Annotated in this window: 54 protein-coding genes (2 of these 54 running past the window's edge); 21 read left to right on the top strand and 33 right to left on the bottom strand. The window is 74.4% G+C overall.

What is annotated here, in order from left to right; all coding sequences use genetic code 11:
• A protein-coding gene (locus GR130_RS25175) for a DMT family transporter (RefSeq protein ID WP_159506827.1) crosses the window boundary here: on the bottom strand, positions 1–155 show its 5' end (the start). The gene continues 715 nt to the left of window position 1, outside the view; only the first 155 of its 870 coding nucleotides appear in the window; the start codon lies at positions 153–155; its stop codon lies off the left edge, out of view.
• 106 nt (positions 156–261) lie between these two features.
• Between GR130_RS25175 and GR130_RS25170 the strand changes: the two genes are divergently transcribed.
• Together GR130_RS25170 and GR130_RS25165 are read left to right on the top strand one after the other, a co-directional pair.
• Positions 262–828 carry a helix-turn-helix domain-containing protein gene (locus GR130_RS25170; RefSeq protein WP_159506826.1) on the top strand — a complete coding sequence of 189 codons (567 nt, stop codon included), beginning with the start codon at positions 262–264 and terminating at the stop codon, positions 826–828.
• An 80-nt stretch (positions 829–908) separates the two neighbouring features.
• Positions 909–1466: a YbaK/EbsC family protein gene (locus GR130_RS25165; protein WP_159506825.1), complete on the top strand. Its 558-nt coding sequence runs from the start codon at positions 909–911 to the stop codon at positions 1464–1466.
• A gap of 70 nt (positions 1467–1536) precedes the next feature.
• On the opposite strand, the gene GR130_RS25160 is transcribed toward GR130_RS25165, so the two are convergent.
• The 3 genes from GR130_RS25160 to GR130_RS25150 all read right to left on the bottom strand — a co-directional run bounded on the left by GR130_RS25160 (position 1537) and on the right by GR130_RS25150 (position 4034).
• Positions 1537–2034 carry a GNAT family N-acetyltransferase gene (locus GR130_RS25160; protein ID WP_159506824.1) on the bottom strand — a complete coding sequence of 166 codons (498 nt, stop codon included), beginning with the start codon at positions 2032–2034 and terminating at the stop codon, positions 1537–1539.
• 25 nt (positions 2035–2059) lie between these two features.
• On the bottom strand, positions 2060–2467 hold the full coding sequence (locus GR130_RS25155) for a CoA-binding protein (protein ID WP_159506823.1): 408 nt from the start codon (positions 2465–2467) through the stop codon (positions 2060–2062).
• An 802-nt stretch (positions 2468–3269) separates the two neighbouring features.
• Complete coding sequence (locus GR130_RS25150) at positions 3270–4034, bottom strand: type VII secretion system-associated protein (protein ID WP_159506822.1); 765 nt, start codon at positions 4032–4034, stop codon at positions 3270–3272.
• A gap of 242 nt (positions 4035–4276) precedes the next feature.
• On the opposite strand from GR130_RS25150, the gene GR130_RS25145 reads away from it, so the two are divergent.
• From GR130_RS25145 to GR130_RS25135, 3 genes are all read left to right on the top strand, one after another.
• Entirely contained in the window at positions 4277–4903 is a 627-nt protein-coding gene (locus GR130_RS25145) for a YigZ family protein (protein WP_159506821.1), read from the top strand.
• Positions 4904–5060: 157 nt separating this feature from the next.
• Positions 5061–6524, top strand: a complete 1464-nt coding sequence (locus GR130_RS25140) for an APC family permease (protein ID WP_159506820.1) — start codon at positions 5061–5063, stop codon at positions 6522–6524.
• Between the two features lie 146 nt (positions 6525–6670).
• Entirely contained in the window at positions 6671–6970 is a 300-nt protein-coding gene (locus tag GR130_RS25135) for a BON domain-containing protein (RefSeq protein WP_159506819.1), read from the top strand.
• 55 nt (positions 6971–7025) lie between these two features.
• On the opposite strand, the gene GR130_RS25130 is transcribed toward GR130_RS25135, so the two are convergent.
• The 3 genes from GR130_RS25130 to GR130_RS25120 form a co-directional block, all read right to left on the bottom strand.
• The gene (locus GR130_RS25130) at positions 7026–9431 is read right to left on the bottom strand and encodes a glycoside hydrolase family 65 protein (RefSeq protein WP_159506818.1); all 2406 of its coding nucleotides are present in this window, start codon (positions 9429–9431) and stop codon (positions 7026–7028) included.
• Positions 9431–10192 carry an HAD family hydrolase gene (locus GR130_RS25125; RefSeq protein WP_159506817.1) on the bottom strand — a complete coding sequence of 254 codons (762 nt, stop codon included), beginning with the start codon at positions 10190–10192 and terminating at the stop codon, positions 9431–9433. Before GR130_RS25125 ends, GR130_RS25130 begins: the two co-directional genes overlap by 1 nt.
• Before the next feature lie 166 nt (positions 10193–10358).
• Positions 10359–10934 (bottom strand): Rv1733c family protein, encoded by a 576-nt coding sequence (locus tag GR130_RS25120; protein ID WP_443043655.1) that lies wholly within the window; start codon positions 10932–10934, stop codon positions 10359–10361.
• A 180-nt stretch (positions 10935–11114) separates the two neighbouring features.
• Here GR130_RS25120 and GR130_RS25115 point away from each other — a divergent pair, with 180 nt between their 5' ends.
• Entirely contained in the window at positions 11115–11822 is a 708-nt protein-coding gene (locus GR130_RS25115; protein WP_159506815.1) for a response regulator, read from the top strand.
• 29 nt (positions 11823–11851) lie between these two features.
• On the opposite strand, the gene GR130_RS25110 is transcribed toward GR130_RS25115, so the two are convergent.
• Positions 11852–13570, bottom strand: coding sequence for a sensor histidine kinase (locus GR130_RS25110; RefSeq protein ID WP_159506814.1), 1719 nt, complete (start codon positions 13568–13570; stop codon positions 11852–11854).
• Positions 13571–13742: 172 nt separating this feature from the next.
• On the opposite strand from GR130_RS25110, the gene GR130_RS25105 reads away from it, so the two are divergent.
• The gene (locus GR130_RS25105) at positions 13743–14609 is read left to right on the top strand and encodes a universal stress protein (RefSeq protein WP_159506813.1); all 867 of its coding nucleotides are present in this window, start codon (positions 13743–13745) and stop codon (positions 14607–14609) included.
• Between the two features lie 23 nt (positions 14610–14632).
• On the opposite strand, the gene GR130_RS25100 is transcribed toward GR130_RS25105, so the two are convergent.
• The 3 genes from GR130_RS25100 to GR130_RS25090 form a co-directional block, all read right to left on the bottom strand.
• Positions 14633–15994 carry a nicotinate phosphoribosyltransferase gene (locus GR130_RS25100; protein ID WP_159506812.1) on the bottom strand — a complete coding sequence of 454 codons (1362 nt, stop codon included), beginning with the start codon at positions 15992–15994 and terminating at the stop codon, positions 14633–14635.
• Positions 15995–16033: 39 nt separating this feature from the next.
• Complete coding sequence (locus GR130_RS25095; protein WP_159506811.1) at positions 16034–16333, bottom strand: DUF1876 domain-containing protein; 300 nt, start codon at positions 16331–16333, stop codon at positions 16034–16036.
• A 114-nt stretch (positions 16334–16447) separates the two neighbouring features.
• Complete coding sequence (locus GR130_RS25090) at positions 16448–17317, bottom strand: universal stress protein (protein ID WP_159506810.1); 870 nt, start codon at positions 17315–17317, stop codon at positions 16448–16450.
• 216 nt (positions 17318–17533) lie between these two features.
• Between GR130_RS25090 and GR130_RS25085 the strand changes: the two genes are divergently transcribed.
• Both GR130_RS25085 and GR130_RS25080 read left to right on the top strand, forming a co-directional pair.
• Positions 17534–18700 carry an exonuclease SbcCD subunit D gene (locus tag GR130_RS25085; RefSeq protein WP_159506809.1) on the top strand — a complete coding sequence of 389 codons (1167 nt, stop codon included), beginning with the start codon at positions 17534–17536 and terminating at the stop codon, positions 18698–18700.
• Positions 18697–21825 (top strand): AAA family ATPase, encoded by a 3129-nt coding sequence (locus tag GR130_RS25080; protein WP_159506808.1) that lies wholly within the window; start codon positions 18697–18699, stop codon positions 21823–21825. The genes GR130_RS25085 and GR130_RS25080 overlap by 4 nt, the downstream gene beginning before the upstream one ends.
• Positions 21826–21849: 24 nt before the next feature.
• Here GR130_RS25080 and GR130_RS25075 read toward each other — a convergent pair whose 3' ends face one another.
• Positions 21850–22296, bottom strand: a complete 447-nt coding sequence (locus GR130_RS25075) for an Lrp/AsnC family transcriptional regulator (RefSeq protein ID WP_159506807.1) — start codon at positions 22294–22296, stop codon at positions 21850–21852.
• A gap of 94 nt (positions 22297–22390) precedes the next feature.
• Between GR130_RS25075 and GR130_RS25070 the strand changes: the two genes are divergently transcribed.
• Positions 22391–22882 carry a rhodanese-like domain-containing protein gene (locus tag GR130_RS25070; protein ID WP_159506806.1) on the top strand — a complete coding sequence of 164 codons (492 nt, stop codon included), beginning with the start codon at positions 22391–22393 and terminating at the stop codon, positions 22880–22882.
• A 111-nt stretch (positions 22883–22993) separates the two neighbouring features.
• Here GR130_RS25070 and GR130_RS25065 read toward each other — a convergent pair whose 3' ends face one another.
• Both GR130_RS25065 and GR130_RS25060 read right to left on the bottom strand, forming a co-directional pair.
• A complete protein-coding gene (locus tag GR130_RS25065) occupies positions 22994–24688 on the bottom strand; it encodes a DUF885 domain-containing protein (RefSeq protein ID WP_159506805.1) in 1695 nt (564 codons plus the stop codon).
• 148 nt (positions 24689–24836) lie between these two features.
• The gene (locus GR130_RS25060; RefSeq protein ID WP_159506804.1) at positions 24837–26231 is read right to left on the bottom strand and encodes a GNAT family N-acetyltransferase; all 1395 of its coding nucleotides are present in this window, start codon (positions 26229–26231) and stop codon (positions 24837–24839) included.
• A gap of 579 nt (positions 26232–26810) precedes the next feature.
• Here GR130_RS25060 and GR130_RS25055 point away from each other — a divergent pair.
• On the top strand, positions 26811–27224 hold the full coding sequence (locus GR130_RS25055; RefSeq protein WP_159506803.1) for a VOC family protein: 414 nt from the start codon (positions 26811–26813) through the stop codon (positions 27222–27224).
• A gap of 24 nt (positions 27225–27248) precedes the next feature.
• Here the strand turns inward: GR130_RS25055 and pdxR are convergent, their stop codons facing one another.
• A complete protein-coding gene (gene pdxR, locus GR130_RS25050) occupies positions 27249–28697 on the bottom strand; it encodes a MocR-like pyridoxine biosynthesis transcription factor PdxR (protein WP_201304987.1) in 1449 nt (482 codons plus the stop codon).
• Positions 28698–28814: 117 nt separating this feature from the next.
• Here pdxR and GR130_RS25045 point away from each other — a divergent pair, with 117 nt between their 5' ends.
• Together GR130_RS25045 and sigJ are read left to right on the top strand one after the other, a co-directional pair.
• Complete coding sequence (locus GR130_RS25045) at positions 28815–29834, top strand: DMT family transporter (protein ID WP_159506801.1); 1020 nt, start codon at positions 28815–28817, stop codon at positions 29832–29834.
• Complete coding sequence (sigJ, locus tag GR130_RS25040) at positions 29828–30727, top strand: RNA polymerase sigma factor SigJ (protein WP_159506800.1); 900 nt, start codon at positions 29828–29830, stop codon at positions 30725–30727. The genes GR130_RS25045 and sigJ overlap by 7 nt, the downstream gene beginning before the upstream one ends.
• Positions 30728–30745: 18 nt before the next feature.
• Here sigJ and GR130_RS25035 read toward each other — a convergent pair whose 3' ends face one another.
• Positions 30746–31420: an aspartate/glutamate racemase family protein gene (locus GR130_RS25035; protein ID WP_159506799.1), complete on the bottom strand. Its 675-nt coding sequence runs from the start codon at positions 31418–31420 to the stop codon at positions 30746–30748.
• 200 nt (positions 31421–31620) lie between these two features.
• Here GR130_RS25035 and GR130_RS25030 point away from each other — a divergent pair, with 200 nt between their 5' ends.
• Positions 31621–32361: a GntR family transcriptional regulator gene (locus GR130_RS25030; RefSeq protein WP_159506798.1), complete on the top strand. Its 741-nt coding sequence runs from the start codon at positions 31621–31623 to the stop codon at positions 32359–32361.
• 72 nt (positions 32362–32433) lie between these two features.
• Here the strand turns inward: GR130_RS25030 and GR130_RS25025 are convergent, their stop codons facing one another.
• Complete coding sequence (locus GR130_RS25025) at positions 32434–33591, bottom strand: ROK family transcriptional regulator (protein WP_159506797.1); 1158 nt, start codon at positions 33589–33591, stop codon at positions 32434–32436.
• A 159-nt stretch (positions 33592–33750) separates the two neighbouring features.
• Between GR130_RS25025 and GR130_RS25020 the strand changes: the two genes are divergently transcribed.
• The gene (locus tag GR130_RS25020; RefSeq protein ID WP_236573438.1) at positions 33751–34275 is read left to right on the top strand and encodes a hypothetical protein; all 525 of its coding nucleotides are present in this window, start codon (positions 33751–33753) and stop codon (positions 34273–34275) included.
• Positions 34276–34343: 68 nt separating this feature from the next.
• On the opposite strand, the gene mug is transcribed toward GR130_RS25020, so the two are convergent.
• The 4 genes from mug to GR130_RS25005 all read right to left on the bottom strand — a co-directional run bounded on the left by mug (position 34344) and on the right by GR130_RS25005 (position 37630).
• Positions 34344–34892, bottom strand: coding sequence for a G/U mismatch-specific DNA glycosylase (gene mug, locus GR130_RS25015; RefSeq protein ID WP_159506796.1), 549 nt, complete (start codon positions 34890–34892; stop codon positions 34344–34346).
• 14 nt (positions 34893–34906) lie between these two features.
• Complete coding sequence (gene purB / locus GR130_RS25010; RefSeq protein WP_159510194.1) at positions 34907–36340, bottom strand: adenylosuccinate lyase; 1434 nt, start codon at positions 36338–36340, stop codon at positions 34907–34909.
• A gap of 114 nt (positions 36341–36454) precedes the next feature.
• Positions 36455–36619 carry a hypothetical protein gene (locus GR130_RS39980; protein ID WP_201304986.1) on the bottom strand — a complete coding sequence of 55 codons (165 nt, stop codon included), beginning with the start codon at positions 36617–36619 and terminating at the stop codon, positions 36455–36457.
• Positions 36620–36754: 135 nt separating this feature from the next.
• Positions 36755–37630 (bottom strand): SGNH/GDSL hydrolase family protein, encoded by an 876-nt coding sequence (locus GR130_RS25005; protein ID WP_159506795.1) that lies wholly within the window; start codon positions 37628–37630, stop codon positions 36755–36757.
• A 100-nt stretch (positions 37631–37730) separates the two neighbouring features.
• On the opposite strand from GR130_RS25005, the gene GR130_RS25000 reads away from it, so the two are divergent.
• Complete coding sequence (locus GR130_RS25000) at positions 37731–38354, top strand: TetR/AcrR family transcriptional regulator (protein WP_159506794.1); 624 nt, start codon at positions 37731–37733, stop codon at positions 38352–38354.
• On the opposite strand, the gene GR130_RS24995 is transcribed toward GR130_RS25000, so the two are convergent.
• The 7 genes from GR130_RS24995 to GR130_RS24965 all read right to left on the bottom strand — a co-directional run bounded on the left by GR130_RS24995 (position 38329) and on the right by GR130_RS24965 (position 46337).
• Entirely contained in the window at positions 38329–39570 is a 1242-nt protein-coding gene (locus GR130_RS24995) for an FAD-dependent oxidoreductase (protein WP_159506793.1), read from the bottom strand. The two genes, GR130_RS25000 and GR130_RS24995, sit on opposite strands and share 26 nt — an antisense overlap.
• A gap of 150 nt (positions 39571–39720) precedes the next feature.
• Positions 39721–40743, bottom strand: coding sequence for a hemolysin family protein (locus GR130_RS24990; RefSeq protein ID WP_159506792.1), 1023 nt, complete (start codon positions 40741–40743; stop codon positions 39721–39723).
• Entirely contained in the window at positions 40740–42101 is a 1362-nt protein-coding gene (locus GR130_RS24985; RefSeq protein WP_159506791.1) for a hemolysin family protein, read from the bottom strand. The genes GR130_RS24990 and GR130_RS24985 overlap by 4 nt, the downstream gene beginning before the upstream one ends.
• Before the next feature lie 209 nt (positions 42102–42310).
• Positions 42311–42736 (bottom strand): GNAT family N-acetyltransferase, encoded by a 426-nt coding sequence (locus GR130_RS24980; RefSeq protein ID WP_159506790.1) that lies wholly within the window; start codon positions 42734–42736, stop codon positions 42311–42313.
• A gap of 54 nt (positions 42737–42790) precedes the next feature.
• Positions 42791–43681 (bottom strand): LLM class F420-dependent oxidoreductase, encoded by an 891-nt coding sequence (locus GR130_RS24975; protein WP_159506789.1) that lies wholly within the window; start codon positions 43679–43681, stop codon positions 42791–42793.
• Between the two features lie 186 nt (positions 43682–43867).
• Positions 43868–44290, bottom strand: a complete 423-nt coding sequence (locus GR130_RS24970; protein ID WP_159506788.1) for a phage tail protein — start codon at positions 44288–44290, stop codon at positions 43868–43870.
• Positions 44291–44714: 424 nt separating this feature from the next.
• On the bottom strand, positions 44715–46337 hold the full coding sequence (locus GR130_RS24965) for an APC family permease (RefSeq protein ID WP_236573435.1): 1623 nt from the start codon (positions 46335–46337) through the stop codon (positions 44715–44717).
• Between the two features lie 373 nt (positions 46338–46710).
• Here GR130_RS24965 and GR130_RS24960 point away from each other — a divergent pair, with 373 nt between their 5' ends.
• From GR130_RS24960 to GR130_RS24950, 3 genes are read left to right on the top strand one after another with little or no spacing between them, the layout of a single operon-like run.
• On the top strand, positions 46711–47691 hold the full coding sequence (locus GR130_RS24960; RefSeq protein ID WP_159506787.1) for a LysR family transcriptional regulator: 981 nt from the start codon (positions 46711–46713) through the stop codon (positions 47689–47691).
• A gap of 23 nt (positions 47692–47714) precedes the next feature.
• Positions 47715–47975: a toxin-antitoxin system HicB family antitoxin gene (locus GR130_RS24955; RefSeq protein ID WP_159506786.1), complete on the top strand. Its 261-nt coding sequence runs from the start codon at positions 47715–47717 to the stop codon at positions 47973–47975.
• Positions 47972–48343, top strand: coding sequence for a fic family toxin-antitoxin system, toxin component (locus GR130_RS24950; RefSeq protein ID WP_159506785.1), 372 nt, complete (start codon positions 47972–47974; stop codon positions 48341–48343). Before GR130_RS24955 ends, GR130_RS24950 begins: the two co-directional genes overlap by 4 nt.
• On the opposite strand, the gene GR130_RS24945 is transcribed toward GR130_RS24950, so the two are convergent.
• The 4 genes from GR130_RS24945 to bioB all read right to left on the bottom strand — a co-directional run bounded on the left by GR130_RS24945 (position 48323) and on the right by bioB (position 52439).
• Positions 48323–49105, bottom strand: coding sequence for a class I SAM-dependent DNA methyltransferase (locus GR130_RS24945; RefSeq protein ID WP_159506784.1), 783 nt, complete (start codon positions 49103–49105; stop codon positions 48323–48325). The two genes, GR130_RS24950 and GR130_RS24945, sit on opposite strands and share 21 nt — an antisense overlap.
• A gap of 41 nt (positions 49106–49146) precedes the next feature.
• Positions 49147–49848: a dethiobiotin synthase gene (gene bioD, locus GR130_RS24940; protein WP_159506783.1), complete on the bottom strand. Its 702-nt coding sequence runs from the start codon at positions 49846–49848 to the stop codon at positions 49147–49149.
• 112 nt (positions 49849–49960) lie between these two features.
• Entirely contained in the window at positions 49961–51274 is a 1314-nt protein-coding gene (locus GR130_RS24935) for an adenosylmethionine--8-amino-7-oxononanoate transaminase (protein WP_159506782.1), read from the bottom strand.
• On the bottom strand, positions 51267–52439 hold the full coding sequence (gene bioB / locus GR130_RS24930) for a biotin synthase BioB (protein ID WP_159506781.1): 1173 nt from the start codon (positions 52437–52439) through the stop codon (positions 51267–51269). The genes GR130_RS24935 and bioB overlap by 8 nt, the downstream gene beginning before the upstream one ends.
• A 180-nt stretch (positions 52440–52619) precedes the next feature.
• Here bioB and GR130_RS24925 point away from each other — a divergent pair, with 180 nt between their 5' ends.
• Together GR130_RS24925 and GR130_RS24920 are read left to right on the top strand one after the other, a co-directional pair.
• Positions 52620–53834, top strand: coding sequence for an 8-amino-7-oxononanoate synthase (locus tag GR130_RS24925; protein WP_159506780.1), 1215 nt, complete (start codon positions 52620–52622; stop codon positions 53832–53834).
• Between the two features lie 291 nt (positions 53835–54125).
• Positions 54126–54554: an ATP-binding protein gene (locus GR130_RS24920; protein WP_159506779.1), complete on the top strand. Its 429-nt coding sequence runs from the start codon at positions 54126–54128 to the stop codon at positions 54552–54554.
• Between the two features lie 40 nt (positions 54555–54594).
• Here GR130_RS24920 and GR130_RS24915 read toward each other — a convergent pair whose 3' ends face one another.
• A protein-coding gene (locus GR130_RS24915) for a LysR family transcriptional regulator (RefSeq protein WP_159506778.1) crosses the window boundary here: on the bottom strand, positions 54595–55418 show its 3' portion. The gene runs 106 nt beyond the window's last position; only the last 824 of its 930 coding nucleotides appear in the window; its start codon lies beyond the right edge, outside the window; the stop codon is at positions 54595–54597.

The raw sequence follows: 55418 nt of genomic DNA, 5'->3' as shown, positions 1-55418 counted from the left end.
CCGGTGGCCAGCACGATGCCGCCCAGCACCACGGCGGCGAGCGTCTGCGAGACCACCACGACGGTAAGTGCGTGGAAACGTCGGGTGAGCAGTCCGCCGCCGAAGTCGGCGAGCCCCCAGAGGAGGCTGGTGGCCAGGGCGAAGGCGGCCGTCATGCTGGAACCTCGCAGTACAGTGAGCTGGACGCTGAAGTACACCACACCGTAGTGCAATGAAGTGAACTGCGGAATCAAATATATTGAACTTCGACTTGGACGGACCGTGACGGATCTCGACCAGCTCACGCAGTCGCTCGCCCGCAACCTCAAACGCTGGCGCACCGAACGCGGCTACACCCTCGACGCGCTCGCGGCCCGCGCCGGAGTGAGCCGCGGCATGATCATCCAGATCGAGCAGGCCCGTACGAACCCGAGCGTGGGGACCACCGTCAAGATCGCCGACGCGCTCGGCGTCAGCATCACCACGCTCCTCGACTACGAACAGGGCCCGCAGGTACGGATCGTGGCACCGGGCGAGGCGGTCCGCATGTGGTCCACCGAGGCCGGGAGCCACACCTCGCTCCTGGTGGGCGGCGAGGCGCCGGGCCCCTTCGAGATGTGGGACTGGCGGCTGATGCCCGGCGACGAGAGCGTCTCCGATCCGCATCCGCCGGGCACCGTCGAGCTGCTGCACGTCCGGGCCGGCACCCTCACGCTGGTCGTGGACGGCGCCGAGCACGCGGTGGCCGCCGGCGCCTCGGCGACCTTCGAGGCCAAGGTCCCGCACGTCTACCGCAACGACGGCGAGGAGCCGGTGGAGATGACCATGTCGGTGATCATCCCGCTCTGACCGGTCCGTTCCGGCCGGTCCGTGATCGCACCGTGAGACGGGCCGACACCGGCACCGCGGCGCCTGTTAGCTTGACGTGCATGCCCGTGCCGATGGATGCCTTCGACGATGTCCGGCCCGCCGCCGAGTGCCTGGACCTGCTGACCGGCCCGGTGGCCGCGGCGATCCGCGACTGGCGCGGCTCGGTACCCGTCCGGGAACTCCGCTACGTCGACACGGACCCGGCCATCGCCGACACCGAACCCCTCGTCGACCGCTACGGCCGCTGGCTCCTGGAGCAGTCGGCGAACTGCGTGGTGGTGGCCGGCAAGCGCGGCGGCGAGGTCACCCTGGCCGCCTGCCTCGTGCTCTCCACCACCCGCGTCGACGTCAACGGCGTGGTGCGCCGCCATCTGGGCGCCCGCAAGGCGTCGTTCGCCCCGATGGACACCGCGGTCGGCGACAGCGGGATGGAGTACGGCGGGATCACCCCGATCGGGCTGCCCGCTTCCTGGCCGCTGCTCGTGGACGCCGCGGTGGCCGATGCCCCGTACGCGCTGATCGGCAGCGGCCGCCGCCGCGGCAAGCTCATCGTGCCGGGCAAGGCGCTGGCCGAACTCCCGGGCGCCACCGTGCTGGAGGGGCTCGGCGTCGCCTGACGCGCCGTACCGGCCGGCGGGCCCGGCCGCGCACGTCCGGGCCGCTCGCCCGCTGGACGGGCGGGGCCGCTCAGCCGGCGCGCACGCGGGAGCGCAGGTCCAGGGAGAGCGCCGTGGAGTGCTCGGTGAAACCCAGGCTGCGGTAGAGCGGTTCGGCGTCGTCGGTGGCATGGAGGTCGACGCGGCTGACGCCCCGGTCCGCGAACCACGCCAGCAGCGCCTCGGTCGTGGCGCGCGCATGGCCACGGCCCCGATAGCGGGGATCCGTACAGACGTTGAAGACGAAGCCGAAGCGACCGGAGGGGTGGCCCGGTGCGGGCAGCCGCTCCTCGATGCGGCCGACCGCACAGGCCGCAAGATGCGGCGCACCGGCCCCGCCGCCGTCCCCGTCCACCACGAACGCCCCCAGCGGAGCATCGGGACCGGCCAGCTGCCGACGCGCCATCGCCTCCGCATCGGCCTCCCAACTCCCGGGCTCGTCACGGCCGTTCATGGCATGGAACATCAGACGGCGGAGCCGGACGAGCTCGGCGGCGTCCTCGGGGCGGGCGGCACGCGGCATGATCATGCACGGACGCTAACCCACCCGGCGCTCAGCCCAAACGGGGTATCTCAATCGCCGGACACCGGTCCATGACCATGTCCAGCCCCGCGTCGCGCACCCGGTCCCAGGCGCGCTCGTCGACCACACCGAGCTGGAACCAGACCGCCTTGGCACCGACGGCGACGGCCTGGTCGGCGACGGCTCCGGCGAGTTCGCTGCGCACGAAGGTGTCGACGACGTCGATCTCGAAGGGAACGGCTTCCAGGGACGGATACCCCACTTCCCCGTGCACGGTCTCGGCTCGTGGATGCACGGGGACGATGCGCTTGCCGTAGCGCTGCAGCACCTCCGCGACGCCGTATGCGGCGCGCTGCTGGTTGGCGGACAGTCCGACGACGGCCCAGGTGTCTCCGAGCTCGGTGAGGATTCTGCGGATGGTCGCCTGGTCGCCGTACATGTCTGCCTCCTGCGGTCCGTGGCCCTCTGGTCCGTGGTCCTCCAGCGGCACAACGGGCGGTCGGCTCCGCCGATTCCCGCGCCGGACCGTGCGGGTGGCATGAGTGACCGAGATCACCGGACTCCGGTGCGGTGGAGGGGGTCGGCTGCGCAACGGTGCCACGGGGCCGGCCCCGGCCTCCGTCGCGGCCCTTCGTGCCGCAACTCTTGATGAACTCCAGCACATCGGCGTTGCCGTTGTGGGGTGCGATACCGGGCCGCGTTCTGTGGTCCGACAAAAGTGGCCCGCACCTCGGCGGTGCAGGCCACGTCCGGTAGTTGGCGGTGCGGTGGTCGGAGAGGAGCGCCGTCGGCCGGCATGGCTGTCGTGCGGCGTCGGCGTCTGGTGGTTTTCACGCGGTGTCAGAGTGGTGTGGTTTTCGAACGGCGTCAGCGTGGCGTGGCCGTCGTGCGGGGTCACCGTGGCGTGTTGGTCGGCGTGGGCTGCCGGTGTCACCAGGGCCGAGATGCCGAGGCATGCGGCAGCGGCGTTGAGAGCGGCGCGCTTGCTGATCATGTTGGTCCTCCTGCGGGTTGCCGGAGCCTCGGGCTTGCGTGCCCAGGGTGTCCGGCAGACCCCCGCGGAGTCGTTGGCGCACGGTCCACAGCGCTACGCGACGCGTGCACGGGTGGCGTGGGAAGCGTGAGACGGGCCCGGCGGCCGGGCTCCGGCAGCAAGACGCCCCGCCCGAAGGGGAAGACGGGCGGGGCGGGTTCGGATGGGGGAGGCCGGGGCGTGCGGCCGGCCTCCCGCTGCCGGGTGGTCAGGCGCCGACGACGGTGCTGCCCGCCGAGCGGGCGGGCTTGCCGATCGCCCGGCCGCCGGTCACCGGCTCGGCGGCCGCCGAACCGGTCCCCGGGCGCAGGGGCGCGGTGGCGGACGGCTCGCGGGTTCCGGCGGCGGTCTCCGCGGTGCCGGCGGCCCCGGATTCGGCGAGCGCCGTGCGCAGCTGCTCGGTCTCCACGAGCATGCTCACCGGGCCGGTCGGGTTGAGATAGAGGGCGTGGCCCGGCGGCAGCTGCTCGACGAGCTCGGCGACCGGCCGGCGGTCGTAGAGGAGCCGGCCCACGGATTCGAGATAGGCCGCGGACGTGTAGACGGGGATCACCGGAGTGCCCTCGGGGGAGGCCGCGGCGAGCGGGGTGCCGGTGGAGGTCACCAGTACGGACACCTCGGCGCGCGCCAGCTCGTCGCAGAGGTCCCGGGCCGGGCCGTAGCCGGTGGCCGCCAGCTGGAGCGCGCGGTCGACCGGGTCGGTGGGGTCGGACCAGTCCAGCATCTGCGGTGAGGGGCGGTACTCCGGGTTGTTCCGCCACTCCTCGATCTCGCCGGTGGGTCCCGAGCGCCACTGCCCGATCAGCGCCCACAGGGGTGGTGCACCCTCGCCCGACCAGGTCAGATCCACCATGGCCAGCCAGTGGTCGGGCGCGTTGCGGGCCGCCTCGATGACCTCCGGCGGCGGTTCGGGCATCTCGTCGCCCGTCACGGGAACGCCGGCCGTCATCGCCGACTCTGTGCTGTTGTCCATGAAGCCCTCCGCCAAGCCGCCGATCCGTTCCTGCGGTACGAGCGGGCCCCAACCGCGGGCCCGTTGCCTTGGGTCACAGTGCCCACGGGCGGCGCGGACGTCTGCCCGACGCACCGTGCGGAGGTCCCGGGTACGCCGGGTGGCCGTGCGCACTGCCCCCGTACGGCGGACACCGCAGCGCGGCGCGGGCCGCCGGGACCGGCCGGTGTCCGACGGCCGGCGGGCCCGCTTAGGCTGGTCGGATGCAGGAGCAGTACCGGACTCTCGCGCGCGAGGGCGTTCACGAGATCGAGATCAACAAGTCCCGCTTCATCTGCGCGCTGGCGCCGGTGGCGACGGAGGCCGAGGCGCAGGACTTCATCGCGCGCGTCCGCAGGGAGCACCCGACGGCCCGGCACCACTGCTTCGCATACGTCCTCGGTGCGGACGGCGGCATCCAGAAGGCGAGCGACGACGGCGAACCGGGCGGTACGGCCGGGGTGCCGATGCTCCAGATGCTGGTGCGACGCGAGATGCGCTACGTGGTCGCCGTGGTCACGCGGTACTTCGGCGGGGTCAAGCTGGGGGCCGGCGGGCTGATCCGCGCGTACGGGGGTGTGGTCGGCGAGGCGCTGGACGTGCTCGGGACGGTCGTCCGGCAGCGGTTCCGGCTGGTGACGGTGACCGTCGACCACCAGCGGGCCGGGCGGGTGGAGAACGAGCTGCGCACGACCGGCCGGGCGGTGCGCGAGGTGGCGTACGGGGCCGAGGTGCGTATCGAGGTCGGCCTGCCGGAGGCGGACGTGGCGGACTTCCGGGCCTGGCTGGCGGACGCCACGGCCGGTGCGGCGCGGCTGGAGCTCGGCGGGGAGGCGTACGGGGAGGCGTGACCGGCGGCCCGGCGGCGGGCGGTGACCGAGGTGCGGGCGGCCGGCGGGGCCGATGCGGTGCGGACCGGTGCGCGGGGGCGTCGGTCGTGCCAGCCTGGGGCGCGGTGGAATGGGCCGCGGACCGGCGTGTGGGCCGGCACGGGAAGGGGCTTCGCGTATGCCTGAACTCCTTGACGAGCGGGTGGGGTTCGTCCGTCGGATCGGGTTGTTCCAGGCCACGGCCATCAACATGAGCCAGATGTGCGGCATCGGGCCGTTCGTGACGATCCCGTTGATGGTGACCGCGTTCGGGGGGCCGCAGGCCGTCATCGGGTTTCTCGCGGGTGCGGTGCTGGCGCTGGCGGACGGGCTGGTGTGGGCGGAGTTGGGTGCGTCGCTGCCGGGGGCGGGCGGGAGTTACGTCTATCTGCGGGAGGCGTTTCAGTACCGGACCGGGAAGCTGATGCCGTTTCTGTTCGTGTGGACGGCGATGCTGTTCATCCCGCTCGGGATGTCCACGGGCGTCATCGGCTTCGTGCAGTACCTGGGGTACCTGTGGCCGGGCATGAGCCAGGGGCAGGGGGACGCCGTGGGGCTGGCGGTCACGGCGGGGATCGTGGTGCTGCTGTGGCGGCGGGTGGAGCGGATCGCCCGGCTCACCGTCGTGCTGTGGGCGGTGATGATCGCCTCCGTCGTCCTCGTCATCGTCGCCGCGTTCACCCACTTCAGCCCGGCGCTGGCGTTCACCTATCCCGCGCACGCCGTGGAGCTGACGGCCAGTCACTTCTGGATCGGCTTCGCGGGCGGGCTCACCATCGGCATCTACGACTACCTCGGCTACAACACCGCCGCCTATATGGGCGCCGAGATCCGGCAGCCCGGCCGCACCCTCCCGCGCGCCGTCATCTCCTCGATCCTCGGCATCATGGCGATCTACCTGCTGCTGCAGATCGGCACCCTCGGGGTCGTCGACTGGCGGGAGATGCTGGACCCGCACAGCACCGCCGGTTCGTCCGTCGCCTCCGCCGTACTGGAGAAGACCTGGGGGTCGGCCGCGGCCGACGCGGTCACCGTGCTCATCCTCGTCACCGCCGTCACCTCCGTCCTCACCGGGCTGCTGGGCGGGTCGCGGGTTCCCTACGACGCCGCCCGCGACCGGGTGTTCTTCCGGGCGTTCGGGACGCTGCACCCGCGCCACCGCTTCCCCGTCCTCGGGCTGCTGGCGATGGGCGGCGTCATGGCCGCCGGCTTCCTCCTCGGCCGGCACACCGATCTGGCGACGATCATCCAACTGCTCACCACGGTCATGGTGATCGTCCAGTCGCTGGCCCAGGTCGCCGCGGTCACCGTACTGCGCCGCCGGCAGCCGGCGCTGCGCCGCCCGTACCGGATGTGGCTCTACCCGCTGCCGAGCATCGTGGCGCTGGCCGGCTGGCTGGTGATCTACGGGTACGCGGACCGCAACGCTCCGGGCCGGCACCCCATCGAATGGTCGCTGGCCTGGGTCGCGGCGGGGGCGTTGGCGTTCCTGGCGTGGGCCCGCCACGAGCGGGAGTGGCCGTTCGGGCCGAAGCGGATCGCCGAGGAGTATCTGCACGGGGCGGACCCGGACGCGGAAGCCGTGCCGGCGGCGGAGGGGTGAACCGGGCGGCCCGCGGAGGGGGCCGGACGGCCCCGGCCCCCGGAGGAGCGGGAGTTCACGCTGAAGGTGCCATCCGCGGGTCCGTATGAGGAGGCGTCACGCCGCCGGTCCGTCAAGCGGCTGCCGGTCGTGGACGCGGCTCGGGGATGCTCCAGGGGATCGTCAGCCGGGCCGATCCGCTCCAGGTGTTCCTCCGGTCCGACGACGAACTCGCCGCGGAGATCCGGCGCGACATCGTGGGGCACCTCTTCGCGGTCTCGCACGGCGATCTGCGGGTGACCGTCTCCGACGGGGTGGTGACGCTCAGCGGGCGGGTGCGGGACACCTCGCCGATCCCGGTGGCGGCGCGGCTGGTGCGTGCGGTGGAGGGCGTGGTGGACGTGGCGTTCGACGTCACGGGGCCGACGCCGCTGCGGACGGCCCCGGCGGTGGGGTGCGACCGGTGACGGCAGGGCCGGCTCCGGGGGCCGTCCGGTGCGCCGCCGTCCCCGCCGACGGCCCTCAGCCGCCGGGGAGTTCCAGCCGCCGGACCGTTCCCGGCGGGACGGTGAACGGGCGGCCGCGGAGCCGGACCTGCACCGCGGCGTGCTCCGAGTCCGGGACGGCGATCGTGACGCGGTCGGCGCGGATCCGCAGGTCGATGTCGCGGTGGCGGCGGTAGCGGATGCGGACCCCGAACTTGGAGAGCTGGGGGAGCGGCGCCGGGTCCAGCCACAGGGCGCGGTCGCGGGTCTCCAGTCCGGTCATCCCGCGCTGCACGAAATCCAGCGTGCCGGCCATCGCACCCAGGTGGATGCCCTCCGCGGTGGTGCCGCCCTGGACGTCGGCGACATCGCCGGTCAGCGCCTCCTCGCAGTACGTCCAGGCGTCCGCGCGGCGTACCCGGGCCAGTACCCAGGCGTGGACCAGGGCGCTCAGCGTCGAGCCGTGGCTGGTGCGGTGGAGGTAGTGGTCGACGGTGGCGCGCCAGATGTCGTCGTCGAGCCGGTAGCCGAGCTGCCCGAAGACGCCGGAGAGCTCCGCCGGGGAGAAGAGGTAGCCCAGCATCAGCACGTCGGCCTGTTTGGACGCCTGGTAGCGGTTGACGGTGTCGCCCTCCGCCTCCAGGATCCGGTCCAGCCGCCGGATGTCGCCGTAGCGCTCGCGGTAGCCTGCCCAGTCGAGTTCGGCCAGCTGCCCGTAGCCGGCGAACTGGCTGATGAGGCCGCGGTGGTAGGGCACGTGGAGCCGGTGCGCGATGTCGTCCCAGCGCTGCCGTTCGTCGGGGGCGAGCGCCAGCCGCTCGAAGAGCTGCCGCCGGCTGGCCTCGGGCAGGGTGCGGCACAGGTCGAGCGCCCGGGTCAGCACCCAGGCCGCGGTGACGTTGGTGTACGCGTTGTCGTCCAGGCCCGGCCGGTCGGCGCCGGGATAGCCGTCGTGGTACTCGTCGGGGCCGACCACGCCGCGGATGCGGTAGCGGCCCAGCGCCGGGTCCCAGTCCGACTTCGCCGCCCAGAAGCGGGCGATCTCCAGCAGTATCTCCGCGCCCTTGGTGTGCAGGAACTTGGTGTCGCCGCTGGCCTGCCAGTACTGCCACACGTTGTACGCGATCGCCGAGCCGACATGGTGCTGGAGCCGGGAGTGGTCCGGCAGCCAGCGGCCCGAGCGCGGGTTGAGGTGCAGCCGCTGGGTCTCCTCGCGGCCGTCGCTGCCGCTCTGCCACGGGTACATCGCCCCCGCCAGCCCCGCCGCGCGGGCTGCGTCGCGGGCGGCCGGCAGCCGCCGGTGGCGGTAGTTGAGCAGCGCCCGGGAGACCTCCGGGAAGTGCAGGTTCAGGAACGGCAGCACGAACAGCTCGTCCCAGAAGACGTGCCCGCGGTACGCCTCGCCGTGCAGACCGCGGGCGGGCACCCCGGCGTCCAGCCGGGCGGTGTGCGGGGAGAGGGTCTGCAGGACGTGGAAGAGGTGCAGCCGCAGGATCCGGCCCGCCTCCTCGGGGACGTCCAGACGCGCCTGCTGCCACAGCCGGTCCCAGGCGCGGTGGTGCGAGGCCAGCAGCCGGGGCACGGCGGGGGCGTCCCGTACGGTGCCGAGGGCGGCGGCGAGCGGATCGGTGACACCGCGGTCGCGGGAGGTGCGCAGTGCCACGGTCTTGTCGACGGTCGCGGTGGCGCCGGGGCGGAGCGGGACGGTCAGGATGCGGTGGGCGCACCGGAGGGTGAGGTCGGCGTGGCAGGCGCGGGGGCGCGGTGCGGTCCGGATGCGGGCGGCCAGTGCGATCCGGATGCCGGAGGTGCGGGTGCGGCAGTGCAGCCGGAGCGTGTCGTCGTCCTCGATGCCGGTGTCCCAGCCGGTCAGGTGGGTGTCGGCCAGGTCGCGGTAGCGGTCCACGCCGGAGTTGCGGACATCGCCGTCGAGACCGGCCGCCACCTCCACGTCGCCGGACCAGCCCTCGGCGGTGAACGTCAGGCGCTGCGCGGCGAGTTGGGGCTCGGCCATGTGCACCAGGCGGCGCTCGGTCACGGTCAGCCGCCGCCCGGCGCCGTCCTCGTAGACCGACCGCAGCGTGAGGGTGCCGCGGCGCAGGTCGAGCGTGCGGCGGTGGCCGGTCAGCTGAGGGTGGTCGGGGGAGAGCCAGGGGCCGGGATCGGGGGTGTCCGCCGGGCGGATGCGGTAGCGCAGCGGCAGCCAGTTGGGGAGGTTGACCAGGTCCTCGTTCTCGACCGGGCGGCCGGCGACGGTGGAGGTGAGGCGGTTGTAGCAGCCCGCCGCGTAGGTGCCCGGGTAGTGCGCGGGGCCGGCGGGCTCCTCGGAGGCGGCGCCGCGGGTGGCGAAACGGCCGTTGCCGAGCGTGCACAGGGCTTCGCGCAGCCGCTCGGCGCCGGGGTCGTACCCCTCGTACGACCAGGTCCAGGCATCGGCCCGCATCAGCGGGTCCCGGGCATCAGCAGGTCGCCGGGGTCGCTGACGACGACATCGGCGCCGCGCCGGCGCAGCTGGCCCGCGCGGTACCGGCCGCCCGTCCGGTCGACGCCGACGATGAGGCCGAATCCGCCGCGCCGGCCCGCCTCGACACCGGCCAGTGCGTCCTCCACCACCGCGGTGTCCGCGGCGGGGACGGCCAGGCGCCGGGCGGCCTCCAAGAAGAGCGCGGGGTCAGGTTTGCCCGGCAGGCCCAGCCGTGCGGCTTCGTTGCCGTCGACCACGGCCCCGAACGCGTCCAGCAGCCGCGCGCGGGTGAGCAGCTCGGTGGCGTGGCGGGACGCGGAGACGGCGGCACACGGCACCCGCTCGCCGCGCAGCGCCGCCAGCAGCCGTACGGTGCCGGGCCAGGCGGTGACGCCCCGGGCGTCCAGCAGCGCGGTGAACAACGCGTCCTTGCGGGCCGCGACCGCCCGGACGGTCCCGGTGCCGGGCGGGTCGCCGGGGGAGCCGAGCGGCAGCGCCAGGCCGCGGGAGGCTAGGAACGCGGCGGCGCCGTCCTCGCGGGATCTGCCGTCGACATAGCGGAGGTAGTCGGCCGCCGGGTCGAACGGGCGCTGCCCGCCCGCGGCGGCCAGGCACGCGTCGAACGCCTCCTGCCAGGCCGCGGCGTGCAACCGGGCGGAGTCGGTGATCACTCCGTCGGTGTCGAGGACCACGGCCCGCAGCGAGCGCAGACACGCTGCCAGGGGCGACGCGGCGGCCATGAGCCGATCCCTTCAAGGACGGACACGGAAAGACGGGACAGACGCGAACGGTCACGGGTGGATGCGGAAGGACCTGGATGGCGACGGACGGACGGGACGGTGGTCTCTCCATGGCACCACGACACCTGCCGGCCCGGCATCCGACACGGGGTGCCGGGCCGGCTCCTCACGGCGACGGGTGCCCGAGATGCCCGTCCACCGCCGCCCACTCCCGTTCCCACCGGTCCAGGCAGCGGCGGTCGAGGAGCGCGGCACCGCACCGCTCCGCGCCGGCCAGCAGCAGGGCGGTGCCGCAGCCGGCAGCCGTGCCGGCCGCGATGCTCCCGGCCACCGCGTCGCCGGGGGTGACCGGATCGCGCAGCAGCGCGCCGTGCCCGTCGAGCCAGGCGGTGGTGCGGTCCCCGGCGTGGAGCGCCGGCGGCACCGCCGTCTCCCCGGTGCGCGTCGTCCCGTCGGGCAGCGTCCACCGCACCGTGGTGTGCACCGGGACGCCGGCCCCCTCCGCGGGGCTGGTGCCGATACGGACCGGCGGGTCCTCGACGAGGACGGCCGGGACGCCGTGCCGGGTGGCGACCTGGTGGGCAGCGGCGGTGGCGACCGCGTCCGCGGCGGTCCAGCCGGCGGCCGGGGCGGCGACCGCGATCAGGACGCCGGTGGCCGGCAGCAGCAAGGACCGGATCACGTCCGCACGGCGTCGGAGCGGGTTGTGCCGCCAAGGCGGGAGGCATGCCGGGAGACGCATCGCGGGCCCCCTTCCACGCGCGGGCCTACGTCCCGACTGTCGCACACCGTGGCGGCGGGGGAGAGGGGCCGAACGGGCCGGCTCCCGTGGGACGGGTGCCCGTTCGGCCCTGGCGGGCCCACGGGGGCGGGCCCACGATGAAAGGTACGGCGGGGCTCCGTACGGCAGCGTGGAGGAACGATGAGCGAGGCGGGCGTCTTCTCGCCGCAGCGGCCGATCAGGGTGTTCCTGGTCGACGACCACGAAGTGGTGCGGCGCGGTGTGCAGGACCTGCTCGACGCGGAGCCCGACATCGAGGTGATCGGCGACGCGGGCACCGCGGGGCACGCGCTGGCCCGCGGCCCGGCGCTGCGGCCCGATGTCGCGGTGCTCGACGTACGGCTGCCGGACGGCGACGGGATCACCGTCTGCCGGGAGCTGCGGGCGCGGCTGCCGGAGCTGGCGTGCCTGATGCTCACCTCGTTCGACGACGACGACGCGCTGCTCGACGCGATCATGGCGGGGGCGGCCGGCTATGTGCTCAAGGAGATCAAGGGGGCGGACCTGGTCGCCGCGGTGCGCACCGTCGCGTCCGGCCGCTCGATGCTCGACCCGGCGACCACGGCGCGGCTGATGCACAGCCTGCGGGGCGAGGGCGCCGACGCCGGGCCGGAGGCGGACGCGCTGGCCGGCCTGTCGCCGCGGGAGCGGGAGATCCTCGTCCTGGTCGGCGATGGATTGACGAACCGTCAGATCGGGCAGCGGCTCTACCTCTCCGAGAAGACCGTCAAGAACCACATCTCGCGGCTGCTCGCCAAGCTCGGCGTCGCCCGCCGGATCCAGGCCGCCGTGCTGGCCACCCGCGCGGCCCCGCCCGCCGACGGCGACACCCGGCCGCGCTACCTCTGACCCGCTGCCTCCGACCACGGCCCGGCCGCTCACCCCGTGGGCAGCGGCACCCGCCACACCACCCGGGTCCCGCCGGCCGCCGGCGTCTCCACCACCAGCTCTCCGCCCACGCTCTCGGCCCGCTTGGCCAGGTTCGCGAGCCCGCTGCGCCGGCCGCCCCGGGGCATGCCCACGCCGTTGTCGGTGACCGACAGGGTCAGCGTGCCGCCGCGCACGGTCAGCGAGACGCCCACCGAGGTCGCCCGGGCGTGCCGTGCGGCGTTGCTCAGCGCCTCGCCGAGCACCGCCGGCACATGGTCGGCGATCTCCGGCGGTACATCGGTGTCGATCAGGCCCTCCATGTGGAGCGCGGGGGTAAAGCCCAGCGGGCGGGCGGCCTGTTCCACGGCGGTGACCGTGCGCACCCGCAGCCCGTGGCCCGCCCGGCCCGCATCGCGGGCGCGCAGCCCGAAGATGGTGGAACGGATGATCTTGATCGTCTCGTCCAGGTCGTCCACCGCGCGCAGCAGTCGCGCGCCCGCCTCCGGATGGTCCACGAACCGCACCACGCTCTGCAGCGTCATCCCCGTGGCGAACAGCCGCTGGATGGCCAGATCGTGCAGATCGCGGGCGATCCGGTCGCGGTCCCCCAGCAGCGCCAACTGCTCGGCGGCGGCCCGCTGTTCGGACAGCTCCATCGCCAGCGCCGCCTGCCCGGCGAACGTCAGCAGCGGCGCCGTCTCCGGCTCGGTGAACGGGGCACCGCCGTGCAGCCGGGCCAGCATCAGCACACCCCGCACCCGCTCCCCGGTGATCATCGGAACCGCGACCGCGGGCCCCAGACCGGCCCAGCGCGGCGGACCCGCCGTGATCCTCGGGTCGTGCTCGATGTCCAGGCTGATCAGCGGCTTGCCGGCGGCGAACGCGGTCCCGGCGAACGAGCCCTCCAGGGGCAGCACCAGCCCCCGGTGGTCATCGGCGTCGACGCCGGACGCCAGCACCATCCGCAGCTCACCGGGCGCGTCCGGCAGCGCCAGGACACCGAGGTCGGCGTCGAGGATCCGCAGCGCATGGCCGACGATCAGGTGCAGCACATGCATCTCGTCCGCCCCCGGCATCAGGCTCGCCACGATCTCGCCGTTCGCCTCCAGCAGCCGTTGACGGTACCGGGCCTCCTCGTAGAGCCGGGCGTTCTCGATGGCCACCCCCGCCGCCACCGCGAACGCGGACAGCACCGTCTCGTCCTCGGCGCCGAACGGGCCGCCGCCCCGCTTCTCGGTCAGGTAGAGATTGCCGAACACCTCGTCGCCGACCCGGATCGGCACCCCCAGGAAGCTGTGCATCGCGGGGTGGTGCGGGGGGAATCCGTACGACGCGGGGTGCGCGGAGATCTCCGCCAGCCGCAGCGGCCTGGGGTGCCGGATCAGCTCGCCGAGAATGCCGTGCCCGGCTGGCAACTGGCCGATGGCGCGCTCCTGTTCGGCACCGACCCCCACCGGCAGGAACTGCGAGAGCCGGGTGCCCTCCCCGACCACGCCCAGCGCGCCGTACTCGGCGTCCACGACCAGCATCGCCGCCTCGACGATCCGGCGCAGCACCTGCGACAGGTCCAGCCCCCGGCCCACCGACAGCACGGCCTCCAGCAGCAGGTGCACCGACTCACCGCTGCCGCGGTGCACCGCGTCCAGCTGCGCCTGGAGGTCCTCCGGCAGGGCCGCCAGCCGTCGCCGCGCCGCACCGCTCCGGTCGTTCTCCCGCTCGCCCACCATGCCTCCGCCGTGGCCGGCACCACGTGGCCGAGACCACAGCTCCACGGTAGCCGCCGACCGGCACCTGGGGCGCAACGAGAGCCGAGCGGCCCTCCTCCCGGACGCCCCGCCGTGCGAAGGTGGCAGCAGGAGCACACCGCGGCGGCACGAGCGACAGAAGGCGGTGGGGACCATGGAGCTCCCGCTGGTCGTAGGGGTGGACGGATCGGAATCCGGACTGCGGGCACTCGACTGGGCGGTGGACGAGGCGGCACTCCACGGGCTGCCGCTGCGCCTGGTGTACGCCTCCCGGTGGGAGCGCTACGAAGGCGTGGCACCCGCCGAGGGAGCCCCCGCCGAGCAGCTCATCGCCGACGCCATCGTCGGATCGGCCGCCGACCGCGCGGGCCGCCGCAACCCCGCCGTCGAGGTCACCGTCCAGGTGCTGGCCGACGACCCGGTCGCCGCCCTGCTGCGCGAGGCCCCCTACGCCACGGCCGTCGTCCTCGGCTCCAAAGGGCGCGGCGAATTCGTCGATCTGCTGCTGGGATCGGTCAGCCTCTCGGTCGCCGCCCGCGCCACACACCCCGTCGTCGTGGTCCGTGGCGACAAGGCCGGGCTGGCGGGCACCCACGACCGCGTCCTGCTCGGCGTCGGCGACACCGCCAGGGGATCCCCGGCCGTCCAGTTCGCCTTCCGCGAGGCGGAGGCCCGCGGCTGTGTCCTGGACGCGGTCCGCGCCTGGCGCTGCCCCGCGTACGAGACCGCCGACCGCGCGGAGCGCCCGGCCGGACCGGAGCACCATTACGAGCAGCAGGCGTCCGCACTGGTCGACGAGGCGCTGGAGCCGGCGGCCGTCGACCACCCGTCGGTGCAGCTGCGCCGCACCACCGTCGAGGGCCCGGCGCACAAGGTGCTGGTCCGCCGCTCGGCCGCCGCCGACCTGCTGGTCGTCGGGGCCCGGCACCGGCACGGCCACTTCGGGCTCCAACTCGGCCGGGTGGGGCACGCCGCGCTGCACCACGCCGCCTGCCCGGTGGCGGTGGTCCCGCACGGCTGAGGCCGGCCCGGCGCGGCCGGGCGTCAGGCGTAGTGCCCGTACGGCGCCAGCACCGCCCGCTCGATCCGCCGCCGGACGTCCTCGGCCAGGGCGGCCAGCGGCGCGGACACCGACGCCGCCGCCGGCACCGGCGACCGGATGGCGCGGGCCGCCGCCGGCAGATCCGCGACATCCGCCGCCAGCCGCTGCCGGGCGTCCGCCAGCGGCGTACGCGGCGCACAGCGCACCCCGTCGCGCATCAGTGTGTCCAGCAGGGGCACCGTTCCCGCGGGCGGCAGTTCGTCGGCCAGCCCGATCACATCGCGGCAGCCGCGCCCCCGGAACACCTGCTTGCGGCCCGGGGCGGTCACCTTCGACGACGACAGCTTCATCACCGGCCGCCCGTCGTAGGCGACGAGCTTGTACGCCGAATCCACGAACGGCGCGTCGGCGCTGACCCCGATCCGGGTGCCCACCGCGTACACGTCGATCGGCGCCCCCGCGCTCACCAGGTCGTGCACCGCGAACTCGTCCAGCCCGCCGCTCGCCACGATCCGCACCTGCGGCAGCTCCGCCCGGTCCAGCATCGCCCGCGCCCGCACCGCCAGCGCCCCCAGATCGCCGCTGTCCAGCCGGATCGCCGCCCCCTCGGCGCGGTCCAGGGCGTGCAGCACCCGGGCCGCCGCCGCCACGCCGGACTCGGTGTCGTAGGTGTCCACCAGGAACGTCACCGGCCCGGGGTGGGTGCGCGCGAACGCGGTGAACGCCGTCTCCTCGTCCTCGAACGCCTCGACGAACGAGTGCGCCATGGTGCCGACCGCCGGCAGCCGCTCGGCATACGCCGCCGCCACGTTGCTGGTCCCCGCGAAACCGGCCATCGCCGACAGCCGGGCCGCCTGGTACCCCGCCTGTGCCCCGTGCGTCCGCCGCAGCGAGAAATCCACCACGGCCCGCCCCCGCGCGGCCAGGACGCAGCGCGCGCACTTGGTGGCGACGGCCGTCTGGTGGCTGATCTGGTTCAGCACGAAGGTCTCGACCAACTGCGCCTGCGGCAGCGGCGCGGTGACCTCCAGCAGCGGCTCACCGGCCAGCACCACCCGGCCCTCGGGCACCGCCCGCACCTCGCCCCGGAAGCGCAGGCCGAGCAGCGGCACCAGCTCCCCGACCGGCCGCCGCAGCGTCTCGGCGAACACCTCGATGTCCTCCGTCCCGATCCGGAACCGCGAGAGGAAGTCGAGCACCGACTCCACCCCGGCGGCGATCAGGAACCCCCGGTCGGGGGGCAGCTCACGGACGAAGCAGCTGAACGTGGCCGGCTGCTCCATCCGCTCCCGCAGATACGAGAGCGCCATGGTCACTTCGTACAGGTCGGTCGTCGTCACACCGGCCGTCGTCGCATCCGGCACGGTCGACTCCTTCCCCGGCCGGGGCCCCTCCCGCGGGCCCTAGGCCAGCTCGCTCGTCCAGCCGTAGGCGGTGCGCCGCTCGTGCCCCGGGGGCGCCGCGCCGACGCCCGCCAGATCGTGGTCCGCCAGCCGGATCAGCTGCCCGGCCAGGTCCTTCATCGCCCGCCCGGCGGCCAGTTCGTCCCCGATCACCGGTACGTCCTGGTCCTCGGGGTTGCACCGGGCCCGTCCGTGCCCGGTCAGCGACTGGGTTCCGGTGTCCAGCTCCACCCGCGCGCTGGTCGTCCCGTCCTCCTCGGTGAGAAAGAGCCGGACGGGCCACTCGGCGGTCCTTGCCATGACACACCTCCGCGGTGTCCTGCGGGCCGCGCCGTCCGACCGGCCCGTACCCCCATTGTCGGAGCAACCCGCCGAAGACGGCGCGCGCACGCCCGCCGGGCACCGCGGACCGGCTCACTCGTGCGGCACCACCGCCACCGGGCACGGCGCGTGGTGCACCGCCGCCTGGACGATGTGGCCGATCCGCGGCGCCGGGAACCGCAGCTTGTGCCGGCGGCCCACGGCCAGCAGCGCCACGCCGGCGGTGTCCCGCAGCAGCGCCTGCGCCGGGCTCTGCATCTCCACCCGGGCGTCCACCGGCACCTCCGGGAACTTCTCCCGCCACGGCCCGAGCGCCGCCTCCAGTTCCCGCCGGGCGTCCCGGGCCGCCTGCTCCGCGGCGACCGGCTCCACCCCACCGCCCCGGTTGTACGCGTACGAGGGCAGATGCCGGCCGTGCACCGCGCGCAGCGTGACGCCCCGGCGGGCGGCGCTCTCGAACGCGAACGCCAGCAGCGCCTCGCACGGCTCGTGCAGGCCCAGCCCGACCATCACCGGGGCATCCGGCGGTTGCGCCCCGGGGTCCTGTGCGGCCCGGACGAGCACCATGGGCGTGTCGGTGTGCGCCACCACCTGGAGCCCGACCTCGCCCAGGACGTAACGGGCCATCGCGCCCACGTCCCGGGAGCCCAGCACCAGAAGGTCGGACCGGCCGGCGGCGTCCTTGAGAGCCGCCAGGGGGTCCTCGGGGACCAGGGCCTCGTCCACCGGCAGGTCCGGATGGCGGGCCCGGACCGCCTCGTGGGCGTCGCGCACCATCCGGTGCGCCCAGTAGTTCTGGTCCGCCTCCCCGGCCGGCCCGGGCACCGGCTCCGGGGCGAGCAGCACCCAGGCGTGCAGCAACCGCAGCCGCGCCCGCCGCAGCTCGGCCTCCCGCGCCGCCCAGAGGACGGCGGCCGATGCCTCGGGCGTCCCGTCCACTCCGACGGTGACGACGTCCTTCATGACCTCACCTCGCTCCGTTCTCGCTCGCGGGCGAACGCATCGCGCCACTCCTCAAGTGTCCGCCGGATCGGTGTCCGGGGTGGCAGGATGAGGCCGGTGACCGGACGGGGCACCGGCCCGGATAGCCTGGTCGGCCGCCGGTCAGCGGGACACAAGCGCCGGTCGGCGGGGTTCGGGAGGGGCGTAGGTGCGGTTCATGGGGGGCGGAGCGGCCGGGTGAGATTCCTGCACACCTCGGACTGGCATCTGGGGCGGTCCTTCCACCGCGTGAGCATGCTCTCCGCCCAGCGCGCGTTCCTCGACCACCTCGTCGCCACCGTCCGCGACCGGGAGGCCGACGCGGTCCTGGTCGCGGGCGACGTCTACGACCGCGCGGTACCGCCGCTGGCCGCCGTCGGGCTCTTCGACGACGCCCTGCACCGGCTCGCCGCCCTGGGCGTGCCCACCGTCATGATCTCCGGCAACCACGACTCGGCCCGCCGGCTGGGCGTCGGCTCCGGACTGCTGCGGCAGGCCGGCGTCCACCTGCGCACCGACCCGGCGGCCTGCGGCACCCCCGTCCTCCTCGACGACGCGCACGGCCCGGTCGCCCTCTACGGACTGCCGTATCTCGAACCGGCCATGGTGCGCGACACCCTCGGCGCACCGCGCGCCGATCACGCCGCGGTCCTCGGCGCCGCCATGGACCGGGTCCGCGACGACCTGGCCGCCCGGCCCGGCGGGACGCGCTCCGTGGTGCTCGCGCACGCCTTCGTCACCGGGGGCACCGCCAGCGACAGCGAGCGGGACATCACCGTCGGCGGGGTCGCGTCCGTCCCGGCCGCCGTGTTCGACGGCGTCGACTACGCGGCCCTGGGCCATCTGCACGGCTGCCAGACCCTCACCGAGCGGGTCCGCTACTCCGGATCGCCGCTCGCCTACTCCTTCTCCGAGGCCGCGCACCGCAAGTCGTCCTGGCTCGTCGACCTCGACGCGGACGGCAGCGTGCACGCCGAGCGGGTGGACTGCCCGGTGCCGCGACCGCTGGCCCGTATCCGCGGACCGCTGGAACAGCTGCTGGACGACCCGGCGCTGGCCCGGCACGAGGACTCCTGGGTGGAGGCGACGCTCACCGACGCCTCCCGGCCGCACGACCCCATGGCCCGGCTGGCCCAGCGCTTCCCGCACACCCTGAGCCTGGTCTTCGACCCGGACGAGGGCCCGGCCCGGTCCACGGCCTCGTACGCCCAGCGGCTGCGCGGCCGGAGCGACCAGGAGATCGCCGAGGACTTCGTGGCACACGTCCGGTCCGGGCGCGCCGCCGACGACGCGGAGCGGGCCGAACTGCGGTCCGCCATCGACGAGGTACGGGCCGCCGACGCGGTGGCGGAGGTGGCGCGATGAGGCTGCACCGGCTGACCGTCACCGCGTTCGGGCCGTTCGGCGGCGCCCAGACCGTCGACTTCGACCGGCTCGCCCGCGACGGCCTCTTCCTGCTGCACGGGCCGACCGGCGCGGGCAAGACCTCGGTCCTGGACGCGGTCTGCTTCGCGCTGTACGGGTCGGTGCCCGGGGCGCGCCAGAGCGGCCAGGCCCTGCGCAGCGATCTGGCCGACCCCTCCACCCTGACCGAGGTCGTCCTCGAACTCACCGTGGCCGAACGCCGGTTGGAGATCACCCGGCTGCCCGAGCAGCCCCGCCCCAAGAAGCGCGGCAGCGGTACGACGAAGGAGAAGGCGCAGAGCCGGCTGCGCGAGTTCGTCCCCGCGGGGCCGGCCGCCGACGGCGTGCCGGCCGGCGAGTGGCGGCCGCTCAGCCGCTCGCACCAGGAGATCGGCGAGGAGATCCAGCAGCTGCTCGGCATGAGCAAGGAGCAGTTCTGCCAGGTGGTGCTGCTGCCCCAGGGCGACTTCGCGCGCTTCCTGCGGGCGGACGCGGAGGCGCGGGCCCGGCTGCTGGGGCGGCTCTTCGACACCGGGCGGTTCGCCGCGCTCGAAGAGGAGCTGACGGCGCGCCGCAGGGCCGCGGCCGACCAGGTGGCGACCGGGGACGACCGGCTGCTGGCGCTGGCCCACCGGATGGCGCAGGCGGCCGGGTCCGCCCCGGATCTCGACGACCCGTCAGTGCCCGCTCTGGCAAAGGCGGTTGTGCCGGTACAGGCGGGAGCGAACCGGCGCGGCGGACGGGCGGCGGCCACCGCACCCGCCGAGGCGACCGCCGCTGCCGCCGCGCCCGGTCCCGGCGAGCCCGGATTCGCCGGGGCGGTGCTGGCCCGCGCCGCGGTCGCCCGGGCGAGCGCCCGCGAGCGCCGGGAGATCGCCGCGTCCGCGGTCCACGCCGCCGAGACGGCGGAGCGGTCGGCCGCCGCACGGCTGGAGGAGACCCTGGAACGGGACCGGCTCCAGCGCCGGCACGCCGACGCCCGCCGCCGCGCCGCCGAACTGGCCGCCGGCGCGGGCGCGGGCGACCGCCTGCGGGAACGGCTGGAGCGGGCCCGCGCCGCCGCGGGCGTGGCACCCGTCCTCGCGCTGCGCGAGGACGCCTGGCAGGAGCTGGCCGCCGCCCAGCGCGCCGAACGGCAGCACCGTGCCCCGCTGCCGCCCGACCTCGCGGACGCCGAGGGCGACCGACTCGCCGCGCTGGAACGGACGTTGCGGGCCGATCTGGGAGCGCTCGCGGCGGCGCGCCGGGCCGAGCGGCGGGCCGCCGACCTCGGCCGGGAGCGCGCCACCCTCGACCGCGAGGCGCACGCCGACGAGCAGACGCTGCTGGACGCCGCCCAGTGGCTCGCCGAATGGGGCGCCGCGCGCCGGGCACACCAGCGGCGGATCGAGACCGCACAGGAGTCCGCCGGCCGCGCGGAACAGCTCGGCGACCGGATCGCCCCGGCCGCTGAACGGCTGGACGCGGCCCGCCGGCGCGACCGTCTCACCGGCGAACTAGGGGACGCGGAAGCGGAGTTGCTGACCGCCCGGGAGCGTTCGGCGAAGGCTCAGGAGCACTGGCTGGAGCTCAAGGAGCTGCGGCTGCGTGGGATCGCCGCCGAACTGGCCGCCCAGCTGGAAGACGGCCTGGCGTGCGCGGTGTGCGGCGCGACCGAGCACCCGGACCCGGCCCGGGCCGGCGCCGGCCATGTCGACCGGGCCGCCGAGGAGGCCGCACAGGAGGCCCACCGCCGCGCCGAGGAGACCCGGCAGCGGGCGGAGGGGCACCGCCAGTCCGTCAAGGAGGCGCTGGCCGCCGCCGGCGCCGCGGCCGGCGACGGCCCCACCGCCGAACTCGCCGGCCACGTCGAGCAGTTGCGGGCCGACTTCGCCCGCGCCCAGGCCGCCGGAGCCGATCTGCACGGCGCCCGCGAGGCGCTGGCGCGCGCCGAGCGGGAGTACGAGCGGCGCCGCGACGCGCAGCAGCAGGCCGAGCGCCGGGCCGCCGCCCGTACCTCCCACCGTGAGGCCCTGGACCGCGAACGGGCCGCGCTGGAGGAGGAGTTGGCCGAGGCGCGAGGCGACTGCGGCAGCGTCGCCGAGCGGGCCGAGCGGCTGGAGCGGCGGATCGCGCTGCTCGCCGCCGCGGCCGAGGCGTCCCGTACGGCAGCCGGCTGCGCCCAGCGTCTGAAGGAGGCCGACGCACAGCTCTCCGACGCCGCCTACCGCGCCGGGTTCGGTACTCCGGAGGCGGCGGCCGAGGCCCTGCTGCCGGACGCCGAACGACGGGCCGTGCAGCGGGAGTTGGACGACCGGCAGGCCGCAGCGGCGGCCGTGGCGGCCGAGCTGGACCGGCCGGAACTCGCCTCCGCCGCGGCCCTGCCGCCCGCCGACCCGGACGCCGCCCGCACCGCGCACCGCGCCGCGGCGGAGCGGCTGCGGACCGCCGCCGCCGGCCTGGCCGCGGCCCGGGAACGCTGCACCGCCCTCGACCGGCTCTCCACCGACGCCGAGGACGACGCCCGCCGCCTGGCCCCGCTGCGCGCCGCGTACGACCGGATCGCCCGCCTCGCCTCGCTCACCTCCGGCACCTCCAGCGAGAACGCACGGCGGATGCGCCTGGAGTCGTATGTGCTGGCCGCCCGCCTGGAGCAGGTCGCCGCCGCGGCCACCGCCCGGCTGCGCCGGATGTCCGGCGGCCGGTACACCCTCGTCCACTCCGACGAACGGGCCGGCGGCGCCCGGCGCTCCGGCCTCGGCCTGCACGTCATCGACGCCTGGACCGGCCAGGAGCGGGACACCGCCAGCCTCTCCGGCGGCGAGACCTTCTTCGCGTCGCTCGCCCTGGCCCTCGGCCTCGCCGATGTCGTCACCGACGAGGCGGGCGGCACCCGGCTGGACACCCTCTTCATCGACGAGGGCTTCGGCAGCCTCGACGAACAGACCCTCGACGAGGTCCTCGACGTCCTCGACGCGCTCCGCGAACGCGACCGCAGCGTCGGCATCGTCAGCCACGTCGCGGACCTCAAGGCGCGCATCCCGTCCCAGCTGGAGGTGGTCAAGGACCGCGCCGGTTCGACGGTCCGCCATCGGGTGCCGGGCTGACCGGGGCCCGGCAGCGGGGCCGGATCAGCGGCTGACGGGACGCCGGGGGAGCGGCGAGGAGTAGACCACGCTCGTGGTCACCGAGCCCAGCGCACCGATGCGTCCCGACACCTCCTCCAGATGCCTCATCGACCGCGCGGCGACCTTGATCACAAAGCAGTCGTCGCCCGTGACGTGATGCGCCTCCAGGATCTCCGGTGTGGTCTCCAGCAGATCGTGGAACGGCTTGTAGTTCCCGTTCGGGTAGCGGAGCCGGACGAAGGCCAGCACCGGCAGCCCGATCCGCTCGGGGTCGATCACCGCCGCGTACCCCGATATCACCCCGGCCTCCTCCATCCGCCGGACCCGTTCGGTGACCGCGCTCGCGGACATGTTCACCGCGCGCGCCAGCTCGGCGTAGCCCGCGCGGCCGTGCTGCTGGAGGACGTCGAGGATGCGCCAGTCGGTGGCGTCGGGGGAATAACCGGTCATCCCCGCTGTCTAGCAGTGGAATCCCCGGTACATCAAGGTTCCTGCCGCTGATCATCCCTTCGCGGGCCGAGCGGCCGACCGTAGATTTTCGGCCATGACCACCTCCACCCCGCGGCCCCTGGCCGCCGTCGGCCCGGTGCTGGCCGTGCCGCCCGCCGAACCCGCCGACGCCGCCGCGTACTTCGCCGCCCGCCTCGCCTTCCACACCGACGTCGCCGACGTCCACGCCGCGCTCGCCCCCGGCGCCCCCGGCTTCGTCCTCGTCGACTGCCGTAGCGCCGCGGCCTGGGACCAGGGCCATGTCCCCGGCGCCGTGCACCTCCCCACGGCCCGTGTTCCGCAGGACGCGCCCGGGCTGCTGGACCCGGCCGTCCCGGTCGTCGTCCACTGCTGGGGCCCCGGCTGCGACGGCGCCACCCGGGCCGCCCTCGCCCTGGCCCGCCTCGGCTACCGCGTCAAGGAGATGCTCGGCGGCATCGAGTACTGGATCCGCGAGGGCTACGAGGTCACGACCCGGCAGGGGCCGCGGCAGCGCCCGGCCGACCCGCTCACCGCGCCGGTCGGCGACGGGGAGTGCGGCTGCTGAGGCCGGGGCGCCGGCCTACCTGCCACTCGTGCTCGCGGGACGTGCCCCGGTCCTTGACGACGAGGGCCCGGCGCCGCCCCGACACGGTGAACGGAGCGGCGGCCGGTCCGGTCAGAGCGCCGACAGCTCGCTCAGCAGGTCGTCCAGGCCCAGCGAGCCCTGCGACAGCGCCGCCATGTGCCAGGACTTGAGGTCGAAGTCCGCACCGTGCCGGGCGCGGGCGGCCTCGCGGCCCTGGAGCCAGACGCGTTCGCCGAGCTTGTAGCCGATCGCCTGGCCCGCCATGCCCTGGTAGCGGACGATCTCGCTCTCGACGAAGTCCGCCGGGCGGCTGCAGTGGCCGGCCAGGAACGTGTGCGCCAGCTCCGGGGTCCAGCGCTCGCCCGGGTGGAAGGGGGAGTCGGCCGGGATCTCCAGCTCCAGGTGCATGCCGATGTCGATGATGACGCGGATCGCCCGCATCATCTGCGCGTCCAGATAGCCCAGCCGCCGCTCGGCGTTGGTCAGGAAGCCCAGTTCGTCCATCAGGCGCTCGGCGTACAGCGCCCAGCCCTCCGCGTTGGCGCTGACGATGCCGACGGTGGTCTGGTAGCGCGAGAGCGCGTCCGCGACGTGCACCCACTGCGCCAGCTGGAGGTGATGGCCGGGCACGCCCTCGTGGTACCAGGTGGAGACCAGGTCGTACGCCGGGAAGCGGGTCTCGCCCATCGTCGGGAGCCAGGTGCGGCCGGGGCGGGAGAAGTCCAGCGACGGCTGGGTGTAGTACGGGGCGGCGGCGCTGCCCGGCGGGGCGATCCGCGACTCCACCCGGCGGACCCGCTCGGCGAGTTCGAAGTGGGTGCCGTCCAGCGCGTCGATGGCCTCGTCCATCAGCGACTGGAGCCACTGCCGGGTCTCCTCGACGCCCTCGACCGCCTCGCCGTGCTCGTCGCACCAGGACAGCGCCTCCCACGGCGTCTTGGCGCCGGGCAGGACCTTCTCGGCCTCGGCCTCCATCTCGGCCAGCAGCCGGTGGAACTCCGACCAGCCGTATGCGTACGCCTCCTCCGGGTCGAGGTCGGCGCCGTTGTAGTAACGGGCGAGCCGGGCGTACCGTTCCCGGCCCACGACGTCCGGGGCGCCCTCGATGGCCGGGGCGTAGTCGTCCCGGAACCAGTCGCGCAGCTCCACCAGGGCCCCGGTGGCCAGGTCCGCCGCCGCGGCCAGCTCGGCGCGCAGCGACTCCGGCCCGGGGGCGGTGAACTCGGCGAACCAGCTGCGGTCGGTGCCGATCCACTCGCCCAACTGGCCGATGACGGTGGTGACCTGGAGCGGACCGGCGGGGAGGTCCTGCCGGAGGCCGGCTTCGAGGGAGGCGCGGTAGCCCGCCAGCGCGGCCGGTACGGCGCGCAGCCGTCGGGCGATCGCCGCCCAGTCCTCGTCGGTCTCGGTGGGGGTGACGGTGAAGACCTCGCGCATGTGGTGCAGCGGCGAGCTGAGGTTGCTGACCGTGCGCAGCCCCTCGCCCGCGTCGTGGACCGCGAGTTCCGCGGTCAGCCGCTCGCGCAGCAGCCGGGCGCAGATCTTCTCGGCGGGGGTGTCCGCGCCCGGACGGGCCTCGGCCTCGGCGAGTCGCTCCAGCGTCGTACGGGCGAGCCGCGCCACCGCTTCCTGGCCCTCGGGGGAGAAGTCGGGGAGCTTGTCGGAGCTCTCGGCGACGCCGAGGAAGGTGCCGGTGATCGGATCCAGGTCGACGAGGGCGTCGACATAGGCGTCGGCGACCTGGCGGGGCAGTGGACCGCCCGTGGGAGTAGTGGTGTTGGACATGACGGCCATCCTCGTACGGATGGGCCCGCCGCGTCACCATCATTCCGGTGGACGTTCCTGTCGCGTCCGGCGCCGCGGTCCAACGGATCGGGCCGGACGCAGGGGACCGCCGGGGCGCGGACGGTTGCCCCGGCGGCTGGCCACGTGATCAGCCGTGCCGGGAGCCGTCCCGGACGCGGAGTTCCTCGCGGGCTTCCCGGCGCGCGGGGACGCCCGCCGGGCGGGCGGTGATGACCAGGGTGCCCTCCTCTATCTGGTAGTCGAGGGGCAGGCCCAGTCCGCGCATCGCCGTCACCATGCCGGTGTTGGATGCCTGGGTGATGGCGTAGACGCTCTCGCAGCCGGTCTCGGCGGCCATCGCGACCAGCCGGCGGAGGAGTTCGGCGCCGATGCCGCGCTGCTGCCAGGCGTCCTCGACCAGCAGCGCCACCTCGGTCTCGTCGCCGTCCCACAGGAGGTGGCCCAGTGCCACCAGCCGGCCGGACGCGGTCTCCGCGGCCAGGGTGCGGCCGAAGCGCGGGCTGAGCAGATGGTCCAGATAGCGTTCGGCGTCGCCGACCGGGCCGTGGTAGCGCAGCGCGAGGGTCTGTGCCGAGCAGCGGTCGTGCATCTCCCGGGCGGCGGCCAGATCCGCGGTGCCGGCGCGGCGGACCGTGATCGCGTTGCCCTCGGGCAGCGTCAGCACCTCGCGCCGCGGGGGCACCCGCTGGCCGAGCCGGGAGTCCAGCTCTACCAGCGCGCGTACCCGGGCGAACTCGGTGGGTGTGAACGGCAACTGCGGCCTTTCGATGGTGAGCGAACCCCCGGAGGGATCGCGGAACTTCATGGTGTGGTCCTCCAGCACGCCCTCGGCGGGCACCTCCTCGGCGAGGGGCTGACCGGTCAGCGACCGGGCGGGCACCGAGCGGATCGTGCAGCGACCGAGCAACTGCCGGAGAGCGAGCGGGAGTTCGGCGGAATCGAGGGCCGTGCGGGTGGCCAGGCCGAGCATCCGGGTCGGCGCGTCGACCAGGTCGTGGGTATCGGCCCGCTCCAGCCAGCTGTGCGAGCCGCCGGCGCCGGCCACCGTACGCGTCAGGTCCGCGGGCGGCAGACCGGCCGGCGCGCGCAGCAGGAACTCGTCCACCGTCCCGTCGGACAGCGGATGGGTCTGGAGGCTGAGTATGTCCACCCGGCGCTCGGCCAGCGCGGTGCACAGCGCAGCCAGGCTGCCCGGCTCGTCCCGGACCGTGGTCCGCATCCGCCACAGCGCCGTCTCCTGGCCGCCGGCCTCGGGTGCCGGTGCGGCGGACGGTGCGGTGGCGCCGGTATCGGCCGGTGGTGGGGCGTGCTCACGACGGCGTGACCACCAGATGTGGAAGCCGGTCGTGGCGAGCAGCGCGAGGGCCGCGGCGCCCAGCATCACCGGGCCGGACGGGCCGTGCGCGACCATGTCGGCCACGACGTCGGCCACCGCCACGGCAGTGAACAGGGCGGCCAGCTCGACGGCGTCCCGGCGCCAGTGATGGCGCCGGGCGGAACGGGCAGAGGTTGCTTCAGTCATGCAGACAGCCTTGCCGACAGGTGTTGCCTGGTCGCCAACACATTGTGTCGTACGGGTAAAAGACGCAATCGACACATTGGCCTCTACTGCCCTACCCGTCCCGGTTGCGGTGTTTTCGTGAACAGTGTCTCTCCGACCTCCTGACGCAGCCGCACCGCCAGCTCCCCGCTTCCCCCGCCGATACCGATCTCGCCGAAGTGCTGCGGGTCCTTCGCGCGGGACTCGGTCGCCGCGGTTCGGACCACCCTCCGCACCGGCCGGTCGGACCTCGCCGAAGGAGCGCCCACCGCCCCGGTCCGCTGCCTCGGTCCGCCGCCGGGCCGGTCCGTCATCTTCCCGCCTCCATGGTGTCGTTCGCGCTCCGTACACCCCGTTCGTATCGCCATCCGGTGCCGCGCAGCCGAACTCCCGGTGAACAGCAGCCCCGTGGCCCCGGAACCGGGACCAGGCCGGGCCAGGACCAGGACCAGGACCAGGACCAGGGTCGCAAGACCGGCGGACGATCGCCAGGAGGACGCCGGAGCGCTTACGGTCCTGATACGCGCCGCCGCACGGCGGCCCCATGGAAGGTGACACCGCATGCCGGCCAACGGTTCCGCCCATATCCGTATCGCCCGCCCGTCCCGCGACCTGACGGCCGCCGACCGCTTCTGGCGCACCGGTCTGGGCCTGACCGAGCTGTTCCGCCACACCTCCGGGGCGGGCGAGCACTCCCTCCTGATGCTCGGCTGGCCGGACGCCTCCTGGCACCTGGAGCTGACCCTCGACCCCTCCGGCGCGCTCCAACCGGCCCCCACACCGGACGACTTGCTGGTCGTCTACCTGGGCGAACCGGTGCCCGACAGCCTGGTCGCCCGCCTCGAACACTGCGGCGGCAAGCGGGTGCCGGCCCACAACTCCTACTGGGACGAGTGGGGCACGACGATCGAGGACCCGGACGGCTACCGGCTGGTGCTCTGCGAGCGGGACTGGAGCAACTCCGCGAACCGGTGATCCGGCCGGCGCCGCCGCTCTGCCTCAGGCCGTGCCGAGGCCGCCCAGCAGCGCCACCCCGCGGGCGATCTCCGACGGCGTCAGATGCGCATAGCCCAGGACCAGCCGCACCCGGCCGTCCCGCCCGGCGGCCGGCTCGCGCCGCCCGGCCCACTCGTAGTCCGCCAGCGGGCGCAGCCCCAGCCCCGCGCGCCGGGCCAGCCCGAGGAACGCCGCCTCGGGCCCACAGCGCGCCGGCAGCGTGACGATGGCGTGCAGACCGGCGGCGATCCCGGTGACCACCGCACCGGGGCAGTGCACGGCCAGCGCCGCGGTCAGCGCGTCCCGGCGCTCCCGGTAGGCCCGCTGGCAGCGCCGCAGTTGGCGGTCGTAGTCGCCGCGCGCGACGAGATCGGCCAGCAGCGCCTGGTCCAGCACGGGATTGCCCAGATCCAGCAGCCGCTTCCGGGCCACCACCCCGTCCAGCAGCCGCGCCGGCACCACCAGCCACCCCAGCCGCAGCCCCGGAGCCAGCGACTTGCTCACCGACCCGGTGTACGCCACCCGGTCCGGATCCAGGCCCTGCAACGCGCCGACCGGCGCCCTGTCGTACCGGAAGTCGCCGTCGTAGTCGTCCTCGACGATCAGCCCGTCGACCGCCCGCGCCCAGCGCAGCAGCGCCGACCGGCGGGCCGCCGACACGGCCGTCCCGGTGGGGAACTGATGCGACGGGGTCAGCACCGCGGTCCGCGCGCCGGACGCCGCCAGCACCGCCGGGTCGGGGCCCTCGCCGTCCAGCGGGAGCGGCACGGACTCCAGTCCGGCCGCCGCGAACAGCGCCCGGTGGTCGGGGCTCCCCGGTTCCTCGACGGCCACCGTCCGCTGCCCCGCCCCGTGGAGCGTGAACCCCAGCAGCGTCATCGCCTGCGCCACCCCGGAGCACACCACCACCCGCCCCGGATCGGCCACCACCCCGCGCCGGCGGGACAGCAACCGGGCGATCTCCCCGCGCAGTTCGGGCAGCCCGCGCGGGTCCGGATAGCCGAGCGCCCGGTGCGGCAGGCGGGACACCGCCCTGCGGTGCGCGGCGGACCAGGCGGCCCGGGGGAAGAGCGAGAGGTCCGGCGTCCCCGGGGTGAAGTCGACGTCCGGCACGCTCTCTTGGGGCGCGGGCCCGGCCGCCACCGGCACCTCGCCGCGCACCGCCCCGCCCACCCACGTCCCCGCGCCGCGCCGGCTGCGCAGATAGCCCTCGGCCGTCAACTGCTCGTACGCCTCGGTCACCAGGCCCCGCGACACCCCCAGGTCGGCGGCGAGCGCCCGGCCCGACGGCAGCCGCGTCCCGGTCGCCAGCCGGCCCGAGCGCACCGCGTCCCGCAGCGCCTCCTGGAGCAATCGGCCGCGCTGCCGGGGCGGCGCCGCCGCGGTCGGCAGCAGCAACTCCCAGGCGGCGGCCCACACGGCGCCGCCCGGCGGCTCGCTCTCGTACGGCACGGGCCCGATCCTCTCCGCCACCGGCACCCCGGCGGCCCCCGGCCCACGAAGTGGTCCTCCATGACGCTCCCGAAGTGGACCTTAAGACGGACCGCCCGCCTGCCTACGGTCCGTCTCATGGACCGGACCCACCACCGCGGCGCGCTGCTCGCCGCCGTCGCCTGCTTCCTCGTAGGCGGCTCGTTCACCGCCAACAGCCTGCTCGGCAGTTACCCGTACGCGGGCGGCCAGGCCCTCCGCTACGGTCTCGCCGCCGCCGTCCTGCTCGCCCTCCTCGGCCGCCGCGGCACCGCACCGCTGCGCTCCCTGACGCTCCGCCAGTGGGTGCGCCTCGCGCTGCTCGCCGCCATCGGGATGCTCGGATTCAACCTGGCCGTGCTCGCGGCCGAGCGCACCGCGGAACCGGCCGTGCCCGGCGTGTTCGTCGGCTGCGCACCGGTCGTGGTCGCGGTCCTGGTTCCCGCGCTGGCCGGCCGCCGCCCGCGCCCCGCCGTGGTGCGCGGCGCCCTGCTGGTCGCCGCCGGGGCCTTCGCCGTCCAGGGGTGGGGCCGCACCGACGGCCCGGGCATCGGCTACTCGGCGGCGGCGCTGTGCGGCGAGGTCGGCTTCGCGGTGCTGGCGGTCCCGCTGGTGGCGCCGCTCGGCCCGCGCCTCCTCTCCGCGGCGGTCTGCGCACTCGCCGCCCTCGAAGCGGCGGTCCTCGGCCCGGCGGCCCAAGGGGCGCACTGGCTGCGGCTGCCGGACGCGGTGGAGGCGGCGGCGCTCGGCTGGCAGGCCGTCGTCGTCACCGTCGTCGGCTTCGTCTGCTGGTACGCCGGCATCCAGCGGATCGGCGCCGAACGCGCCACCCTCTTCTCCGGCCTGATCCCGGTCTTCGCCGCGCTCACCGCCCCGTTGGCGGGCACCGGCGGCTACGGCCTCGCGCAGCTGGGCGGCAGCCTCCTGGTCGGCGCCGGGGTCGTACTCGGCTCGGGGCTGCTCCCCCGGGGGCGCGGCGGCGACGGGAGCGGCCGGGGCGGCCCGCGGGAAGCGGATGGGGAACGGGCGGCTCCGGAGCGGCCGGCCCGGGCAGCGGCGGGCGAGCACGGTTCGGGCTGGACATCGCGGCGGCGGCCCGCTGATATGGGTGGGTGCTGACCGATCCCGCGACCGACGCCGCCGAAGTCTTCGAAGCCCACCGCCCGTTGCTGCACGGCGTGGCCTACCGCATGCTCGGCCGGGTCGCCGACGCCGAGGACGTGGTGCAGGACGCCTGGCTGCGCTGGTCGGACGCCGACCGGACCGCGGTGCGCGAACCGCGCGCCTATCTCGTGCGGATCACCACCCGCCTGGCCATCGACCGCCTCCGGCAGGTCCGCTCCCGCCGCGAGTCCTACGTGGGTCCCTGGCTTCCCGAACCGCTCGCCACCGACGTCCTGGTGCCCGGCGGCACCGCGCCCGACACCGCCGAGCGTGCCGTCTTCGCCGAGTCCGTCACGTTCGCCGTTCTCGTCGTCATGGAGTCGCTCTCCCCCCTGGAGCGCGCCGTGTTCGTCCTCCGGGAGGCGTTCGGCTACCCGTACGCGGAGATCGCCACCGTCCTGGAGCGCAGCGAGGCGGCGGTGCGCCAACTGGCCGGCCGGGCCCGGCGGCACGTGGCGGACGGCACCCCGCGGTTCGAGGTCGACCCGGACCGGCAGCGCGAGCTGACCGAGCGCTTCCTGGCCGCCGCCACCGGGGACGACCTGGCGGGTCTGCTGGGCCTGCTCGCGGCGGACGCGCGGCTGGTCGGCGACAGCGGCGGCAAGGCCAAGGCGCCACTGCGGATCATCGAATCCGCCGACAAGGTCGCACGGTTCCTCCTCGGCGTCGCCGGCGGCCTGCCGCCCGCCCCGGGGCTCGCCTTCCGCGAACTCAACGGCGGCCTGGCGCTGTTGATCCACTACGGCGGCAGGGTGGACACCGTTCTCCAACTCGGCGTCCAGGACGGCAGGATCCAGACGATCTACCTCATCCGCAACCCGGACAAGCTGGCCTCGCTGACGCCCTGAACGGGCCCGGGACGGCCCCTACGCGTACGCGGGGCCGCCGGCGAGCCGCGCGGCGGCCCGCAGGCCGGGCCGCGGGCTCGACAGCACCACGGGCCCGCCGCCGGCCGCCCCGTCCGCCGCCAGCCGGTCCGCCACCGCCGCGATCGACACCTGTGCCAGGACGATCGCGTCGGTGTCCCCGGCGTCCCGCACCCGGCGCGCCGCGGCGGCGACCGCCGCCAGACAGTCCTCCATGTCCCCCGCCTCGAACCGGTCCATGGCACCCGGTACGAACTCCGCCCGTATCCGCACCGCGCGCCCGGCCCGGTCGGCCTCGGCGGCGATCAGCTCCGCCGTGGGCGCGAGCGTGCTCTCCACGGTGGCCAGGATCGTGACGCGGGTGCCGGCGGCGACCGCCGCCGCGGCCATCGGCCGGTCCACCCGCAGCACCGGCGGGCCCAGCGCGGCTCCGGCCGCCTCCGCGACCGCACCGATCGTCGAGCAGGTGCACAGCAGCGCCGCCGCCCCGTCGCCCGCCGCGCCGGCGACCGCTTCGGCGACCTCCTCCGCCACCGCGTCGGGCCCCGACTCCCGCGCCTTCGCCAGGAGTTCGGGCCGTACGAGATGCCGCAGCGGGAGGCCGGGGGCGTCCTCGTCGCGCAGCGCGTCGAAAACCGGGACATGGACGGGCGAGGTGTGCAGGAGCGTGAGCATGCACCTGAGCCTAGGGCCTCGGCCTCGGTGACGGCGCCGCCCCGGCGGCGGTGCGGGTGAAGGCCGTGTGGCCGCGTCGAAACGGTTGGTGGATTGGTCTTGACCAAGGGTGGGGGCGGTCATATCGTCGGGATACTGCAACAACCTTTAATAAAGAAGCGCTCGAAATCCGGCCCGCTTGCGGGCCCGTGTCCATGGGGGTGGGGAACACGCAGCTCGAAACGGCTCCGGAGCCCAAGTACTGGCATCTCAAGACCGTGCTCAGCGAGGCGCTGGACTCGGAGTTCTCGGTCGGCGAGATCCTTCCCAACGAGCGGGACCTGGCCGCGCGGTTCGGTGTCGCACGGGCCACCCTCCGGCAGGCGCTCGAACAGCTGGAGCTGGAAGGCAGACTGCAGCGCCGCCGCGGCGTGGGCACCACCGTCGCGCCCCCACGCGTCGGCGTCGCCGTCGACCCCGCCCGCCACACCTGGCCCGGCTCCGCCGGCGACGACTGGCAGCCGGTCGACGCCGTCGAGACCGACACGGTGCCCGCCGCGGTGGCCCGCCTCCTGGAGACGGCCCCCGGCGCTCCGGTCCACGTGGTCCGCCGCAACCGCGTCTCGGTCGGCCGGCCGGTCGCCGCCGAGCTGCTCTACGTACCCTCCGAAGTACTCCCCGGCTGCGCCGAGTTGACCCTGGGACCGGCGCGTGCCCGTGCGGTGCTGGCGGAACTCCAGACACTGGAGCTGGACGGCCACGACCGCACCGTCGAGCTCGGCTCGGCCCGCGCCGAGGACGCCCGGCTGCTGGACCGGCTGCCCGGCGCGCCGGTCCTCGTCGTCACCACCCGCTATGTCTCCGGGGGCCGTACCGCCGCCGTCGCGGTCTCCACGTACCGGGCCGACACCTGCCGGCTGACGTTCGGGGAGAGCGAGACGGAGCCGCTGCTCGCGGGCTGACCGGCCCGCCGCGCCGCCGGGCCCGCACCGGACGCACCTCCGGCGCGGGCCCGCCCCGTGCGCTCCCGCGCCTCACCGGCGGCCCGTCACCGTCCCCTCCACCGCGAAGAGTTCGCCCTCGGCGTGGTCCAGCGCCAGCCGCAGCGCCCCGGTGGCGATGGCCGCCTCACCCAGCCGGGACAGCGCGACCTCCGGCGGACGCAGGCAGTAGCGCGCCAACTCCCGGCGCAGTGGCTCCAACACGCCCGCCAGCCCGGCGGCCCAGCCGCCGATCACCACCAGCTCCGGATCGAGTGCCAGCACCAGCGCGGCCACGTCGTGGACCAGCCGCCGGATGAACCGCTCCACCGCCTCCCGCGCCCGGACGTCGCCGTCCCTGGCCGCCGCGAACACCGCCGCCACCTGTGCCTCGTCCAGCGGGTGCAGCGGTTCCCCGGTCGTCGACAGCAGCTTCTCCGGCGTCGCCTCGCGGCCCAGCAGGTGCAGCGCGCCGATCTCCCCGGCCGCTCCGCCGAAGCCGCGGTGCAGCCGCCCGCCGATCAGCGAACCGGCTCCCGGGCTCAGCCCCGCCAGAACGAAGACGACGTCGTCCGAACCGGTCGCCGCGCCCTGCCAGTGCTCGGCCACCGCCGCCGCGTTGGCGTCGTTCTCCACCAGCACCGGGCAGCGGAACGACCGCCGCAGCCGCTCGCCCAGCGGGAGCCCCGTCCAGCCGGGCAGCGCGGTGCAGAGCCGCACGGTGCCGTCCGCCTCCACGATTCCCGGTCCGGCCACCCCGACCGCCCGCAGCGAACTGCGTGCCACGCCCGTCCGGCGCAGCAGATCGGCCACCACGGCCCGTACCCGCTCCAGCCGCTCGTCCGCCGGCGCGGTCTCCGCCACCGGGCGCTGCGCGGAGTCCAGCACCTGTCCGCTCAGATCGGACAGCAGCGCCGCGACCCGATGGGACCCGATCTCGATGCCCAGCAGATGCCCGGCCTCGGTACGGAACCGGAAGCGGCGGGCCGGCCGCCCCTGGCGCCGGGTCTCGCTCTCCTCGGCCGCCGCCTCGGCCACCAGCCCGGTCTCGACGAGCCCCTCGATCACGCCCTCGACCGTCGGCCGGGACAGACCGGTCACCTGGACGAGATCGGTGAGCGTGGGGGAGTCCGCGGCCCGCAGTGCGTGCAGCACCACCGCGGAGTTGATCCGTCGCAGCAGGGAGGGGTCCCCGCCGGTGAGCCGACCCAACGTCCGTCTCCTCGCCTCGCCTGTCTGGCGGATCGTAGCCGGTCAGCGGGTATGCGGCGAGCCCCGTCCGGCCGCCGGGGTGGCCCGGGGAGCGGTCCGCCGCGGCGGTGCGGACCGCGCGGACGGCCAATTGTCAGACCCCCGCGGTTTACTGACGTCATGACACCCGAGATGCCGGGGACGCCCCGGACCACCCGACCCGGCGTACCCGAAGAGCCCCAGCCCCCCGATGTACCGCCGACGGCGCTCCGCGTGCTCGACGCGTTACGGGCCCGGGCGTTCCCCGAGCGGCGGGAGCGGACCGCGGCAGGCGAGAGCGGACCGGGATTCCATGTGGCGCGGCTGTGGGAGAGCGGGCCGCTGTGGGACGTGGATCCGGCGGAGGCGGAGGAGCTGCGCGAGGCGTGCGCGGCCGAACTGGCGGCGCTGGTCGCGGTGCTGTCCTTACGGTGGGGCGAGCCCGGCGTGGCGGACCTGGCGGAGGCGCTGGAGCGGGTGGCGATGGGCCTGCCGGTACGGCCGCCGCTGGAGCTGCTCGCCGGACTGGTGCCGCGCATCCACATCTGGCAGGACGGGGACCGCTGGACGGCGGTCGGTGCGGGGCGGTGCGGACCGGAGCAGCCGTGCCAGGTGCTGGCGGCGATAGGGGAGGGGACGGCGCCGCCGGGGGCCCGCATACCGTAGTCGTACGCGGGCCGCCGGTTGGGAGCGCCGGCTTCATTCCGCGAGGGAGCCCCGGGTGGGCCGTGGGGTCAGGGCTCGCCGAATGCCGCGGCGCGCAGCCGCCCGTATTCCTCCGCCATGGTGGCCGCCGTCCAATGGGCGTTCAGGCCGCTGGGGTTGGGCAGCGCCCAGATGCGGGTGGCGCCGAGGGTGCGTTCCTGGGGGCCGATCCGGGCGTGCTTGTCGCCGAAGGCGGCGCGGTAGGCCGTGACGCCGGCGACGGCGAGCCACCGCGGGCGCAGCCGGTCCACCTTCTCGGCCAGCAGCCGCCCGCCCTCGCGGTACTCCTCCGCGCTCAGCTCGTCGGCCCTGGCGGTCGCCCGCGCCACCACATTGGTGATGCCGCAGCCGTGGTCGAGGAGTTCCCGCTGCTCGGCGGGGAGCAGCAGCCGGGGTGTGAAGCCGGCGGCGTGCAGGACGGGCCAGAAGCGGTTGCCGGGCCGGGCGAAGTGGTGGCCGGTGGCCGCCGTCATCAGGCCGGGGTTGATACCGCAGAAGAGCACCCGCAGACCGCTCGCGGCCACGTCCGGGACGAGGCGGTCGCGAGCGGCCTCCAGTTCTTCGGGGGTGAAGCGCACGGCTGCGGCCCGGGTCAGAGGATCGCGCCCGGGGCGTAGGCGGCGGCCTCGGGGTGCTGCTTGGCGATCTCCCCGATCCGGGCGACGACGGCCGCCACCTGGTCGCCGGCCGCGCCGGTGAAGGACAGCTTGTCCGCCATCAGCGCGTCCAACTCCGCCTTGTCCAGCGGGATGCGGGAGTCCGCCGCCAGCTTGTCCAGCAGCTCGTTGCGCTCCGCGCCCCGCTCGCGCATGGCCAGCGCCGAGGCGACCGCGTTCTCCTTGATCGCCTCGTGCGCCTCCTCGCGGCCGACACCGGCGCGTACGGCACCCATCAGCACCTTGGTCGTGGCGAGGAAGGGGAGGTAGCGGTCCAGTTCGCGGGCGACGACGGCGGGGAAGGCGCCGAACTCGTCGAGCACGGTCAGGAAGGTCTCCAGCAGACCGTCCAGCGCGAAGAAGGAGTCGGGGAGCGCGACCCGGCGGACCACGGAGCAGGACACATCGCCCTCGTTCCACTGGTCGCCGGAGAGCTCGCCGGCCATCGAGGCGTAGCCGCGCAGGATGACCATCAGGCCGTTGACGCGCTCGCAGGAGCGGGTGTTCATCTTGTGCGGCATCGCCGAGGAGCCGACCTGGCCGGGCTTGAAGCCCTCGGTCACCAGCTCGTGCCCGGCCATCAGCCGGATCGTCTTGGCCAGCGAGGACGGGGCGGCGGCCAGCTGCACCAGCGTGGTCACCACCTCGTAGTCCAGCGACCGCGGGTAGACCTGGCCGACGGAGGTGAACGCCCGGCCGAAGCCGAGGTGGGCGGCGATCCGCTGCTCCAGGTCGGCGAGCTTGCCGGCGTCGCCGCCGAGCAGGTCGAGCATGTCCTGGGCGGTGCCGACCGGGCCCTTGATGCCGCGCAGCGGGTAGCGGGAGAGCAGCTCCTCCAGCCGCGCGTAGCCGACCAGCAGTTCGTCGGCGGCGGTCGCGAAGCGCTTGCCGAGCGTGGTGGCCTGCGCGGCGACGTTGTGCGAGCGGCCCGCCATGACCAGCTCGGAGTACTGGGCGGCCAGCGAGCCGAGCCGCGCCAGCACGGCGACCGTACGGTCCCGCATCAGCTCCAGCGACAGCCGCACCTGGAGCTGCTCGACGTTCTCGGTCAGGTCGCGGGAAGTCATGCCCTTGTGGACCTGCTCGTGGCCGGCCAGCGCGTTGAACTCCTCGATACGCGCCTTGACGTCGTGCCGGGTGACCTTCTCGCGCTCGGCGATCGAGGCCAGGTCGACGGTGTCCAGGACCCGCTCGTAATCGGCGAGCGCCTGCTCGGGAACCGCCACCCCCAGGTCCTTCTGGGCGCGCAGCACCGCGAGCCACAGCTTCCGCTCCAGCTTGACCTTGTACTCGGGGGACCACAGCACGGCCAGCTCCGCGGAGGCGTAGCGGCCGGCCAGGACATTGGGGATGCGAGGCTTCGCAGACACAGCAGTCACGTGGCCAGAGTCTACTGGCGGTTTGCGCAGGCCAGCGCCCCGCCCCGGCCTGTGCGTTCCTCCAACCGGCAGCGGGTGCCGACGGGCGCGCCCCGGCCTTCGCCGTCAGTCCTCGTCGTCCTCCGCCCGGCGCTCGCCCTCCGCCTGGGACGGCTGGGTGCGCATCGTCTCCGGGTGCTGCCGCTGCCGCCGCTCGCCCGGATCCATGTCCTCTTCCAGCCGCTCGCCCTCGGCCTGCGACGGAGTCGTGTACTCGCCGTAGTCGCTCATGGCCGCCTCCGCATGATCGAGAAGTATCGGGAACTATCGTGACTATTCCGACAGAACGAGCGTAACGCCTGGGGCGGCCGTCAGCCCGGGTCGACCGCCGGGCGGCGGGGGAGCGGTGGGGGGAGCGGTCGCGGGCTACGCCCCCGCCTCCCGCCAGCCCGTCACCGGGCCGGGGTGCGTGCCGTCGGCGGGGGTTATCCAGAAGGCTTCGCCCCGGTCGGCACTGAACTGGGCGCCGGTGCGGCCGTCCCCCGAGGAGCGCCCGGTGAGCCGGCGCCCGATCCACGGCACCAGGTGCTCCCGGGCGAACCGCAGATCGGCGGCGCGGCGGGCGGCCCAGCCGGGCGGCGCGGTGGTCGGCAGCGGGGCGTCCCAGTCCGACTCGGCTGGCAGGCCGAGCGTCTGCCAGACGGCCTCGGCCACCCTGCGGTGGCCCTCGGCGTTGAGGTGCAGCCGGTCGTCGGCCCACAGCCGCGGGTCGGCCAGGGCCCGCGACGCGTAGAGGTCGACGACCAGGGCGTCGTGGCGGGCGGCCAGCTCGTCGAGGTGGGCGAAGAGCTGCTCCATACGCGGGCGGAAGCGTTCCAGTACGGGGCCGCGCCGGCCGGGGCTGCGCATCAGGACCAGTCTGCCGCCGCCGCGCGCCAGCAGGTCGGCGGCGGTGGTGAGGTGTGCGCAGACCTGGTCCACGTCGCACCGGGGCCGCAGCACGTCGTTGAGGCCGCCGACCAGGGTCACCAGGTCGGCGCCCATCGAGGCGGCCGGCCCGCACTGGTCGTCGAGGATCTGCCCGATGAGCTTGCCGCGCACCGCGAGATTGGCGTACCGGAAACCGGGCGAGCGAAGCGAGGTGGAGGTCCCCCCGGCCGAAGGCCGGGGGAGCGTCGCGAGCCGGGCCGCGAGCAGATCCGCCCAGCCCCGGTAGGAGCCGTCGGGGAGCCCGTCCGACATGCCTTCGGTGAAGCTGTCGCCGACCGCGACGAAACTGGTGTATCGGGCATTCATCTCCATGGCGCGGTGATCCTATCCCGCGGTGTACGGTCGGGTGTCGGCAGGACCGCGGGTCGACACGAGACGGTCGGCGGCGGCGAAAGACAGAGGTGCGGGTGCGATGACTCCGCGGCAGCGTGCGGATTCCGACGCGAGGACGTTCACCGAGCGGGCCCGCCGGCAGCAGCTGATCGACTGCACCATCGACCTGATCTCGACCCGTGGTTATCCGGCGGCCTCGCTGTCCGCGATCGCCGAGCGGGCCGGGGTCTCCAAGGCCGCGGTGCTCTACCACTTCTCCTCGAAGGACAACCTCACGCGTGAGGCGCTGACGCAGGTGCTGGACCAGTTCGGCGGCTATGTCGCCGAGCGGGTGGCCGGGGCCCCGGACCCGCAGGCCGCGGTCGTCGCCTACGTCCACGCGATGATCGGCTATCAGCGCGACAACCGTCGCCAGGTCCGGCTGATCACCGAGATGCTGCTCGACGACCAGGGCGGCACCCGCCTCAAGACGCCCGGCTCGCATGACACCCACGACCGCCGGCAGACCCTGGCCGCCTTGCTGATGGAGGGTCAGAAGGCCGGTGTGCTCCGGGAGTTCGACGCCCCTACGGTGGCGCTCGCGATCGGCGGCGCGATCGACGGGGTGATCGGGCACTGGCTCGCCCACCCGGACCTCGATCTGCATGCCGCCGCCGCGGAGTTGGAGACCTTCACCCTCAACGCGATCGCGCGCCGGCCCTGACGCGGGCGAAGTCCGGGGTCGGCTCCGGGCGGATGCCGATACCGCCGAGGTAGCCGGTGACGGTCCGCAGCGCGGGCACCCGCCGCAGCAGCTTCATCGGCAACGGCAGCCGGTCCCCGCGGAGCGTGCCGTTCAGTGCGGACCGGATCATGGCGTGCTCGCTCTCCTGCGACTTCTGCACCATGGCCATCGGCCACTCCCGGCGCTTCTGCACCCGGGCCAGGTCCTCGGTGTCCACCGTCCCGCGGCGCAGCGGTCCGGCCAGGATCCGGGCCGCGGCCACCGCGTCCTGGAGGGCGAGGTTGACGCCGACGCCGCCGACCGGGGACATGGTGTGCGCGGCGTCGCCGATGCACAGCAGGCCGGGCCGGTGCCAGCGCCGGAGCCGCCCGAACGTCACCTCCAGCAGCTTCACGTCGTCCCAGGAGCCGAGCGTGCCGGTCACCGCGTCGTCCCAGCCGAACAGTGCGCCCAGCCGGTCCCGCAGCCACTGGATGTCGTGGCGGCGCAGGGCCGCGTCCTGGCCCTTGCCGATCAGGTAGGACGTCTGGAAGTACGTGCCGCGGTCCATGGTGACCGCGGCCTGGCCGCCGCCGAACCGGCCGAACACCCGGCCTCCCTTGAGGGCGTCGGTCGGTGCGTCCACCCGGATCTGCCAGACGTCCATCGGCACCTCGAACTGCCGCTGGCGCATCCCGGCCGCCTGCCGGACCGGCGAGTCCCGGCCGTCGCAGGCGACCGTGAGATCCGCCGTCAACTCCCGGGCGGCGCCGTCCTCGTCGACGTAGCGGACCCCGGTGACCCGGCCGCCGTCGGTCAGCAGGCCGGTGGCCCGGGTGCGCATCCGCAGGGTGAAGGACGGCTCCCTGGCGGCGGCGCCGGCGATCAGGTTGAGGAAGTCCCACTGCGGCACCATGGCGAAGTACTTGTGCCGGCCCGGGATGCGCCGCATATCGGCCAGCACGACGGTGGTGTCGCCGATCTGCGCCCGCATCTCCTCCAGTTTGGGGAACGGCAGCCGTGCGAACTCCTCGCCCAGTCCGAGGTCGTCGAGCAGGTTCAGGGTCGACGGATGGACGGTGTCCCCGCGGAAGTCGCGCAGGAAGTCGCCGTGCTTCTCCAGGACGGTCACCTCGATGCCGGCCCTGGCCAGCAGCAGTCCGAGCATCATCCCGGACGGGCCGCCGCCCACCACGCAGCAGGTCGTGCGCTCCATGTTGTTGCCCCCTCGTCGCGTACGCGTACGGATGCGATGGCTGATCGGTGGGCAGCCGCGAACGCGACTGACCGATCGGTTAGCAATCTAACCGATCGGTCAGGATGGGTTTCCGGGGGGTTCCGTTCCCGCGTGCCGGCGGGGCCCGGGTCAGAGCGCGGGCTGTTGCAGCACCAGCTCCCGCAGGACGTCCTCCATGGTCACCAGCCCGGCCAGCCGCCCGTCGTCGCCGATCACCGCGGCCAGGTGCGTACGGGAACCGCGCATCGCGGTCAGCACGTCGTCCAGCGGCGTCGCGGCCCGTACGCGGGCGATCGGGCGCAGCGCGGACACCGGGAAGGGGGCCGAGCCCGGCGCGGCGTCGTCCAGGGCGTCCTTGACGTGCAGATAGCCGAGGATGCGGCGCGTGTCGTCGACGACCGGGAAGCGCGAGAAGCCGGACTCGCCGGCCAGTTGCTCCAGCTCGTCGGGGGTGATCCCCATCCGCGCCGAGACGACCTTGCCCACCGGCAGCACCACGTCCCGGACCGGGCGGCGGCCCAGCTCCAGGGCGTCCCGCAGGCGCTCCTTGGCCCGCTCGTCGAGCAGCCCGGCGGCGCGCGAGTCCTCGACCATCTTCGCCAGCTGGTCGTCCGAGAAGGTCGCGGCGACCTCGTCCCTGGTCTCCACCCGCAGCAGCCGCAGCAGAGCGTTGGCGAGCGCGTTGACCGAGAAGATCACCGGACGCAGCGCCCGGGTCAGCGCGACCAGCGGCGGCCCCAGCAGCAGTGCGCTGCGGACCGGCTCGGCCAGCGCCACGTTCTTCGGCACCATCTCGCCGAAGAGCATGTGGAGATAGGTCGCCGCGGCCAGCGCGATCACGAACGAGATCGGATGGATCAGCGCGTGCGGGACCGACACCGCGTCGAACACCGGCTCCAGCAGGTGCGCGATGGCCGGCTCGGCGACCGCGCCCAGCACCAGCGTGCACAGCGTGATGCCCAGCTGGGCGGCGGCCAGCAGCGAGGACACGTGCTTCAGACCCCACATCACGCTGGTCGCCCGGCGGTCCCCGGCCTCCGCGTGCGGCTCGATCTGGCTGCGGCGCACCGAGATCAGCGCGAACTCGGCGCCCACGAAGAAGGCGTTGACGACCAGGGTCAGCAGCCCCACGAACAGCTGGAGCGCGGTCATCGGGCCCCCTCTGCACTGTCGGTGCCGTCAGCGCCGTCAGCGCCGTCAGCGTTGGTTGCGGGCGCGTGCAGCAGCACCCGGGCCGCGCGGTGGCCGGACGCGTCCAGCACGTCCATCGACCAGCCCGCCACCTCCAGGGTGTCGCCGGGCGCCGGTATCCGGCCCAGCTCGGTGGCGATCAGCCCGGCGAGGGTCTCGTACGGGCCGTCCGGGAGCCGCAGGCCGATCCGTTCGAGCCGGTCGGTACGGGCGGCGCCGTCCGCCTGGTAGATGGCGCGGCCGTCCGCGTCCGTACCGGCCGGGGCCAGGTCGGGGATCTCCATCGGATCGTGCTCGTCGCGGACCTCGCCGACCACCTCCTCGACGATGTCCTCCAGGGTGGCCACGCCGGCGGTGCCGCCGTACTCGTCGATGACCACGGCCATCGTGCGCCGGCCGGACAGCCGGTCCAGCAGCCGGTCCACGGTCAGCGTCTCGGGCACCAGCAGCGGTTCGCGCAGCAGGTCGGCGACCGGCTGGCGGGGGCGCCGCTCGGCCGGCACGGCCAGTACGTCCTTGATGTGGGCCACCCCGACGACGCTGTCCAGGCTGCCGCGGTAGACCGGGAAGCGGGACAGCCCGGTGGCGCGGGTGGCGTTGGCGACGTCCTCGGCGGTGGACTGCACTTCCAGGGCCACCACCTGGACCCGCGGCGTCATCACGTTCTCCGCGGTCAGATCGGCCAGGTTGAGGGTGCGGACGAACAGCTCGGCGGTGTCCGGCTCCAGGGCGCCTTCCTTGGCGGAGTGCCGGGCCAGCGCCACCAGCTCCTGCGGGCCGCGCGCCGAGGCCAGCTCCTCGGCCGGCTCCAGGCCCATCCGGCGGACCATGTGGTTGGCGGTGTTGTTGAGATGCCTGATCAGCGGTCTGAAGGTGGCGCTGAAGCCGCGCTGTGCGGTGGCGACCTTCTTGGCGACGGCCAGCGGGCTGGAGATCGCCCAGTTCTTGGGGACCAGCTCGCCCACGACCATCAGCACCACCGTGGAGATCGCCGTGCCGAGGACCAGGGCCACCGAGTCCGCGGCGGAGCGCGGCAGGCCGATCGCGGCCAGCGGCCCGGACAGCAGCGTGGCGATGGCCGGTTTGGACAGCATGCCGATGAGCAGGCCGGTGACGGTGATGCCGAGCTGGGCGCCGGAGAGCTGGAAGGTCAGTCCGCGGACGGCCTTGAGGGCGCTGTCCGCACCGCGGTCACCGCGCTCGGCGGCGCGCTGCAGGTCGCTGCGCTCGACCGTCGTCAGCGAGAACTCCGCCGCGACGAAGACGCCGCAGGCCAGGGTCAGGAGGAGTGCCACGGCCAGCAGGAGCAGGTCGGTCATCGGGTCACCTCCGTCCCATGTTCGAACAGGATCGGGAGGTCCGCGCCCTGTCGCCAGGACGCTCGACAACTGGGAGGTTCGCCCATGGCTGGACGCTCACACACCTTTCGCCGGGGGAGGGGAACTCAATAGTAAAGGGTCTGTAAAGTAGTGGAGACGGCGCGAGCCCGCCCCTCGGATGCGGGGCGGGCTCCCACAGGGCCTGCGGTTCAGCCGTCGAGCTGCTTGACCCAGCGGCTCCACTGCGGCTCGGGAGCATACCCCGCCGCCCGCCAGGCATGGTGCGCGAGCTCGTTGCGGTCCAGCACCATGGCATCGCCGCGCCGGCCGCCCAGTGCGGTGAACCGCGCCTCGGCCGCTGCCAGCAGCGCGCCGCCGGTACCGCGCCGGCGGCGGTCGGGATGGACGGCGAGCCGGTAGAGATGGCAGCGCCAGCCGTCGAAGCCGGCGATCGCGGTGCCGACCAGCTCGCCGTCGTCCTCGGCGAGCAGCAGCGCCTCGGGGTCGCGCGCCAGCAGCCGCGCCACCCCGTCCGTGTCGTCGCTGATGCTGGTGCCCTCGGCGGCGATCTTCCAGAAGGCGAGGACGGCATCGAGATCGGCCGGCGTCGCGGCCCGGACCTGGAGTTCAGTCATGATCCGATCCCATCACCGCGCGCCGCGGCGTGTCGATCGGATTCCGCCCCCCGGTCAGCTGCCCTTCAGCTCCTCGATCACCGGCGCGAACGCCTCCAGGAACGGGTCCAGCACGGTGATGTACGAGAAGCCGTACCGCTCCCGGCGCTCGCGCAGCTGCTCGGCCAGCTGCGCCGGCGTCCCGATCAGCAGGGTCGGGACCTCCAGCGCCTGCTCCTCGTCCACCCCCATGCCCCGTGCGGCGATCTCCCGTGCGGCGGCGCGGCGGTCGTCGGTCACCAGCACCTGGTGGACGATGATGTTCAGCTCGGCCGGCTCGGCGCGGCCCGCGGCGTAATCCTGGTATGCGGCAACCGAGGCCGCCAGCTTCTCGGGCGGCAGCAGCTCCACGGTGCCCTCCGGCTTGCCGGGTGCCTGCCGGCCGCCGGTGAACGCCGCGATCTCCGCGTGCCGCGCCGCCAGCCGCAGCATCCGCGGGCCGTTGCCGCCGATCAGCAGCGGCGGGCGCGGCCGCTGGACGGCCTGCGGCCGGTACTCGGGGTCGCCGAGCAGCCGGTCCAACTCGCCGATGGTGCGCTCCAGATGGTCCACCCGCTGCCCGGGCGTCCCGAAGGGCAGCCCGGCCGTGTCGTGCTCCGCCTTCACATACCCCGTGCCCAGGCCCAGTTCCAGCCGGCCGCCGGTGAGCGCGTCGGTGGTGGCCACCTCGCGGGCCAGCAGCGCCGGGTTGAAGAACCCGGCGTTGAGCACGAAGGTGCCCACCCGGGGCCGCTCGGTGGCCTCCGCGGCGGCGACCAGCGCGGGGAACGGCGCCGGCCACCCCAGATGGTCCGGGACGAGCAGCACGTCATAGCCCAGCTCCTCGGCGCGCCGGCACTTCTCGCGCCAGGTCGGGCCCGAGTCGATGGTGAGCATGTTGACGCCGAAGCGGAACGGACGTGGCATGAGGCCCCCTGGGACGTGTGGTCGGTACCGCATGGTGGTCGGTACCGCATGCGGTAACGATCAACGCTCCGGCTTCTGTTCCCGGTTGTTCCCGCACGGTGCGGGAAACGGCGGAGCCCCGGCTCGCGGTCCGTGGAGCCGGGGCTCGGTCCGGTGCGGGACGACGGCCGGGATCCGGCGGCCCGTTCAGATGGAGACCGTCAACTCCTCGTATTCCAGCGTCACCGACTCCTCGGCGGCGCCGTCTCCCGCCTCGTCGCGCAGGGTTTCCCACGAGGTCGGGAAGGCGTTGGCGAGGTGGAAGCGGCGCAACGGGGTGCGGTCGGCGGCGTAGTGGACGACGGTCACCGCCTGCCGGGCCGGGACGTCGGTGCGGTCCACCAGGCATCTGGTGAGCCAGTCGGTGAAGGCGGTGCTCTTGTCCGGGCCGCGCACGATGGTGATCTCACCGGCCCGACCCGGGCCGTCCGGTTGCCGGCCGGCGCCGGGTGGTGCCGCGCCGATCGCCGGACCGGTCACCGAGCGGACCGTCTCGACCTGGAACGCGCCGAGTTCGATGCTGACGGCCGAGGGGAGCGGTGCGTCCGCCGCTGCGTCTCCGTGGGACATGGGTCAACTCCTGCTCTGCTCATGGGGACTGGGCCGGCCGGCCCCGTGTCCGGTCGCCGGACCGCTGCCCGAGTCGGTCCCGCCGCATTCCCCGGCTCGCTCGAACGGAGGCAGGAAGAACGATTCGGCTCGCTCGGATGGCGCTGTGCCGCCGGAGCCCGGGACCGGCGGCGACCGGCGCTCGCCCTCCGGCGCCGGCCATGCCCGCCGCCCGTCGCGCCCCGGCTCCGCCCGGCGTCATCCAGGCGTACGAGGAAGGGAGTTCGCCGTCTCGTCCGCCGCGTCCGGCCCGCTCCGGCTCTCGCCGGACGGCGCCGCCGCGGTCGTGGTCGGCCCCGCCGCGCAGTCGTCGATCAGTGCGTGGTGCCCCTCGGCCGAGGCGCCGTCGACCCTGCTCGGGGAGGTGCCGGTGGTCGGTGTCGGGCTAGCCGGCCGGGCGGGCCCGGTGCTGATCGTCGTGGGAACGGGTGCGCACGTGCTGGATCAGGTAGCCGGCGAGCCCGACGGCGAGCAGCAGACCGACGGTGCCCAGCGTGAACGTCTCGAAGGTGAGCCGGGAGACGCCCCAGACCGTTCGGAAGCGGTACGGGATGCCGACCGCCGCCTCCAGGGTGCCGGGGAACAGCGTCGCCCATGAGCCGAGCAGGATCCAGGCGTAGACCAGCAGCGTCGCGACCGTGAAGCCCCGGGTGCCGAACGGGACTTCGTAGGGCCGGGGCACCTCGCGGTGGTGCAGCCGCAGTGCCAGCAGTGCGGGGATCAGCGCGAGGTAGGACAGCAGCAGGGTGGTGATGGCGACGGACAGCACGACGCCGAAGACGGCGGCGGCGTTGCCGTGGGCCAGGTTCATCGCGGCGACCATGAAGGCGGTGGCGGTGACGCCGGAGACCAGGTTCATCCGGACCGGGGTGCCCAGCCGCGGATGGAACGCCCCCAGCGCGCCGGTGAAGAAGCCGCCGTCGGCCGCGGCCATCGCCTGCATCCGGTCGGCGACGATCATCCAGGCGCTCCCCTGGGTCAGCAGCGCCACCGCGAACAGCACCGCGGTGCAGGTCAGCAGCGGTCCCCGCCAGGATCCGTAGATCCCGAAGACCAGCTCGGCGGCGTCCATGAAGCCGCCGATCCCGGTGACCCGACCGGGCGGGGCGGCGGACAGGATGGCCGCCACCGGCAGCAGATAGCAGCAGGTGGCGATGGTGCCGGTCCGCCCGATGGCCACCGGGACGTCGCGCTGCGGATCGTGCATCTCGTCGCCCGCCGCGTTGGGCGCCTCGAACCCGACGTAGGCGAACAGCAGGACCGGCACCAGCGTCAGGAACCCGGCGGCGGTGGGGGAGAAGTCGGCCTGCTCCAGCCCGCGGAAGCCGTGCTGGACGCCGTAGGCCACCGCGGTGGCGGTGAAGAAGGCCAGCGCCAGCACCTTGGCGCCGGCGCCGGCCGTGGTGATCCACTTGCCGCGGCGCAGCGAGATCACCGCGGTGAGGATGGCGGCCCAGATGAAGACGAGCTTGAAGACGTAGTCGGTGAAGGTGCCGGAGCCCAGGGGGGAGACGAAGCCGTTCCAGGCTTCGGCGGCCAGGAACACGAGCGAGCCGCCGAGCCAGACCGGATTGGTGACCCAGTAGAACAGGGTGGTCAGAGCGGCCGGCAGTCGGCCGAAGGCCACCTCCACCCAGACGTACGGGCCGCCCTCCTGGGGGAACGCGGCGCCGGTCTCGGCGAAGATCAGGGCGTACGGCAGCAGGAACGTCACCGCCAGGACGGCGATCCAGGTGATGGCCTGGCCGCCGCCGGCGGCGATCTGCCCGATCACGTCGAAGGAGATCACCGCGGCGACGCCCATCGCCATGATGTCGAACCGGCGCAGACTGCGTTTCAGATGCGGAACGGGGGCGGGGACGGACACGGCGGCGATCCTCCTGGGGCGGAGCGGTGGGCGAGCGGTCCGGTCGGTCGCTCCGGTCTCCCGGCGGATCACATCGTGCGGCATCCGCTCCGGCCGCTTCGGCAGCGGCGCGCGGGTGTCGCGGTCCGCTACCCGTTCCACGGCGCCCCCGACACCGACCGAGTGGCCCGCCCGGCCACCGTCAACTCGCCTGTGTGTTCACGGAGTTCGCGGAACGGTTCCGGATCCCGGCGGCCGGCCGGCACACCGGGCCGGCCACCGCGCACCCGGGCGGCGCGGACCTGCCCCGGCTCGTCCGACGGGTCGTCATCGCGTCGCGGTACGACCTCCGGGCGCCCCCGGCGGACCGCGGGCCGGGCCGGTCCGCCGCCGGGGAACGGTCCGCCCGTGCGCTCGACGACCTGGCGCCCCTGTCCACGGAGGGACTTCCCCCGCTAGGGTCGGCTGAGTTGTCGATCATGGCGCTTCCCCACGGCGCCCCTGGCGCCGTGCGCCGAGCTTCGAGGGAAGGGCCGTGGAACTCAACCTCCACCGACTGTGGATCTTCATGCAGGTCGTCGAGCACCAGGGCTTCTCCGCCGCCGCGCACAAGCTCTACATGAGCCAGCCGTCCGTCTCCAACCAGGTCCGCCGGCTCGAACAGTCGCTGCGGGTCACCCTCATCGACCGCTCCGGCACCCGCGTCCGGCCGACCGCCGAGGGCGAGGTGCTCGCCGAGTACGGCAAGCGGGTCTTCCTGCTCGCCGAGGAGGCGGTGGCCGCCGTCCAGCAGGTCGGGGGCCCGGTGACCGGCCGCCTCCTGGTCGGCGGCTCCACCACCGTGGGCACGTACCTGCTGCCCGCCCTCCTGGCCCGCTACCAGCAGCGCCACCCCGGCATCGACTGCGACGTCTTCGTCGGCAACCACGAGGCTGTGCAGGAGCGGCTGCTCGGCGGCGGCATCGGCATCGCGGTCGTCGCCGGCACGCCGCACGGCGACCGGCTGGCCGTCGAGTCCGTCCTCGACGAGCACCCGGTCCTGATCGCGGCCCCGGACCATCCGCTGGCCCGGCGCAGCACCGTCGACCCCGCCGACCTGACCGAAGCCCGCGCCCGCTTCCTGCTGCGCGAACCGGGCTCCCGGACCCGCGAACTCCAAGAACGCGTCCTGGCCGACTGGGGCCTGGCCGCCGCCCCGCGCGCCGACATCTGGGGCCCGGAGGCGGTCAAGCAGTGCGTGGCGGCCGGCCTGGGCCTGGCCCTGATCTCGGAACACGCCGTCGTCGACGAGGTCCGCGCCGGCACCCTCGCGATACTCCCCGTCAGCCCGGCCCCGCAACCCCGCCCCATCAGCCTGGTACGCCGCCGGGACCGTGTGCTGTCCGCCGCGGAACGGGCGTTCCTGGAGGTCCTGCGGGGGCTGCGGAACCGGCCGGAGGAGCGGGCGGCGGGCCTGGTACCGGCGGGGCACGGGGGACACGCGGAGGGCGGTGACGGCGGCTCTTGCCGGTGCTAGCGGATCCGCGCTAGCTTGGAAGCGTGGCGAAGACGCAGCTGAACGTCCGCGTGGACGAAGCCACCGCCGAAGCGGCGCGGGAGCGCGCCCTCCAGCGGGGAGTGAGCATGAACCGCTATATCGAGGAACTCGTCCTCAAGGACGCCGGAGAGGTCGGCCAGACCTTCGTCGAAGCCGCCTCCGACTTCATGAAGCAGTACGAACGGGTCTTCGCCGAAGAATTCGGCCTGGAGCAGGGCCGCACCCCCCTCAGCCACCCGGAAGGACAGCCGGGCACAACGTGACACTGCGCATCGATCTCGCCTGGCTCCTCCTGATCGCCGAACAGCACACCCCCGGAGACCCCCAGGTCACCGACTGGGGCGCCCTGGTGGCCGCGGTGGGCCGCCACGAAGCGGAGATATTCGGCGTCCCCGTCTACCCCGAACCCCAGGACCGCGCCGCCGCGCTCCTCCAACTCCTGCTGCGCGTACCGGCGTTGGAGGGGGCGAACGCCATGTTCGCGACCGCTGTGGCCTACGGCTACCTGGTCGCCAGCGGCCTGAAGGTCGCCACCTCTCCCGAGCAGGTCCGCGACCTGGCCCGCCTGGTCAAGGAAGGCACCGCGGACGTCCACGCCATCGCGGACGAGCTACGCACCTGGACGGTCTGACCCGGGATCACGCCGCGCGACGGTGATGATCTCCGGGCTCGACGGCGTCAGCGGACCGCGCTCCCAGTCCCCGTACCGCGCCTCAGCCACCAGCCCGGCCCCGGCCAGAAACCGCGCCAGTGCATCCGTGCCGAGAAACCGCAGCGCGGCCCGGCTCACCCGCGGCCCGGCCAGCTCCGGCCCGGTGAACGTCTCCGAGAACCGCACGAGTTCCCCGGCCACCGGCAGATCGACCTCGTGCGCGACCCGCACCGTGCGCCCGTCGGGGTGCGTCACCTCCGCCGCCCGGTCCGGCGTCCACCGCTCCCACGGCCGGACCAGCGGATTGCGCGTCTCGAAGGCGAACCTGCCGCTGTCGCACAGCGCGCCCCGGACGGCGGCGAGCGCGTCGCGTAACGCGTCGTCCGTGGTGAGGCACTGGAAGGCGTGGCCGGTCATCACCACCAGGTCGAAGCCGCCGAGTCCATGGGAGCCGAGGGACTGCGCGTCGCCGGAGATCCACGTGATGCCGAGGTCCGTACGGCGCCGGGCCCTGGCCAGCATCGGCCCGGACGGGTCGAGCCCGACGAGGCGGCCGCTGTGTCCGGCCTCGCGGGCGCGGTGCAGCAGGGTGCCGGTGCCGCAGCCGACGTCGAGGACGGAGGGCGCGGCCATCACCAGGCCCAGGTAGAAGTCGTTGTCCGGGCCCCAGGGGTTGAGGAGGTCGTACCACGCGCCGAGATCGGGCACACCGTCCGTCTCGCCGTCCGGGCTCTCCGCCATCGCGCCAGTATGCGGCGCAACGCGCCTGCCGGGCGAGCGGATTACGCGGGCGTCCCGAACGCGCCCGAGCCGCCCAGTTCCGGGGCCAGCCAGCCGGCGGCCGCGGCACGGAAGGCGGCCGGGGCCAGGGTGCCGGAGCCCTCCGGGACCAGGCCGAGGAGCGGAGCGCCGGCGGCCTCGGGGAGGTCGTCGAGGTTGCAGCGGCAGGCGAGATCGGGCGCGGCGGGCCAGCTGCCGACGACGATGCCGGGGCAGTCGATGCCGTACGAGCGCAGCGCCATCGCGGTCAGCGCGGTGGTGTTGAGGGTGCCGAGGCCGGCCTGGACGACCACGAGGACGGGGGCGCCCGCGAGGCGCGCGGCGTCGGCGAGGGTGTGGCCGTCCGCGTCGAAGCGGACCAGCAGCCCGCCGGCGCCCTCGACCAGGACCAGGTCGTGCGAGGCGGCCAGCTTCGCCGCGGCATCGGCGATCTCCTGCGGGCCCACCGCCGGCAGACCGGCCCGCAGGGCGGCCGTCGCGGGTGCCAACGGCTCCGGGAAGCGGGCGAGTTCGGCGACGGTGACCGGTCCGGCCAGCCGCTCGACCTCCGCCGCGTCGCCCGGCTCCTGGGCCGTGACGCCGGTCTGGGCGGGCTTGAGCACGGCCACCGAGCGGCCCTGGCCGAGCGCCGCCGAGGCGATCGCGGCCGTGGTCACGGTCTTGCCGATCTCGGTACCCGTACCCGTGACGAACAGCACCGGCATGGTGCGCCTCCGAACTCCGTACTGATGGTGGGGGATGGGGAAGGGGAAGGGGAAGGGGAAGGTCTGTGGTGGGGCGGGGGGAGTGCCGACTTCCCCCGCCCTGCACGGGAGTTCAGCCCTCGCGGGCCGCCGCGCGGACCGCGGCGCAGATCCGCGCCACGTCCTCGTCGCCGGTGATGTACGGGGGCATCGTGTAGATCAGGTCCCGGAACGGGCGCAGCCAGACGCCCTCCCGGACCGCGGCGCGGGTCGCCGCCGCCATGTCGACCGGGTGGTCGAGCTGGACGACCCCGATCGCGCCCAGCACCCGGACGTCGCGCACCCCGGCGATGTCCCGGGCCGCCGCCAGCCCGTCCCGCAGCCCGGCTTCGACGCGCCCGACCTCCCGCGCCCAGTCCTGGGACAGCAGCAGTTCGACGGAGGCGTCCGCGACGGCGGCGGCCAGCGGATTGCCCATGAAGGTGGGACCGTGCGCCAGCACCGGCAGCTCGCCGCGGGAGATGCCGTCGGCGATCTCCGCGGTGCACAGCGTTGCCGCGAGCGTCAGATATCCGCCGGTCAGCGCCTTGCCCAGACACATCACGTCCGGGGCCACCCCGGCGTGCCCGGCGGCGAAGAGCGTGCCGGTGCGGCCGAAGCCGGTGGCGATCTCGTCGAAGACCAGCAGCACGCCATGGGCGTCGCAGGCTTCCCGCAGCACCCGCAGATAGCCGGGGGAGTGGAAGGACATCCCGCCCGCGCCCTGCACCACCGGCTCCACGATCACCGCGGCCAGCTCCTCGGCGTGCCGGGCGATCAGCTCCCGCAGATGGTCCGCGTAGGCGCCGTCCGGCGCGGCGTCGAAACCGGCCGGCGGCGCGTCCGCGAAGATCTGCCGCGGGAGCACTCCCTGCCACAACTCGTGCATCCCGCCGTCCGGATCGCAGACGGACATCGGCTGCCAGGTGTCGCCGTGGTAACCGCCGCGCCAGGTCAGCAGCCGCTGCTTGCGGGGCTTGCCGAGCGAGCGCCAGTACTGGAGGCACAGCTTGACCGCGACCTCGACCGACACCGAGCCGGAGTCGGCGAGGAAGACGTGCCGCAGCGGCTCCGGGGTGATGTCGACCAGCCGCTTGGCCAGCCGCACGGCGGGCTCATGGGTGAGCCCGCCGAACATCACATGGCTCATACGGGACAGCTGGCCGCGGGCGGCCTCGTTGAGCACCGGGTGGTTGTACCCGTGCACCGCCGACCACCACGACGCCATGCCGTCCACCAACTCGGCCCGGCCCTCGACCGGCCGGGCCAGTCGCAGCCGGACGCCGGCGGCCGACTCGACCAGCAGCGGCTCGCTCCGGCCGGGCATCGGCCCGTACGGGTGCCAGACGTGCTGCCGGTCGAGCGCGAGCAGTTCCTCAGGGGAGAGCGGGGTGCGCGGCTCAGGCATTGGGCGGCAGATCGGTGCCGGCGCCGCGGCGGCGCACCGCGACCAGGTCGCGCCGGGTCTCGTCGGAGGGCGCCGGGACGCCGGCGGTCTCGGCCGTGTCGGAGGCGGATACGGAGGCGGCTCCCGCCTCGGCCACCGCCTCCGCTGCCGGCTCGTCGCCCCTGCGGTGTTCCGGCAGCGTCGTGGTGTCCGTACCCTCCACCTCGAAGCCGGCGTCCGCGATCATCGCCAGATCGTCCTTGCCGGCCTGGCCCTCGCTGGTCAGGTAGTCGCCGAGGAAGATGGAGTTGACCAGATGGAGGGCGAGCGGCTGCATGCTCCGCAGGTGCACCTCCCGGCCCCCGGCCAGCCGTACCTCCACGTCCGGGCAGACGAACCGGACCATCGCCAGGATGCGCAGGCAGCGCTGCGGGGTGAGGTTCCACTCCTTGGCCAGCGGCGTCCCCTCGAACGGGATCAGGAAGTTGACCGGCACCGAGTCCGGGTCCAGCTCGCGCAGTGCGAAGACCACGTCGACCAGGTCGGCGTCGGTCTCGCCCATACCGGCGATCAGCCCGGAGCACGCGGACATGCCCGCCGCCTGCGCCTGCTGGACGGTGCCGACCCGGTCCGAGAAGTCGTGTGTGGTGCAGATGTCGCCGTAAGTGGCTTCCGAGGTGTTGAGGTTGTGGTTGTACGCGTCGGCGCCCGCCGCGCGCAGCCGCTCCGCCTGGCCGTCGCTGAGCAGACCCAGGCAGGCGCACACCTCCACGCCCTCGTTCTGCTCCTTGATGGTGGAGATGGTCTCCGAGACCCGCGCCACGTCCTTGTCCGTGGGGCCCCGGCCGCTGGCGACCAGGCAGACCCGCTTGGCGCCGCCGGCCACCCCGGCCGCCGCCGCCTTGGAGGCGTCATCGGGCTTGAGCCAGGTGTACTTGAGGATCTCGGCCTTCGACCCCAGCCGCTGGGAGCAGTACGAGCAGTCCTCAGGGCACAGGCCCGACTTGAGGTTGACGAGGTAGTTCAGCTTGACCCGCCGCCCGAACCACTGGCGGCGCACCTTCCCGGCCGCGGCCACCACGTCGAGCAGTTCGTCATCGGATGTCGCCAGTACGGCGAGCGCCTCTTCGCGGGTCGGCACCTCGCGCCGGAGTCCCTTGTCCACCAATGCGTTCAGCAGGTCCATGGCGTTGATCCTGGCGTACGCCCCACCTCCCGGCCAAGGAGGATTCCCACAATGCGCGCCGATCGGGGTGTGTGTATCACCACACTGTCCCCGTGCGGAACGACCGCTAACGTCTATCGACAGCCCACAATCACGGCCGATGCGAAGCCCGCTTTCGAGGCCGCCGGACGAAGGACGCCGATGCCGCACGACCCCGCCCCGTCGCTGCTGTACGACACCCCGACCGCGGCGCCCGCCGCGCCCCCGCGACCGGCGACCGGCGCGGCCTTCGACTGGATCGACACCGCTCGCGGCGAACGCCGCCGCGCCGGACTCGTCCGGACGCTGCGGCCCCGCCCCGCCGACTCCCCGCTGCTCGACCTGGCGAGCAACGACTACCTGGGGCTTGCCCGGCACCCCGAGGTCGTGCACGGCGCGGCCGAGGCCGCGTACCGCTGGGGCGCCGGCGCCACGGGCTCCCGGCTGGTCACCGGCAGCACCGAACTCCATGCCCAACTGGAGCGGGCGCTGGCCGAGTTCTGCGGATTCGAGGCGGCGCTGGTGCTGTCCTCCGGCTACGCCGCGAACCTCGCCGCGGTCACCGCACTCACCGCCCCCGGCACCCTGCTCGTCTCCGACGCGGGCAACCACGCCTCCCTCATCGACGGCTGCCGGCTCTCCCGGGCCCGTACCGAAGTGGCGCCGCACGCCGACCCGGAGGCCGTGCGCGCCGCGCTGACCGGTCACGACGGGCGGGCGCTCGCGGTGACCGACTCGGTCTTCTCCGTCGACGGCGACGCCGCGCCGCTGCCCGCGCTCGCCGACGCCTGCCGGTCGCGGGGCGCGGCCCTCCTCGTCGACGACGCGCACGGGCTGGGCGTGCTGGGCGACGGGGGCCGCGGCGCGCTGCGGGCCGCCGGACTCGCCGGCGACGCCGATGTGGTGACCACCGTGACGCTCTCCAAGTCGCTGGGCTCGCAGGGCGGTGCGGTGCTGGGCCCGGCCCGGGTCATCGAGCATCTGGTCAACACCGCCCGCACGTTCATCTTCGACACCGGGCTGGCGCCCGCGGCCGTCGGCGGCGCACTCGCCGCGCTGCGCTTGCTGGAGCGGGAACCGCAACGTGCCGCACGAGCCCGGGAGGTGGCGCGGGAGCTGCACACCCGGCTCACCGCTGCGGGCCTCGCGGCCGTCCGCCCGGACGCCGCGGTGGTCTCGGTACGGGCCCCCTCCCCGGAGGCCGCGGTGCGCTGGGCCGCCGACTGCCGCGCGGCCGGGCTGGTGGCAGGCTGCTTCCGGCCGCCGTCCGTACCGGACGGGATCTCCCGGCTGCGGCTGACCGCACGCGCGGACCTGACGGATGACCAGATCGCAGCGGCGGTGGGCACGATCGTGGCCACCGCACCGCCGGTCTGAGCCGTCCGGGCGGCGGTTCCCACGCCGTACGGGGCACCGCCGCCCGGCCGGACACCGCGCGCCGCGAGCGCCTCCTCTGCCCCAAATACGGCCTCTCGTAGCAGAGTTCACCGCATCGGGCGATAGAACAGCGATAGAACTCTGTATATCTTGGGCGATCGCCCACCGTACCGGCAGCATGGGTGGCAGTCTGGCGCACAGCACACATCCGAGGCCGTCGGCGTCCTGATCGGCATCTCGGCTTCCCGGCGGGCCGGAGCCGAGCCTCGGTGGGAAAGGGACGGCGTCGCCATGGCAGACCACCAGGAATCCAGCCTCACCCTGCCAAGCGACCCGACCTCGGTCGCCACCGCCCGCAGACACGTCCTGGACGTACTCACTCAGTGGGGCCTCCCCGGCGGCTCCGACACCGCCGACTCCGTCCGGCTGATCGTCTCCGAACTCGCCACCAACGCCGTTCAGCACACCTTCGGCCAGTCCCCGACCTTCACCGTCGAGCTGCGGCTGGACCGCGACGAACGGCTGCGCATCGGCGTCACCGACAGTCACCCCCGATGGCCGCGCCGGCTGCCCGCCGCCGTCCAGCAGGACAACGGCCGGGGCCTGGTCATCATCCGCTGCCTGGCCGCGGAACACGGCGGCCGGCTCTCGGTGGAGCCGACCGCCACCGGGGGCAAGACCGTCTGGATCGCGATGCCGTGGCGGGCGCCGGTGCCCTGAGCCCGCCACGGCCGGCGGCGGACGTCGGGGCGTCGAGGAGTCAGGGCGTCGGGCCGTTGCGGGCCGGGTGGCGGGCGAAGGCGCCGCGCAGCAGCGCGCGCAGGGTGTCCGCGGCCGGGGTCCCGCCACCGGGGCGGTAGGCCACCGAGATCCGGCGGCGCAGCTCCGGCGGTTCCAAGTGCCGGATGCCCAGCGGGGTCACCGAGCCGGTCGCCATCATCTCCGGTACCACCGCCACCCCCAGGCCCGCGCTCACCAGCGCGCACACCACCGCATAGCCCGGCGACTCGCAGCGCACCGCGACACTCGCCCCGGCCGCGGCCAACGCCGCTTCCACCGCCCGCCGGTTGGGGTCGGCCGGGGCCATGCTGACCAGCGGCTGCCCGGCCAACTCGGCGAGCGGCAGCCGCCCGGAACCCGCCGACAGGGCGTGGCCGGGCGCGGTGACCAGCACCAACTCCTCGGTCAGCAGTGCCTCCAGCCGCACTCCGTCCGGCGTCGGCAGCGCCTCGCCCGGCACGTACTCATGCGTCAGCGCCAGATCGACCTGCCCGACCGCCAGCGCTTCCGTGCCCTCGGGCGGTACGTACTCGGTGACGCTCAGCTCCACGTCCGGGTGGGCGCGGCGGAAGGCGCTGAGCGCGGGCGGCAGCAGATGCGTACCGGCGGTCATGAACGTGCCGACCCGCAGCCGGCCGCCGGAGAGCCCGGCCAGCAGGGACAGCTCGTGCCGCGCCTGGTCCAGCTCGTCGAGCACCCGGCGGGCCCGGACCAGCAGCAGCTCGCCGGCCGCGGTCAGCCGGGCCCCGCGGTGGTGGCGCACCAGCAGCGCCGTCCCGGTCTCCCGCTCCAGCTTGGCGAGCT

This window comes from Streptomyces sp. GS7, from assembly GCF_009834125.1.
Classification (GTDB): domain Bacteria; phylum Actinomycetota; class Actinomycetes; order Streptomycetales; family Streptomycetaceae; genus Streptomyces.
Note: the sequence above shows the minus strand (reverse complement) of the source record. Positions and strands in the feature narration are given on the sequence as shown.

Bases quoted from the DNA above. Each gene is read 5' to 3' on its own strand.
- GR130_RS25095 (WP_159506811.1), bottom strand. From the start codon at position 16,333: ATGGCAAGGACCGCCGAGTGGCCCGTCCGGCTCTTTCTCACCGAGGAG.
- GR130_RS25130 (WP_159506818.1), bottom strand. From the start codon at position 9,431: ATGCGGGCCGATGCCTGGACCTGGTCGTACGAGGGGTACGACCCCGGC.
- GR130_RS25120 (WP_443043655.1), bottom strand. From the start codon at position 10,934: ATGCGTCTCCCGGCATGCCTCCCGCCTTGGCGGCACAACCCGCTCCGA.
- GR130_RS25160 (WP_159506824.1), bottom strand. From the start codon at position 2,034: ATGATCATGCCGCGTGCCGCCCGCCCCGAGGACGCCGCCGAGCTCGTC.
- GR130_RS25090 (WP_159506810.1), bottom strand. From the start codon at position 17,317: ATGAAGGACGTCGTCACCGTCGGAGTGGACGGGACGCCCGAGGCATCG.
- GR130_RS24920 (WP_159506779.1), top strand. From the start codon at position 54,126: ATGGCAGACCACCAGGAATCCAGCCTCACCCTGCCAAGCGACCCGACC.
- GR130_RS24935 (WP_159506782.1), bottom strand. From the start codon at position 51,274: ATGCCTGAGCCGCGCACCCCGCTCTCCCCTGAGGAACTGCTCGCGCTC.
- GR130_RS25000 (WP_159506794.1), top strand. From the start codon at position 37,731: ATGACTCCGCGGCAGCGTGCGGATTCCGACGCGAGGACGTTCACCGAG.
- bioB (WP_159506781.1), bottom strand. From the start codon at position 52,439: ATGGACCTGCTGAACGCATTGGTGGACAAGGGACTCCGGCGCGAGGTG.
- GR130_RS25140 (WP_159506820.1), top strand. From the start codon at position 5,061: ATGCCTGAACTCCTTGACGAGCGGGTGGGGTTCGTCCGTCGGATCGGG.
- GR130_RS25035 (WP_159506799.1), bottom strand. From the start codon at position 31,420: ATGCTCACGCTCCTGCACACCTCGCCCGTCCATGTCCCGGTTTTCGAC.
- GR130_RS24985 (WP_159506791.1), bottom strand. From the start codon at position 42,101: ATGACCGACCTGCTCCTGCTGGCCGTGGCACTCCTCCTGACCCTGGCC.
- GR130_RS25165 (WP_159506825.1), top strand. From the start codon at position 909: ATGCCCGTGCCGATGGATGCCTTCGACGATGTCCGGCCCGCCGCCGAG.
- GR130_RS25125 (WP_159506817.1), bottom strand. From the start codon at position 10,192: ATGGCCGCCGCGTCGCCCCTGGCAGCGTGTCTGCGCTCGCTGCGGGCC.
- GR130_RS24970 (WP_159506788.1), bottom strand. From the start codon at position 44,290: ATGTCCCACGGAGACGCAGCGGCGGACGCACCGCTCCCCTCGGCCGTC.
- GR130_RS25105 (WP_159506813.1), top strand. From the start codon at position 13,743: ATGGAGCTCCCGCTGGTCGTAGGGGTGGACGGATCGGAATCCGGACTG.
- GR130_RS24980 (WP_159506790.1), bottom strand. From the start codon at position 42,736: ATGACTGAACTCCAGGTCCGGGCCGCGACGCCGGCCGATCTCGATGCC.
- GR130_RS24945 (WP_159506784.1), bottom strand. From the start codon at position 49,105: ATGGCGGAGAGCCCGGACGGCGAGACGGACGGTGTGCCCGATCTCGGC.
- bioD (WP_159506783.1), bottom strand. From the start codon at position 49,848: ATGCCGGTGCTGTTCGTCACGGGTACGGGTACCGAGATCGGCAAGACC.
- GR130_RS25075 (WP_159506807.1), bottom strand. From the start codon at position 22,296: ATGACCGGTTATTCCCCCGACGCCACCGACTGGCGCATCCTCGACGTC.
- GR130_RS24925 (WP_159506780.1), top strand. From the start codon at position 52,620: ATGCCGCACGACCCCGCCCCGTCGCTGCTGTACGACACCCCGACCGCG.
- GR130_RS25045 (WP_159506801.1), top strand. From the start codon at position 28,815: ATGGACCGGACCCACCACCGCGGCGCGCTGCTCGCCGCCGTCGCCTGC.
- GR130_RS25110 (WP_159506814.1), bottom strand. From the start codon at position 13,570: ATGGTGGGCGAGCGGGAGAACGACCGGAGCGGTGCGGCGCGGCGACGG.
- GR130_RS25020 (WP_236573438.1), top strand. From the start codon at position 33,751: ATGACACCCGAGATGCCGGGGACGCCCCGGACCACCCGACCCGGCGTA.
- GR130_RS25080 (WP_159506808.1), top strand. From the start codon at position 18,697: ATGAGGCTGCACCGGCTGACCGTCACCGCGTTCGGGCCGTTCGGCGGC.
- GR130_RS25135 (WP_159506819.1), top strand. From the start codon at position 6,671: ATGCTCCAGGGGATCGTCAGCCGGGCCGATCCGCTCCAGGTGTTCCTC.
- GR130_RS25115 (WP_159506815.1), top strand. From the start codon at position 11,115: ATGAGCGAGGCGGGCGTCTTCTCGCCGCAGCGGCCGATCAGGGTGTTC.
- GR130_RS25150 (WP_159506822.1), bottom strand. From the start codon at position 4,034: ATGGACAACAGCACAGAGTCGGCGATGACGGCCGGCGTTCCCGTGACG.
- GR130_RS39980 (WP_201304986.1), bottom strand. From the start codon at position 36,619: ATGAGCGACTACGGCGAGTACACGACTCCGTCGCAGGCCGAGGGCGAG.
- GR130_RS25060 (WP_159506804.1), bottom strand. From the start codon at position 26,231: ATGACTGAAGCAACCTCTGCCCGTTCCGCCCGGCGCCATCACTGGCGC.
- GR130_RS25070 (WP_159506806.1), top strand. From the start codon at position 22,391: ATGACCACCTCCACCCCGCGGCCCCTGGCCGCCGTCGGCCCGGTGCTG.
- GR130_RS24995 (WP_159506793.1), bottom strand. From the start codon at position 39,570: ATGGAGCGCACGACCTGCTGCGTGGTGGGCGGCGGCCCGTCCGGGATG.
- GR130_RS25065 (WP_159506805.1), bottom strand. From the start codon at position 24,688: ATGTCCAACACCACTACTCCCACGGGCGGTCCACTGCCCCGCCAGGTC.
- GR130_RS25005 (WP_159506795.1), bottom strand. From the start codon at position 37,630: ATGGAGATGAATGCCCGATACACCAGTTTCGTCGCGGTCGGCGACAGC.
- GR130_RS25155 (WP_159506823.1), bottom strand. From the start codon at position 2,467: ATGTACGGCGACCAGGCGACCATCCGCAGAATCCTCACCGAGCTCGGA.
- GR130_RS25055 (WP_159506803.1), top strand. From the start codon at position 26,811: ATGCCGGCCAACGGTTCCGCCCATATCCGTATCGCCCGCCCGTCCCGC.
- GR130_RS25145 (WP_159506821.1), top strand. From the start codon at position 4,277: ATGCAGGAGCAGTACCGGACTCTCGCGCGCGAGGGCGTTCACGAGATC.
- GR130_RS24990 (WP_159506792.1), bottom strand. From the start codon at position 40,743: ATGACCGCGCTCCAGCTGTTCGTGGGGCTGCTGACCCTGGTCGTCAAC.
- GR130_RS24975 (WP_159506789.1), bottom strand. From the start codon at position 43,681: ATGCCACGTCCGTTCCGCTTCGGCGTCAACATGCTCACCATCGACTCG.